This is a genomic window from Methylomonas sp. MED-D, from assembly GCF_050276835.1.
GTDB lineage: Bacteria > Pseudomonadota > Gammaproteobacteria > Methylococcales > Methylomonadaceae > Methylomonas > Methylomonas koyamae_A.
The window spans coordinates 4,360,465-4,418,135 of the sequence record NZ_CP189965.1; the positions used below are offsets into that span (position 1 = coordinate 4,360,465).

Consider the following 57,671-nt stretch of genomic DNA (forward strand, 5'->3'; position numbering starts at 1 on the left):
GCCTAGCGTCGATGTCGCCGGCAATCCCCAATACCGACCCGAGTAAGCGACTGACATGCTCCAGCATGACTTCCCGTTGCCGATCGGGGTTTTGCCGCAACAAAGACACAATAGATTCCCCGCCGTTAGAAGCGGCCTTGGTCGCCTGCGCCTGCCCCTGTTCCCGGCGGCTCAATAGCGCTTGAAAATAACCGTCGTGATCTTGATTGCCGGCATAGCGATCGAAGTCGATGTCGATAATCGCCAGATTGGCGTCGTCGGATTCGATCGCGGTCCGCATCGCGGCCAATGCAGTATCTGTCGCCATCGGCTTGACGCCCATCGTTTGCCATTGTTGGCGGCGAATATCGTTGACCGCCGCCGCCATGCCGGTATCTTGCCAGACCCCCCAATTGATAGCGTGCGCCGGCAGATTTTGCCGACGCCGGTAAGCCGCCAAGGCATCGACAAAGGCGTTGGCGGCTACATAATTGGCCAAACCGCCGGCGGCCAATACCGACGCCGAAGAAGAAAACAGCACGAAATAATCCGGAGAGCTTTCAAGCTCCAGACTCAGCCTATGCAAATTCCAAGCGCCCGCCACCTTGGCCGGAAAAACGCTGCTGAACACCTGCCAATCGTAGTCTTGCAGCAAACAATCGGCGAACACGCCGGCACTATGGAAAATACCGGCCAAGCCTTGCCGACCCGGTACATCGACCGCCCGACGCAAAGCGTCGTAATCGCTGACGTCGACGGCTTGGATATGGATCTCGACGCTCCCCGCCGCCGCTTGGTCCAGCGCTTGCTTCACTGCCGCGGACGGTGCCGTTCTTGCCAACAAGATTAAGTGTTTGGCGCCCTGCTCGATCAACCATTGGGTTAGCTTAAAGCCCATGCCGCCGAATGCACCGGTCACCAGATAAACGCCTTGTTCGCGTATCGTCAAAGGCTGATTGCCGCCGGGAAGGCAAGACACTAAACGCGGCACGAATAGCCGCCCGTCTCGCACCGCATTTTGCAATTCGGCCTGGGCATCGGTTTGGCAAACCAGTTGGCAAGTCGGTAAATCCAAGTCCATCCCTGCTTGCAAATCGAATAAGCGACATTGAAGCCGCGGATATTCCTTGGCGGCGACTCTGACCATGCCCCACAAGGCCGCCATTGCGGCTTGCGGACAGTCGCCGTCGACAACCGGCTTCGCACCTTGGGTCAGCACATTGAAAGCCTGTAATCCGATAGACGCCGCCCCTAAGGCCTGCAACAAATGCAAAGTGCCGGCGCAAACGATAGCCAGCGTTTTTTCCACCGCCCGACTGTCGCTGGTTTCGTCGATAACGCCGTCCAGGCCCGAACAAACCAGCACCGCATATTGGCCATTTTCTTCAGGCTCAAACCAATGTTGCAGCACACGTTCGAAATCCCGGCGTTGGAATGGGTCCACAGTCCACGAAGCGTCGGCGTGTTGAGAAAGCGCTTGGCCGTAATCGATCCTGGTACAACGATCGCCACGCGCGTTTAAATAATCCGCCAACCGGTCCGCCGCGCCCAAGCTATCGTCGACGATCAACCAATGGCGGCCGCGGGTTCGCGCCGCCTGAGTCAAAATCACGCTTTGTCGGCATAGGCGTTCGGTTGCGTCTAACGGCGCGGTAATGAAGGCCGTCGACGCAAATCCGGTTTCGCTCAATAAACCCTGCCAGCCGTTTTGATCCAATAACGGATAATTCGCCTGGCACCGCTGATCGTTGAACGCCCACCAACCGTCGGTCAACCCGAAAATCAAGTCCACCCACAGCCGGGGCTGTAAACCTTCCAACAACAGCAATACGCCCTGATCGTTTAACAACTGCCGGACATGGGACAGCGTTTGCGGTAAATCGGCAGTGGCATGAACAACGTTGGCGGCGACGACCAAATCGAAGCCATGTTCGGCAAAACCTTGACTGAAAGGGTCTTTGGCGATATCCAAGGTTTGATATTTAAGCGGCGGATAGTCGGCAAAACCCGCTTGGGCCGAACTAAAAAAAGCCGACGACAAATCGGTATACCAATACTCGAAATCGACCCTGCCGGCCAACAGCGGCAAGAGATGCCGCGTCGTGCCGCCGGTACCGGCGCCGATTTCCAAGACCCTTAATTTACGGCCTTTGGGGATTAACGCCAACCAGCCGTCCAAGGCCAGAACCGCGCTACGGTTCAAAATCGTAAAACCTTCCGCTTGGCTATATAAAGTCGCGGCGGAAATGTTGCTGTTTTCCGGAAACAGCAACGGCAGAAAATCGATGTTGCCGTTTAATACGCCGGCCAAAGCCCGCCCGCATTGCCTGAGCAATTGCATCTCGATGCCGCCGGCTATCGAACTCTGTTCCGGCCCGGCGACCAGCGGTTTCAACACTCGCCATTGCTCCTGTTCCAGACTCAAATATTGCGCTTGGCTTAACACCGTTAAACAGCGCTGCAGCAACTTCGAATAACGCGGTAAAACCCCTAATTGCCGCAGGCACTGCGCCAATTCGAAACCTTCACCCACTTGGTACGGAAACGCCAAATCCTGCAAGGCTTTCAGCACATAATTCAAGGCCTCGGCTTCCAAAACCTCGGCTTGGTTTTCGGCTATGCCTGGTGGCTGCGGCCAGTATTGCTCGGGGCCTCGGGCAATTTGCGCCAGCCAAGCCGCGCTTGCCTCGGGGTTTATCTCGTCGCTCGGGTTAGCGACGGCTTGCCATTGAGTTTTATAAAAAAGCCCGTCTTGCCGATTGGACGGCAATCGCTTTAAGCCCAAACCTAGTATGCGGGCGATAGTCTCGCCGTCTTCGGCCAGAACATCGATATCGAAAAGCCATTGCCCTGCTTCGACACCCGTTAACCGTGCGTGCGCATGGATATCGCCCTGGCCTATCGGCCGGTAATACGTCAGCAACGCCAGACTCGTTTGCACATAGGTTTCTTGGTCCTGCGGCAGCAAAGCGCCCGCCACTTGGAAACACGCATCCAGCATCGGCGGATAAAGAAAATAAGCACTGTCTCGCGGGGCGGCTTTGATCTTGCCCAGCGCCTGCTGGTCTTGCGCGGACAGGCTGTCCAGCAAGCGGTAAGCCGGACCGAAATCGATGCCTCGCTCGGCCATGGCCCGGTAATAGCGCTCGACATCCAAACCTTGGTTGAATACCGGGATAGGCGACATCGATTCAGCCGCTTGATTCAGCGTCTCTATCCTGGCGCTAAAATGGCATTGCCAGGGTAAATCATCCGCACAACGCGCATAAATAGCGCAAGCGTAGCCGTCAGCATCGGCCGTCAGTAACAATTGCAGGCTCACCGCCTGCTCCTCGTCGAATAGCAATGGCGCGGGATAACTCGCCTGCGCTATGCGGCAAGGCAGACCGCCCAAGGCCGCAACCGCCATTTCCAGATAATGGGCGGCGGGCAGTAAGAGCTTGCCGTGGTAACGATGGTCGCGGTGGAAAGCCAGATGGCTGGCTTGCAAAACGGCGCTAAAGACTTGCTTTTCCGGCTGATCGGCCGTTTCGAATGGGTTTTGCAAAAAAGGATGCAAGGCCGGCGCTGGCGCGGCCGTTCTCGGCGCGGCTTTAAACCAGTAACGCTGCCTACTGAAAGGATAAGCCGGCACATTCAAATGACGGCCTTTAAAATCCTGATAATAAGCCTGCCAATCGATCTTCAACCCGCCGCGATAAAGCGCCGCCAGCGTATCCAGCAAACCGCCGTCGGCTTGCCGGCTATCGAGGGAACTGATGGCTTTAATCCGGCCGTCCGGGTATTCGCGTTGTACCAATTTACTCAGCACGTTTTGCGGTCCGACTTCCAACATCCCATCCACGTCGTTGGCGACCAACTCGGCCAAGGCTTGGCTAAACAACACCGGGCTGCTGATCTGCTTCAGCCAATACTCGGCACTCGCCATTTCCGCACCGATTAACTGACCGGTCAGCGTGGAAATAATGTTTTTAGTCGGCGACCGATACGCGATGCCGGCCGCGCTAGCCGCGAATTCCCGAAGCATCGGCGCCATCAGCGGCGAATGAAAGGCGCGATCGACGTTCAAGACCGCATAAGCCATCCCTTGCTGCTCCAGATAACGGCTGAAGCGGTGCAGTTCGTGTTTGGCGCCGGATACCACGGTATTGGTTTTGCCGTTGTAGCCGGCGACGCAGAGGCTACTGCCGCATTCTTGCAAGGCGAGCCCGACTTTATCGGCCTCGGCCAACACCGCCAGCATGCCGCCCTCTTCGCTCAGCGCCGCCATCAGCCGACCGCGCTGCTTGATCAGCGCCAAACCGTCTTCAAAGCTGAATACCTCCGCCAAACACGCGGCGGCATATTCGCCGACGCTATGGCCGAGCAAATAATCCGCTTCGACGCCCAAGGCCAACCAAGTCCTAGCGAGAGCCACTTGAAAACAATACAAGGCCGGTTGGGCATACTCCGTCGATGCCAACCGCGCCGCGCCCTGTTCGGTAAACAGCAATTCGCGCAAGGAGAATCCCATTTGCCGATCAAATGCCGCTTCGCAGGCAGCGAAATCATCGGCAAACAACGGCAAATCGGCGAACACGTCTAAAAGCGGGCCGTTAAACGCGCCCTGGCCGGTGAACAGCAAGGCCATGCGCCTTTCCTCGCCGGCTTGGCCTTCGCTAAGCTTACGCAAACCGTCGACCGCTTCGGCCATATTGGTGCACGGCAAGGCCAGCCGATAGGCGAAATGATCGCGCCGCACATTGACCGTATAACAAAAGTCGGCCAGCTCCAAGCCCGGATTGGCCGACAAATAGTCGCTATAAGCCTGTGCTAGCGCGCGCAATTCGAGCGGAGTCCGCGCCGACAGCGTCAATAGCTGCCGGCGATGGCGGCAAACGGCAGCCTCGTGCGCCTGTTTCGGCGCTTCGGCGACCAAAACGTGCGCGTTACTCCCACCAAAGCCGAAGGAACTGACGCCGGCAATCCTCGGCTGGCCCTGCTCGACCGGCCAATCGGCCAATTGCCGGCTGACCGTCAGATTCATGGATTGCCAATCGACGTGCCGGTTCGGCTGCTGAAAATGCAATTGCTTGGGAATTTTTTGGTGTTGCAGCATCAACACGGTCTTGATAAAGCCGGCAATACCGGCCGCCCCTTCCAGATGGCCGATGTTGCTTTTCACCGAACCGATCGTCAACGGCGTTTGCCGCCGGCTGCCGTAAACCGCCTGCAAGGCTTCGATCTCGATAGGATCGCCCAGGCTGGTGCCGGTACCGTGCGCTTCGACATAAGCGACTTGTTCGGCTTTCAATCCGGCGGCTTGCAAGGCTTGTTTCAGCACTTGGCGCTGAGCGCTACCGTTGGGCGCGGTCAAACCGCTGCTGCGTCCATCCTGGTTGGTGGCAGAACCCTTGATCACCGCCAAGACCTTGTCGCCGTCGCGCTGGGCATCGGCCAATTTTTTCAATACCACCACACCGCAGCCTTCACCGCGCACATAACCGTCCGCGCCATCGTCGAAGGTTTTGCAGCGCCCGTCCGGCGACAACATGCCGGCTCGCGAAAAATTGATGCTGAATTCGGGCGCCAATAAGGCGTTGACGCCGCTGGCCAAGGCCAATCGGCATTCTCCGGCGCGCAGACTTTGACAAGCTAAGTGAATTGCCACCAACGACGAAGAACACGCGGTATCGACAGCCACCGCCGGCCCTTGCGTCCCCAAATAAAAGGCCACGCGGCCGACGGCGGTGCTATGCGCGGTGCCGGAAGCCATATAACTATCGATTTCGCGATAGTCACGGCTGGCCAGCAGATGGTAATAATCGTTGCCGCAGATACCGGCGAACAACCCTGTTTGACTGCCCATTAACGAAGAAGGCGGAATACCGGCCTGTTCCAACGCCCGCCAATGGCTTTCCAACAGCAGGCGCTGCTGCGGATCGAGACTGTCGGCTTCGCGCGGCGAAATATAAAAAAACTCGGCGGCAAATTGATCGATATCGTTGAGGTATCCGCCTTGAATGCTCAGGATTTTACCGGCGGCATCAGGGTTGGGATCGTAAAATTGCGCTTTGCTCAAACGCTGCTCCGGCGCCTCTCTGACGGCGTCCACGCCGTCGGCCAAAACCTGCCAAAAGGCCTCAAGATCCCCCGCATCCTCCCGGCCGCCCGGAAAGCAGCACGCGGCGCCAATGACGGCAATGTCGTCCTGTTCGCGGTTTTGCTCCAATTCGGCGATAGTGGCTTTTAGCCTTCGAATTTCGACTAAAGCGTTTTTGACCAATTGCTGATAATCGGGGGCTTCGGTACTCGCCATATTTATCCTAATTCCTTCGCCAGTAATTCAGCCGCTTGTTCCAAGGACAGCCCCTCCAGTTCGTCGCCGGCCGTTTCGTTTGTCCCGGCAACCCGTTCGTCGTTTGCCAGCAGCGACATTAAATGACCGCTCAAGGCTTGAATCGTCGGAAAGTCGAAAATCGCCGACGCCGGCAATTTGACCGCCAAGCCGTGATTGATCTTGTTTTTGAACTCCACCGAGGTTAGCGAATCCAGCCCCAGATCGAAAAAGCCGGAATGACGTTGACTCAAAGCATTGAGTTGCGCCACGTCCATCCCCAATACCGCCGCCAACTCCGTGGTAAGAAACTGTTTCAGCTTATGGCCGCGGTCGGCTTCGCTCAAGCGCCGCAGCGCCTCCGCATCGAATTGTCCGGAATTTGCAACCGGCACCGTTTCAATCGCGGGCGCCGCCGTACCGAAGGCCGCAAAAAACTCCCGCATCGGTGCATCGGCCAGGAATACCGGCCAATCGATGGGTAAAGCCGCCAGTTGTACCTCGTTACGTTTTAGGGCTTCGTTTAAAACAAGCCCGCCCTGCTCCGGCGAAATGTCGGCCAAGCCCTTGCGAATCCGGTCGCTCAGCTTCAGTTCGGCGGCGGAACCAATTTCCGACCAGCCGCACCAATTGATGCTTTGTCCAGCCAAGCCCCGCGCCCGCCGGTAAGCGGCAAAGGCATCCAAAAACGCATTGGCGGCGGCATGGTTAGACTGCCCGGCGCTACCGAGCAAAGAGGCCACCGAAGAATACATCAGGAAAAAGTCCAAATCGTCCGCTTGGCTGAGACTATGCAATTGCCATGCGCCTTTGATTTTCGGCTCCAATACGGTCCGAAAACGCTGCCAATTTTGTTGCCTTAACGTACCGTCGCTCAACACGCCAACCGAATGCACGATCCCCTTCAACGGCCTGCCGGTTTGCCGGATGCTTTGGAAAACCGCCTGCATGGCCGCCTCGTCGCTGACGTCGGCAATCAAGACTTCAACCTCGGCACCCAGAGCCCGCAGTTCTGTTATTTTGGCTTCGTTGGCTTCCGTCGGCACGGAGCGCCCGAGCAAAAACAACCGCTTGGCGCCTTTTTCAACCAACCACCGCGCACTATACAAACCCAGCCCTTTCAGGCCACCGGTGATCAGATAACTAGCATTGGCATCGCAAACGAAATCGTCGATATTGGCTTGGTTGGTCAACACGATTTTGCCGACATGTTTGGCCTGCTGCATGAACCGGAAAGCGTGTTGCATTTGCGGCCACTCGAAGCGGGTATAGGGCAAGGGCCGGTAGGTTTGCAGTTCGATATGCGCGATAACCGTTTGCAATAATTGCTGAATCATCCGCGGCTGGCTTTGGCATAAGGCTCTGACATCGATCGGCTGATAATTGACTGCCGGCGCCCATGCCGCCAACTGTTCAACCGTCAACAGCTCGCGCTTGCCGATCTCCAAGAAGCAACCACCTGCTTTCAACAAACTCAAGCCTGCCGGAATAAAATCGCCGGTCAAACTATTAAACACAATATCAATACCTTCACCGCCCGTTGCCTGCTTGACTTGGTCGACAAACGACAGGTCGCGGGAATTCATCACTAATTCGACGCCCAACTGCCGCACTTGCGGCCATTTGGCGACACTGGCCGTCGCATACACTTCGGCGCCGGCCGCCAAGGCGACTTGTACCGCCGCCATGCCGGTACCGCCCGCCGCGGCATGAATCAGCACCCGCTGTCCGGGCTGCAGTTTGGCTACCTGGAGTAAGGCGTGGCTGGCGGTCACAAAAGCGACCGGCAGGGTCGCCGCCGCCAAAGAAGGAATCGTGTCCGGCAATGCGGCGACGCAAAAAGCATCGACGATCAGTTCATCGGTAAACGCACCTTCGGCCAGGGCGATCACCCGCTGTCCGACGCTAAAATCGACAACCTCGGCGCCGCAACGGCTAATCACTCCGACGCATTCCATGCCTAAACCTTCGCGCTCGAACGGCAGCAAACCCAGCACATCCATGACGTCGATAAAATTCAGTCCGGCGTGCTGAACCTTGATTTCCACCTGATGCGGCCCTAGCGCGGTGTTGGCCACCTCCACGAGTCGCAGGGCATCGATAGCGCCTGCATTGGCTTCGGTTACCCGCCAGGTACGCTGGCTTTCCGCGCCGTTCCGTTGGTCGATCGCCGCCAGTCTGGGCACGAAACGTTGACCCTTCCGGTAAACCTGCTGCGATTCCAGCGCACCTTGCAACAAGTCTTGTATCAACAACGCGGCACTGGCCGGCTGATCGTCAAGATCGGCAACGACACTGTTCAATTCGGGGTGTTCCAACAAGCTGACTTTATTGATCCCCCATAGGGTTGCTGCTTCCGGGCAAGTGCTTTGGTCTTGTTGATCGATGCTTTGCGAGTGCCGGGTCAGGTGGCACAAAAGGCTTGCCGGGCGCTCGCCGGCCAGTAATGCTTGAATCAAGGCCAAGGCGCCGACACTCATAAAACGCGTGTTCTCCATCAGCAGTTCGCCAGACCGCGACTCCGCGGCCGATAACGACAAAGGCCAGCAGTTGACCACTACGTCGATATGCTGGCGGCGTTCGATGGCGGCTATCGCTTGCCGGTAATCGTCCGCTTGCTCCAGGTTAATTTCAAACCGCTTCGACTCCAAGGGTTTAAATTGCTCACCGGCAACCAGTCGAAAACAAGCTATGCCCCGCTGTTCCAGAATTCGACTTAACTGCTCGGCCAAGCCATTTTGATCGCCCGCCACCAACCAGGTCTTCGCGACCGGCTTCGGAGCCGAAGCCAACACCAAGGCTTGTTTAAATGGTGCATCCTGATGATCCGCGACCAAGCATTCGGCCTCCAAACCCAAATCTTGCAAGGCCTGTTGCCATTGCCGGCTATTCAATAACGGATAATCCCTGCGCAAGTTATCGTTAAAGGCCCACCAACCCTCGGTCAGGCCGAATACCGCATCGATCCAAGGCGTTGCTTCCACGCCTTCCAGTAAGACTAGATGTCCGCCGCCGGCTAATAACTGCCGACAATGACTTAAAGTGCGATGCAAATCGGTCGTGGCGTGCAACACATTGGAAGCAATGACGATGTCGAAAGACTGAGCCGCGAAACCCTGTGCTTGCGGATCGGCGGCAATATCCAAGATTCGGTAATCGACGAACACGTGGCCGGCAAAGGCTTGTTTGGCCTGCTCGGTAAAATAACGCGAGACGTCGGTGAAGGTATAGCGGCATCGCTCAGCGTCCAGGGCGTTCAGAATATGGTAAGTCGCCGACCCGGTTCCCGCGCCGATTTCCAAGATGCGGCAAGCGTTAGTCGTTGCCGTGCCTCGCGCCAATTGGGCAACGGCAACCGCCAAGGCTTGGTTCAGCACGGCAAACGACGGCGAGTGCCGATAAAAATCAGTAGTCGCCGAAGGATTATCCGCCGGAAAAATCAATGGCAAGGGATCGCGTTCGCCCCGCCAAACCGACGCCAGTTGTTCGCCGCAACGGGCCAGTAAATCGACTTCCGCCGCCAGCGCCGGATACTCCAGCCGTAACCGCTCCGCCAACATCCTAGCCGATGAAGGCAAAGTCCGCCGAAAACGCCATCCGCCATCGACCACGTCGACGCAGCCGGCTTCACGCAAAATGGCGAGCATGCGCTCGAACAAACGGCTAAAACGCCGCTGAACGCCAGAGCTCGCCATCAAGTCGGCGCTGTCGGCATAGACCCGTGAAGGTTCCATCCCCAGTTGCTCCAAGGCCTGCAGAAAATATCCCACCGCGACTTGATTCAAGCGGCCGCCGGCGCCCTTGACGGCCTCAAAGCTTAGTCCCTGCGCAAACTCTTGCCGTAAGGCGCTAATCACCTCGCTCTTACCCGCTGCGGCTTCTTGGTGTTGCCACTGGATTCGATAGAGCCCGTCCATGATCGCTAGGCTGGCTTGAGCGGCTCGCGCGGCGACCCGTTTCAGCATCACACCATTGAGGGCGGCAATCGCTAAACCTTCGCTGTCGTAAATGTCGATATCGACCAATAGCGCATCGTCGTAGCGCTTTACGAGCTTCGCCAAGCTCCATAATCCCGAGCCGGGATGGCCCCATAAGGCAAAGCGCTCGATACTGAACGGCATGTAACGCTGAACCCCGTCCCGAGGCAGCAACATCAAGGCGCATTGGATCGCGGCGTCGAGCAATACGGGATGCAGGCGGTAACCGGCGCCAGATTGATTGCAAGAGGCATAGGCCAACGCGCTTTCCCGACCTTGGTAGAGTTGTTCCAAACTTTGGAAACAACCGCCGAAACGGTAACCGCGTAGCGCTTGTTGCCGGTAAAAATCATCCTTGGATAGCGTTTGCAATTGCCCTTGTGTTTGGAGCGTATCCAAACGCCTGTCGCCGGTCTCGCGGCTCTCTACGGCGGCAACCGAGCAGCTGAAATGTTGCCGCCAATCGCCGTCTTGGCGGCTGTAAATAGTAATGTTATCGGCCTGTTTGACGGTATGCAGCGTCAAAGCGGTTTCGGAAACGGCGCAGGCTTTAGCGACCACAATCTCTTTCAACACCGCCCCGGTACCCGCCGCCGCGACGGCCATTTCGAGATAAGCGGCCATCGGCAAGATGACCTCCTCGTCAACGGCATGGCCGGCCAACCAAGCCAAGTCGCTTAAACCCAGACTGGCTTGATATTCGTCAGCCAGCGGCGAGGAAATAGCCTGGCCCAGCAACGGATGGCAATAGGCGGCGCTTAATGCCGCCGGTTTGGTCTGATAAACGTCGTCAAGCCAATAGCGTTGTCGCTGAAACGGATAGGTCGGTAACGAAACCTTGTTGTACGGCAGACTGCGGTAAAACGCCTGCCAATCAATGTTCAAGCCTAACTCGTACAAACGGCCGACATTTTCCGCCACCCTAAGATCGTCGTCCACGCCGGGATCCAAAGCCGGTAAGCACAGGATATTTTCCGTTTGGCCGGCGACTTGCGTGGCCAAGCTCGTCAATACGCTTCTCGGTCCAACTTCCAACAATATCTGCTCGCTGCCCTTCAGGCGCAAGGTGTCGATTGCCCCGGTAAAATCGACCGGTTCGACGATTTGCCGCAACCAATAATCGGCATGGCTCATCTGGTCGCTCACCGCCTGCCCCGACAAGGTGGAAATGATTCGTATCGCCGGCTTACTGAATTGAACCTTTGCCAATGCCTGTCTGAATTCGGGCAAAGCCCCCGCCATCAACGGCGAATGAAAGGCGTGGGACACTTTTAGCTCGGTAGCGGAGAAGCCGGCATCGGTTAAGCGTTCCAACAAACGGTCCACGCCGCTTGCAGAACCGGATACCACCAGCCGCTCCGGGGCGTTGAAGCAAGCGATCACCACGTCTTCGCCGGCATTCAGAAAAGGCGCCAATTGCGCTTGCCGGCAATTGACCGCCGCCATTTTGCCGTTGGCCGGTAACGCTTGCATCACTTGGCCGCGCTTGGCCACCAGCATCACGGCTTGATTCAGGTCGAACACCCCCGCCAAGCACGCCGCGGCGTACTCGCCGATGCTGTGGCCTATCATGACGTCCGGCTCGACACCCCATTGCTGCCATTGTTTGGCCAACGCATATTCCAGCGTGAATAAAGCCGGTTGAGTCAGCCCCGTTTGTCGCAGCTTGGGTTCTGAACCGTCTTCACCGAACAACACGTCCACGATAGAGCAATCCAGATAAGCGGCGAACAGTTCGGAACATTGGTCAAAAACCTGCCTGAAATAGCTACGGCTAGCATAAAGTCCCCGCGCCATTTGCAGATATTGCGCGCCTTGGCCGGTGAATAAGAACACCGTTTCCGGTCGCGCGCGTATCGGATAGGTTGCTTGACCGCAATGATTTAATTTCTCCAGCAACTGTTCGCTATTGGCCGCGGCAATCGCCAATCGAAAATCGAAATGCTGTCTTCCGGTTGCCGCTGTCGCGGCGATGCTCAACAAATTGAGCGACTTACCCGTCGTTAAGTACCGTTTATAGTCTTGAACCAAGGCTTGCAAAGCCTCGGGCGTTTGCGCCGATAACGGCAATACGCAGGCTAAATCTATAGGCTCCGGGCGTTCGGTTTCCTCGGCCTCGGCAATAATCATGTGCACATTGGTGCCGCTAAAGCCGAACGCACTGATCGCCGCAGTTCTGGGTCTGTCGGCTTGTTTGGGCCAATCCATGCCTTCGGACGGCACCTTAGCTGGAATTTCGGCCAACGGAATGCGCGGATTGAGGTGTTTGAAATGCAGATGCGGCGGGATGAATCGATATTTAAGCGCCAAACACAATTTAATCAATCCGGCTACGCCGGCCGCCGCTTCGGTGTGACCGATATTGGTTTTAACGGAGCCGATCACCAAGGGATTGTCCGCCGTCCGGCCTTCACCGTATATTTTCGCGACCGACGCTATCTCGATAGGGTCGCCCAACGGCGTTCCGGTACCATGCGCCTCCAACACCGAAACCGCCGCGGCCGGTAGCTCGGCGTCAATCAAGGCTTGCCGTATCAGCGCTTCCTGTGCCAAACCGTTCGGCGCGGTAATGCCGTTGCTCGCGCCGTCTTGGTTGACGGCGCTGCCTTTGATGACCGCAAAAATCTGGTCCCTATCGCGAACGGCATCGGCCAACGGTTTTAACAACACTAAACCGCAACCTTCGCTGCGCACATAGCCATCCGCCTCGGCATCAAAGGTTTTACAACGCCCGTCGGCCGCCAGCATGCCGCTTTTGGAAAAGGCCATCGTCAAATCGGGCGCCAGCATTAAGTTGACGCCGCCGGCCAACGCCAAACGGCAATCGGAACGACGCAAGCTTTCACAAGCCTGCCGGACAGCCAGCAACGACGAGGAACAGGCGGTATCGACACTGACGGCAGGACCGTTAAAACCGAAAAAGTAAGCCAAACGTCCAGCGGCCATCGCCGCTGAATTACCGATGGCATGATAGACGTCGTAATGTCTATCCCGATTTTTTTCGGCCGCCAGCAACTCGTAATCGTGCCCTGATAAACCGACGAATACCCCGGTCTGTTGAGCCGACCGCGGATTAATCCCCGCCTGCTCGAACGCTTCCCAAGCCGTTTCCAATAATAAACGGTGTTGAGGGTCTATTAAACGCGCCTCTCGCGGCGTCACATTGAAGAACTCGGCATCGAATCGATCGACATCGTCAATAAAACCGCCGTGCGGATTGGCATCGGGCTGGTAGGACCGGTAATCCCAACGTTCCGGCGGTACTTGGCCGATACCATGCAAACCGGCGCGCAAATACTGCCAAAAGCTATCTGCCGAACGAATACCCCCAGGAAAGCGGCAAGCCATGCCGACAATCGCGATGTCGAACGGCCGCTGTTGCGCTGCTGGCCTTTCCGCTGCAACCGGTTCTGGAAAACCGAGCAACGGAGGCATTGCCGAGGGTTTCGCCGATTCGCCGTTAAAATAAGCGTCGATCGCATTGGCCGTGCCGTAGGAAAAGAAAAACATCGGCTCTAGCGGGACGCCCAATTGCTTGCTTAAAAGCGTGCGCAGCTCCAACAAGTCTAAGGAGTCCAAGCCCATCTCCATGAGGGCACGCTCGGGAGAAAACATCGCTTTTCTGGATTCGCCGAGTATCGTCCGTATCGCTTCGTTAACAATCTTAGCTTTCGAAACCGCATCGGCAACGGAACCCGCCGCTATAGAATCTTGGCAATGGCGTTCAGCCTCGGCCATCGAATACCGAACTAAAACGCCGTAGCCCTGATTCTCAACGTCATCGGGCCAGTAATCGGCAATCGGCTTGACCACTTCGGCTCCGTGATGAACGTGAAAATGCAGCACCGTATCCCACTGGCCGCTGTCGCGGCATTTTTGCAAATACTGCGGCATCGTCAAACTGCCCTGTTCGGCAAACTGCTTGCAACGGCTGATGCCCACGACCGCTTCGCAGTTACCGTCCAAACCACAGACGTACAATAAAAAATCCAGTATTTGATCGCCTAGGCCCAAATGTTGAACGCTGGGCTTAATATTCATACCCAGAATTTGTAGGATCGAGCCTTGAGGATCATGGAGCGCGGGCAATTGCCGGAAAGTCGTCTGATCGAGAGCCGCCTGCGTTTTAATTCTTTGGGTATAGAGTGCGCCTATCACCTCGCCTTGTTGTTCAAGCACATACTGACCTTGCGGGTAACGTGCCAACCTAGCCGCGATCACGTCGCGTCCGGCGGTTAAATGCGCCGGCCAGCAGGCTTGATCGAGATCGACCAGGGCGTCCAGGTCATCGCTAAATGCGGGCCGCAGCCGATAAGGGCGCTTTTCAAACCAATTTAAGGTAATGCGGCTGAAAGGCAGGGTTCTAGGATAATGTCGAGCATAAGCCAGACGCGGAAATAGGCCGCTTTCCGCCGCCGCCCATAAAAACTCGTCGGCATCGACCAACATCTGCCCCGAGAAGGCGTGATAGGCGTCGAAATGCAGGTTTTCGCATTGATCCAAATAGCGGGCAATCACCTGGGGCGGCAAGCTGTGGACCTCCAAGAACATCGCCCCGCTGTCGCCGATAATCGCCGACCAACGCATCATATGTTCGACCAGGCTCTGATACACCACCTTTGCGGGGATCGCCTGACCATCGCTGTCGATATAAACCCCGTGCGTCCGTCCTTCGGCTCTTTGCCGCAATTGATCTTGCAGCTTCGGTGCGATGTAAGGCCGGTCATGATCCAGAAAAGAACGGATATGTAAAATTTTTCCGGTATTCGCGATGCCGGCAGCTTGTAAATCCGCCAAAAACCGGGCTGGGTTACCAATGTCGGCTTGAATGGTTGTATGCGGAAATTCAGCCAAGGTCGCCGCCGTTGCCGATAGCGCCTTTTGATTGTAATCGGCGCCGATCAACATTAACGGGTAGCGATCGAGCTGCCGGCCTCGCTCGGTTTGGCTCTGGATGACCTGATAAACGCGTTTTAACAGTGTGCCGTCGCCGCAGCCCATATCGGCAATATAATCGGGCTGAGTTTCGATCGGCGTTTGATTAAAGATTTCAACAATGATGGCTTGGCAATCTTTAAAATATCGTTCATGCTGAAATCCGCTGGCCTGAACGTTTAACAAGCGGTCCAAATGATTTTCATGGCCTTCCGCGTCGCGACAAAATACCTTGCCGACGTCGCCGAATAACAGTTCGCCCATATTTGCCAGCATCGGCCGATAGGAAAACACCGTACCGGCAACAAAAATACGCTCACACAAATGCCGACCGGCGGCACTGAAAACCCATCGCTCGGCTTGGCGCTCTATCCAGCCTTTATTTAAAAAACACTGTCGCAGTCGGTCGCGCTGAGCTAAAAAATGAAACGTCTCGTCGAAATCCCGACCGTCGCGATCCGGTTTTTGTTGAAAAAACAATGGCAGTAGCCATAAACCATCCAGAAAATCGGCCAACAACGAATCCTGAGTAGACCAATGCCGTAAGGACTGATCCAACCAATAGTCGATGGTCTGTTGGCTATCGGTAGAAAAATCAAGCCTTAATAAAGACTCGAAGTTATCCGGTAGCCGAGCCGGCCAATCAAACCTAGAACCCGCTCGATAAGTTTGATTCAACGCCAATATTTCTAAAGACTCGAGTAGCCTCAACGCGGCTTTCAAATGCCCTGAGTTGCCTTGCGTACGCGCTAACAGAGCATCGAAACTAACGGCCTTGCCGTCGTTGAAAATGCTAAAAAATGTTTGTTTCCGCAAACCATGTATGACGGGAAGAGCAACAAATCCGTGACAATAGCGGTTGATCAGTTCTAACATTTCAACGTATTCCGATGAAAAATGGCACGTAGCCAATATCCGCCAAAACGGCCCGTCAAACTCGCCGAGCGCCTAATTATTGATCCATAGCCCGCCGCAAACTCAGCGGCCGCATGTCTGTCCACACGTTTTCAATATGATCCAAACACACTTGCTTAAGGCCTTCCGTACCGTCGGCTGTCCAGCCGGATGGCAAATCGCGGCTTTTCGGCCAAATTGAGTATTGTCCCTCGTGGTTCAATACCACCCTAAATATTGTATTTTCGTCGTCGAACACAAGTAATCTCCACAATAGTTATATAGTCATTTAAAAATACGATGCGCAACTTAGCCCGCCAGCGCGTCAATGATCTTTTTGGCCAATTGCTTCAACAAGAATTCATCATCTTTAAAATAAAAATGACCTCCATCGAAATACGTAATATCAATCGGCTGTAAAGTCTCCAGTTGCCAAGCTAGGGCTTGCTCGTCGCTAACATTGTCATAGCGGCCTAAAAACAAATGTACGGGAATATCCAACGCATTCTGCTTTTGATGACAATAAGTCTCTATCATCTGAAAATCCGATCGAATAATAGGTTCGAACAGCGACATGATTTCCTCATCCCGCCAAACCGCATCCGGGATGCCACCCAGCTCTCGCAATACTTGCCTAAATCGCTGACTAGGCATTTTATGTTTTGGTTCGTCTTCGATCACGGAAGGCGCTCTACGGCCGGATAAAATCAATTTCTTAGGTAACGGCATATTTTCACTATCGATCTTCCTGCAGAGCATATAAGCGATAAATGCCCCCATACTGTGACCAAAAAAGGCGTAAGGCCGTTGTAGGCTATCCTTGATCCGTTCGAAAAGGTAATCGGCCATTTCCTCGCTACAGGATATACACGGCCGCGACATCAGGCTGCCCCGCCCCGGCAACGGCAGAACATTCAAGCGAATGCCGGTTAAACTATTACCCAACTCACGATAACAATGTTCGTTACCCCCGGCAAATGGAAATGCAAAAAGCTCCATTCCTTCCTCAACCTTAACTAGTTAAGACTTCAATCCGCTTAATTTGTGTAGCCGTCAAAAAGTAATTTTGTACCGTCGTTGAAAAACATGGCAAAAATTAAGCGGCTGTATAATTTGCAACAATTCGTTAACTCTAGAAACCGTTCGATAGCTGGTACATCAAAATAGTCCACACACAAATACCGAGTTGTTTAACCTTGAATTACACTGGCCACCGGTTCAGCACAAAATTCAAATTACCGACCACCTAACCCTCCCGGCAATCCGTCATAGATTTGCCATTTAACCAACGCCCAATCACTAACGTTTGTTACTGGCGAATAACCGCGTACTCGACTAGCACCATACCTTCTTCCGAAATGGAGAATAATCGTTCTTAGTCAGTCCGCCGAAAGTCTATACTCGGGAAACCGTTTTTTCCGCTTCAATTCCCAGAAAACCGCCTTCCATATTACCCAATTATCCACAATCCATATTGGATCAAAATAGTGATCGGCTACTAGAAAACCCGAACCGCGCCAACGCCGAAATCATGATCACTAAAACGAGCTAAACCCGAGCCGGAGTACAGGTGACGTCGCTATCGGTTTCCGATAACGATACCGCCAACGCACAATTGGCTTGCACATTAAGTGCGGTCACTATCGGATCGACAACGGGATCAATTGCAATGAGCAGAATGATAGCTACACTGCTCGGTAATCCCAACGGATCAAGAATCATCGCGATCATACTCAAAGCCACCATACTCGGCGCACTCGACGAAGCCACGCCGGCCAGTATCGATCCCATAAAAATAATCAAAAGTTGCTCAAAACCAAGCTCCGCACCATAGATTTGCGCAATGAAAATGCTGGATATCGCAAATTGCAATACAGATGCCGGAGGATTGATCGTAGCCCCTAACGGAACAATCAAATCCGAAACATTTTCATCAACTTGCAAATTATCTTTCAAAGCAGCCAACGCGGAAGGAATAGTAGCGAAACTGCTAGCGGTACCCAACGCGACAATCATAGGCTGCCGCAATCCGGAAACCGTTTGCCAATAAGATAATCTGTGCTTTAATTTCCACCAAATAATTACACTGTAAACGATTATCGTAACCACGCATGCGATATAAATATATTGTATCAATTTAACGGTGGCCCAAACGATATCGATACCCACTTGGGCAATTTGTCCGGCAAATAGGCATAACAAACCAAACGGCAATAAATGCATCATCCAGCCGATAATAGATAAAAACACATGGTAAAACGCATTCACTACCGCCAAAGCGGTTTTATTGGCTTCGGTATCTATCATACCCATGCTAATACCGATCAGTATCGAAAAAAACAAAATTGCCAACGTGTCGCCTCTATCGAGCGAGCTAAAGATATTCTCCGGAATGATCGCTTGAGCATAGGAAAAAACAGTCGGCTTTTGGACTTCCGGCGGCGCCGTTACACTCAATTCTGAACGATTAATAGTCTTACCCAGCGTAACTTGGGCATCGTGTTGCAATCCGTCCCCAGGATGCCCAAGAACCCCGAACGCCACGCCTACGCTGCTGGCAATAACCAAGCCTAAAAACAAAAAACTACCCAGCCTCGAAAGCTGGCTTTTTTTTATGCCCGAAACAAACAAATTACCCAGACCGGATATCACTGCCGATATCAGAATCGGCAATACCAACATCTGCAGCAACCTTAAATATAAGGTACCTATCGGAAGCAGTTGCCCAGCTAACGACTTATCGAATATGCCTATAGCCACACCGGAAAAAACACCGCCAAAGATCACCCACGGACTCAGCAACCAGTTTTTTTGAGGCTTAAATGAGGCTATTTTTAAAAAAAAACGCTTAAATAAACACATTGTTGTTAATAAATACCGTATTCCCTAGCGACGGAGGCTGCCCGCCCCCAATATGCAACTTAGATGGGAAATATATAAACAGCCAATAGATATAAAAATATCAAACTACTGAATGTTCGAATATTTCGCATTCAATTCCGATATAAAATTATTTTTGGCGTGTTGGATGTATAAATTGAGCCATGCCAACAAGTGAGTATCCCGCCAGTTTACCGCCATCGCCAAAGTATCTTCGCTTTTCTTGATAAACTCCGACTTCAAAAACAAACTATCTTCAGGATGCTGCTTGCTCCAATTCATAACCTCTACTTCGTCATAAAGAAAAGCCAGCACTTTTGCTTTCTTGGTGTTTTCTATTCCTTCGGCCACACTGTCGTAACTAACAACCCCAGCCAGCGGAAATATTTTAGCGGCAAAGTCCACATAAGAACTGCCTTTTAAAACACCAATTTGGATACCGTTTTGATTTAATAATCGCTCGATTTGATTAAAGTCCGGATGATCCTTATATGCGGATAACTTCAAGCGGTTAATCAGCAGCGCTTGTCTCAGCGACCAATAGGGAACGGTAAAGCGCACCATCATCGCTCTATCCAAAGTATCGCTTAACGAGCTAATTCCGACATCCGCTTTTCCTTGGGCGATAATTTGAGCGACCTCGTCAAAAGTCCTGGCTTCTCTGTTTAAAACCAGCTTTACATTCAATTTTTCCGCGATATCTTGTGCGATTTCAATATCAATCCCTTTAAGTTGTTGGTTGCTCGCTCTCTCGCAAAACAGAGGCACGTCATCGTAATACATCGCAACGATTAATTCGCCGCGCTGTTTGATACGCATAATGTCGGAAGGCATTAAGCTGGAATCGTCGGCAACCGCTCCAAAAATCATAAAAAACAGCGACAAAAACAATTTAAAATTTAAATGACGCATAAACCATAGTTTGAATCCACATTTCATTGCCACCGCCAAATACCTGCTTCCCGCCTTTGTTTGGGATAAATGTTTCGATGCCCGCGGCAATATCTACAGCGTCGCTTACGGCCCAATCAGCGACTAAATCAACTTCATTACCGTAGTCGGATGAACTGACACTCCATACCGCCGGATCGTCCAGCTGGTAATTCAAATAAATTAAATTAACGGTAACGCTTTCAGTCGGCGACAACACCAATCTCGTAGTATTAGTGATAAGATCGGTATTATCAAATATAAACTCGCCATTAATTTCACCTTGAAACCAAGTGCCCCAAGTTTTAAACCCGAAATTCATGAAGTCAAAACCTCTTTGCATGTAAGCATAGCGATAACTTAGCGTCGGCTGCCAAGGAGTTTCTGAAAAACGGTATTCAATTTGACCAAAACCGCCGGAAATGGATTTTTCACCCATATCCCCGTACCAATAAAGAGTCGGATTATTCGGATCAACGTCGGTTAACTTATTGTTTAGCTGATAAACATATTCAGTGCTAATCGATAAACCAGGCAATTCATGCGGCAATGGCTTAAAGTCCAACCGAAAGTCATACGCATCGGTGACAGCAGTCAAACTGCCACCATAATGATCATCGTTAATATAGCTGAATCCGACATTAACAACATCCTTATAATTATATTCCATATTCATCCCTGTATATCTCTTCCGATTCTCCGGATTTCTGGGATTGTTTTCCAAATAAAAGCCTTCGAATTTCAGGCCTTTGAAGTTAATGCGGGCAATCAGTGTATTGACAAAGACCGTTCTCGAACCGATCCAATAAGAACCTCGAAAACCACCATCGTCGGTACCGTTTGCCAATAACAAGCCGGTTCCCAACTTGTAATCTTGAGACCCGGCTGAAAAGTCAATCGCATCCTGTCCCAATGCTTCAAATAATTTGCCGGACTTCCAGCCGATATGCATTTGTTCCGCCATCATCCATTCTTTAAAGTCCGGGTAAGGGGCATAATCGTCCCTAGAAGAGTGTGGATGCCCCCTAAAAGTAATACCAGAAGGATCGTGTCCAAGCATCGCGCTATAAATCATACTAAAATCGCTGTATAGCTGACTGCCCTCGCCCAGATTCAGCCCCCCGCGTATTTCCGGCTCGAAAGTATGTTCCCAATAAATATTACTTAACTTATCCGCGCCAGGGTCTCCGGAGCGTTCGTTAATTTCCCCCAAGGCCGCCATTTGAACTTGCATTCTGCCGGAAAGAAAGCCATATTCTCCTTGATACACAGAATATTCCGCGCTTGCCGAAGACGCCGTCAGCGAAATAGTAATGAAAAAAATCCGCCGCCATGGATTTTGGTTTAAAAATGAATTAATCTTCATCTTCAGGCGTGCTTGTTGCCGTATAACCAGCTTGATTGCTCGTCCATTCCATGCAAACATAATCTACGGAAAACTCGGTAGGCAGCGTAATTTCCAATAATTCTTCCGGCGACATTTCCAATACAGCCTGATTGTCGAATTTATATGGAAACGGTTTATAACCAACGAAATCGCGACTTAACGCGACAATTCGCTTTAAGGTACCTGGAAAACGCTTTTCCCACGCTAACGCGGCTGTCTGTACCGAACGCATTTTATCGATTAAATATTTATTGGGAATTGGGCACTTCCGATGATCGGCAACTAAAAACTTTGTCGCTGTTTCATTTGCCGGAAAAAGCGGGTACCAAGAACAGTCCATAGGCTTAAAATCCCCGTTTTTACAAGGCTTTGAACATATAGCGTGAAGATTGTCTTGAAAAGCCAAATGATCGGTTTTCAGATCTACTTCGCCAGCCAACTCATATTCACCAGGCAACAGCATAATCCAATTACCACCGCGGAATTTACAGCAGGCGTATCCGCAGAGCGTTTGGCGCTCCATGCATGCCGAGAAAACACCGTCATCATTTAAAACTGTATTTCCCGTGTTGTACATAAACCGCTATTGACCTATTTAAGCAATGCCATAACCGAGGATGAATAAATGTGTAACAGTTAGATATTGATTACTTATCCTTCACGACATCCGAAGCGCATAATAAAATTATTCCGATGAATGGGGTGAACAGCAAAGAACCGAATAAATACCCCCAAAAGCCAAACTTTTTATTTCTCCCCAAAAACGCGATAAACCAGCTGACAAGCACATAAACTAGCGAAATTACGATTACCATAAACCCCTCTATTCGACCAGGACAAAACGCCCATCAACTATCTGCTTGATATATATTTCTTTATTGCTAGCCAAGCCATTTTTGTCAAAAAAATATCCACCGTAACCTTGCGCGTAACCATATTTCAACGTTGAAGCCACTTGAATAGGGTTGCTGCTCCCGGTCTTTTGAATAGCATCGGCTAAAACCCGTATCGCCTCGTAGCCCTGATAAGCGCTATAGCTACCCTCCACGCCATATGTGTTCTTGAATTTTTCGTTAAATTCATTTTTTCCCGAAAAAATCGATGCTACATAGGTTTGATTCGCAGTTTGGTTAGACCAATCCCATATTTTTAGGATATCCAGACCGTCCCCTCCAATAATCGGCTTATTAACCCCCATTTCACGCAATTGCTCAATCATTTTAGCCGCATGCTCTTCCGCAGCCGCCATCACAACCGCGTCAAAATCCTTATTCATCAAATCGTAAATCATTCCTTTATAATCGGATTGCTCCACGAAAAACGATCGAGCGGCTACGATTTCCAGCGGTGGCTCAACTTGGGCGGAAAAACGCTGATACAAATTTAAACCATACAAATTCCTAGAAAATACCAGCAAAAGCTTATTCCAGTTTCTTTCCTTAGAAAACTTAATTAATTTACCAACAAAAAACTCCTCGGTTGGAATAATGCTAAAGGTATATATAAAGTTATGCTCCGTCAACAAATCAGCAGTGGCTGCCGTAGAAATGAATAAAATACCGTTATATTCGTAAGTAATCGAGGCTGGTATTGCGGATGCCGAAGAAGAATGCCCTACGACCGCGACAATTTTATGATCCTCCGCGATGCTTAACCTCGAGTCCTGCGCACTATCATCAGTCGTATCGTCATACTCGTGAATAACCAATTTAGCCTTAACCTTTTTATCATCCAATTTAAGCACAAGCCCTTGTTCATTTACTTCCTTTACGGCAAGGTTAACGCCATCCATAAAAGCTCTATCGCTGTCCAGCCAAACCGCTGCGACATGAATCTCGCCATCCCCTTGATTAGCAATGTCCGAACGCGCATTCAACGAATAGTCGTAGGTTAATGTGTACGAAAAAAAGCCTCTGTAAATTCCAAAAGAAATACCGAAAAATAATGCAACGTGAAAAATGGTCCGTAAAGTTGCCTTTATATTTCTAAGTATACTAACCTGTATGCGCATCTTTATTGCCCGGACTCACCACCAATGATAATAGGCAATTGATTACCGCCATTACCAATAATGACAGTTTTCGCATTATTCGATTCAGCTAATGCACGCGTCGCCTCTATACCCTTCCATTTCAAAACGTCATTATTCAAAGATTGACTGATTCGAGTATTGTAGTTATATATCCCATCCGCCTCGATTTTCTTTCTTTCCGCCTCCTGCGTTTCTCTCGCCAACTTATATTGATAGGCCTCGGATAATTGCTTCTGCTCGATCTTTGCCTCAATTGCATCCTCGACTTGTTTGGGTAAGATTACTTGCTGTAAAACAACATCCTGAATATAAATGTAATTTTTTTCTACTTCGGACGCCGCTTGAACGATAATGTTATGCAGACTTTCCCCTTTGGTCGTATAAATATCGCTAACAGAGGTTTTACCGGCATGTACCCGAAGCGTATGATCAACTTCCGGTATAACAATTTTTTCCAGGTAATCCGGTCCAATTTTTTGATGCAATATACCGACCGAATCACGCTCCGGATAGTAGCGTATCGAAACTATAAGCTCTATTCTTAATCCTTCTTGAGTAAGCACCGAGAGTGAGTGTCCTTGTTGCTGAACCCTAGTGTTGTAAATCGCCATAGAGTTCCAAGGAAAAATTATGTGGAACCCTTCCTTATACACTCTATCGGTAACGGTACCGCCAGCGAACCTCTTATATAGAACGCCCGCCTCACCCGCCTTGATAGTAATAAACATCGTCTGATAAAAATACGCAACGACTAATAAAACAATAATCGTAGAGGTGATTACGGCAGGTAGAAAGCGCTTCATCGTTTAAATTGAGCTCAGAGTTAAATATGAAGCTCATGCCTCAAAGGAAATTAAAAATGAGCCAATCGCGGTCAGTCGTTGATAACGAACCGCGATCCGCTCATCGTTATATTTTTAATTCTCAAAAGATCAGGCAGTTACTTTTTTAGCGTCAGAGGATGCCGCCACGGCTTTACCCTCTTTAAATTTTTCGGAATAGTAGGCTCTAACTTGTTCTGGGTCGAATGTCAGAAAAGTACCGCCCGATTCAAAATGTTGAATAAAGACTTTACCAACCGCATAAGTCGAGGCACCGGCAATCAGCGGCAAACTCACCGCACCGACCGTTGAACCGACAACCGGTATCGATTTAAATAAACTCATGACCAGTGGCGTTACCGAAGTCGGAAAGCTACCACCTATTAAAGCGGCCAAAGCATTTTTGCCCTTACCCTCCATAAAAGTCACGCCATAAAGATGGCTTAATCTTCTCAGCATCTCCAGTTGTATACCGGATACCGCCAAAAAATCAAAAATAGGCACTGGCACTAAACCAGCAGCCATCGAAGCATACATGCTTTTCTTTACCAAATCATGAGCAGCATCTATTGCATTATCAGTTTTTACTAAGTCAGTCATTACATCACACCTCGGTAATTTGCGAAAAATCAAACCTCACTGCTATTCAACAAATCGATACATCGATAGCAAGCAAGACGAAATATTACAATTCATGACAAAAGGCGGTGTACGCATAACAGAATGCAACCGAACATTGCCACGACTCCTCTACAATAAGCAACCCAATACCAATTGCTTAACACTTTTATTCAAACTATCAATATCAAACCTCCTTCAGAAACAGCCACTTCTAAAACACCATCAGCATTTTCCATTCTTTAAAATGCAAAAGATGGAATAAAAACCATGCCCCAGATATTGCCAATCGTTACTACGAAATATTGATATCCTCCATTAGAGAGAGAATTTAAAATAAAATCTCCATACTTTAGAAACAACTCAATAAATTCGGTTTTATATCGATTGCGATGTATTGACCCTAGTATACCTTTATCAGTTGTTGAACCGGCATATCTTTAGGATCCAACGAAACGATCGTGAATAAGTCATTTAACACTCTAAACGAATCCCTGTTCCAGGTAACGTACCCCCCATCGTTGAGATCCGCTATCTTATATTGGTTTCCGTTATATTCTACTTCCAAACCTGAGTCCACTAATTGCGCACCTTCAGACCATTGCAGAGTCAAAATTGGCCTGCGCTCGGTTTCCGGAACATCCTGCAAGTTTTGACCGGATGCCAACCAACGCTCAAAATGTTTTTGCGCCAGTCCCAACGCCCCTAAAACACCGTCGAATGAGCGCATGACAAAAGAAACCTTAGGAATACCGTCGCTTACTCCAAGCACAAACGGACTGTCTTCCCAAAAACCGTACTCGTGCGAAGAGTACAATTTTTCTAATAACGGCAAGGCTTCGGGCGGAATAGTCAACACATTTTGGCCATTTTCAGTATCGATTCTTAGGACTTGCTGCAACTGCATTTGTCTAGCAAGACCCGCCAAGCGTAAAAAATTTCGAAAATTCTTGGGTTGGTCCTGATCGGCGATATTGTTTAAAACCAATCTTTTTCCTGACGGATAATCGAGAACAATTGAGACAACCAAAATACGCATTAGTTGATTAACCGGTACGCCTTGCCTTAATTGTTCGAAAAAAATCCTACTATCGACCGGTGTATACGCGGTTTTGGCAAACGAAGCACCGCTCAACGGCGCGAAGGAGAAGGTCGGCGATTCAGTCGCGCTTAAGCCCACGGTACCTGTAAAACTAAATACCTTAGTAGCGAGAGTAGCCAACGATGCCAGCGCGGCAACCAACGGCATCGATGTATTGGTGTGGGTTGTCTGCGTACCGACAGTTGCTCCAAAGGAAAACGACGCGTTGACGCCTGACATCTGCAGAAAATGTGACGGAACGGAATTCGCTCTACGCGCCAAGTTTAGCAACATTTGCTCGTCGGACAACGACGCATGATTTTCCGAAACGTCCCGGAATTCGCTTTTCAAGGCCGCGCCGCCACATCCGGACGTAGCGAGCGATATTGCAAGTAACGAAACCAAATAACCCGACTTTTTTCTATTTATTATCTTCAACTTATGCCTCCTCTGTATAAATTTTTCACTCTTCGGCACGGCCGTAAATTTATGTATAAAGCTATCAACTCTAAGTGAATGCGTATTATTTTATTAACCCAAAAGCCAGTGGAGCTTATGTATTAACGTTTTCTTCTTCCCTCAGCTGCCCCATGTCGACAACCAATAAGCGGTCACAATGGGTAAAATATTTTTCGTCGTGAGTAACAACAATCACGGTCTTTTGTTTTTCCTTCAACTTTTGCAAAATAACATCATAAAAAAACTGACGAAACTCTGGGTCTTGGTCAGCAGCTACTTCATCGAACACATAAATAGCTTTATCTTCCAAGAGAGCAATTACCAAGGCCAAACGTTTTTTCTGCCCGGTCGATAAATTAATATTGGTGAACCTGCCATTCTTGAAGCCGGTTTTCTTCTCCAAACCCATTAGAATCAAATATTCGTTGACCATTTCGACATCAACATTTTGCTGCCCGTAAAATCGATCGAATAAATGAAAGTCGGTGAAAATAATCGAAAAAAGGCTTCTATAATCAATCAATAAGTCATTTCCTATGGTCTTATTGTCTACGATGATCGCGCCCGAACTCGGCTCGTATAAGCCCGTCACCAGCTTAAGAATAGTCGATTTTCCGCTACCGTTACCGCCACGAATAAAAACAAGCTCGCCTCTGTTCAAGTTCAAACTGAAGGGGCCTACAGAAAACGGCCGCCCCTGGTCTGTGTTCGGATAACTAAAATATAGTTGACTGATGGAAATCCGATTAAAATAATCCGGAGAAACAAACGCGCGTTGTCCACTTGAAACACTTTCCTGCGCGACATTCAATTGCGACTCCAATTGATGCAAAAAATCGATCGCCACATTCGCTCTAGCCATGCTAGGAACCATATCGATAATGACGACGATGGGCCCCATGATAAAAAATATAATCGTAGTGATAGACATAATTTTATCGGCCGTTAAACTACTTAACTGCGGCAATAAAAACACAACCGATGCCATTAAAATATAAAAATATAACTGCGCATAAAGTTGCAAATTGACATTACTAATGTCGGTCGACACATTATTCCGCCAAGCTTCTTCCGAAACCTGCCTCATATAATTGCCATATAAGTCATCCGTCTTTTCCCGGTTGATCTTCAGCTCCTTAAAACCGTCCAACACATGTTGCATATAAGCAAAATACTCATTATCTTTTTCCATGGCTTGTTGCATCGAAACACTGATCGATTGAACGAGGACATAGATACTTATCATGGCGCCGGCGATACAGACCAAGGCCATCATCAACGCCATCTTCGAAATCGTCGCCATATAAATGAAAGAGCAAATCAACATCACAGTAGCAGGAACACCTTCGGCAAGTCGATGCGCCGCTTGGGAAATTAACTCGGTCTTTTCCGATAACAACGAAAGAATCTGCGATTTGCCTATAGACTCATAAGACAGAAGCTTTATTCCTCGCAACAAATACAATACGCGTGTTCTATAATCAAAAATTCCACCCTGTACCAACTCGGTGATCCTATGCGTCACATAACGCTTAGAGACAAAATATAAAGCCACCGACAACACAAATAAAATGAATAAACGTTCGTCCAAATCCGGCTTATCAAAGTCTTTTGCCGCGGCATTCAAGATCACCAACGTCAAAGCGTTAATAATCCCCGATATTAACGCGGAAGAAACCAATAAAAACTTTTTTTCTTGGTTTTGTATATTTATAAATTCCAACAATTTAGGCCGAAACAGGCCCAATTTTCCTGTCATCTTGTTGTTAACTTTTTTTAAATTGATAAATAAACCGATTAAAACGCAGCACCCATCGCCAGGGAAGCAAATTCATCGCTTGGATTACAAAGCCCCGTATCGTTTGGAAACGGCGGCGCCAAGGCTTCACTTTCCAAAAATGATTGCAGGAGCATACATAACCTTCACCTTGCGCAATAACCTCGTGCCACCATTGAGTCGGTATAAACAAGAGCTGGCCGGGGCTTAGTACCACCTCAAACCGATCCGCGGCCGCCTTACTAAAATCGGGATAGGCGTCAAGATCGGGGGCTAGGCTATTCACCTGACTCACCCAGAATGGTAGAACATCGTAAAATCCAAATGGGTAAAGATGCTTGCTTTGTTTCGGCGGATACAAAACCACTCGTTTTTCGCCGTGCATCATGATCAACGTACCGTCGCCGGGATCGAAATGCATCGGTTCGACATGGCCAGAAGCTCCTAACCACAAATTTAACGAAGCCTCCGGAATAATCGGCTCGAATCCTAAGGTTTCAGTTAAAAACCGCATTTCATCGGCAATCGTTTTGACGGCCTCGCTATCGCCGATAGGGTTTTGCGCCAAATACAAATTCCTGGATTTTGCACTGCCATCGCGTAAATGCGCGGCAAAATCGCCCATCGTCATCTGAATATGGTCACAATACTTCGTCCATTCTCTTCTCGGTGCATCAAAATGGCCCGATCCGTAATCGCGTACTTGAAATTTCCGTCCATCTAAATGCTTACATAAAAAATCCAGATCCCAATCGACGGTTTCGGCCAAAAAGTCCGTGATAACCAGCGGTTTTCCGGGAACTCGATATTTCCGATTGAATTCTTCCCGGTTTAATTCGGCAACGCTTAAACGATCGATGGGTTTGCCAGCACTGGGTGCATTAGTCATCACTTCCCTCATGGGCTTCGGATTGCTCTAACATTTCTTTGATCAAGCGAGCGATGTCCCCGACGTGCGGCGGCTCCATCATATTTTCATGTTGTCCCGGCAACCAACTTAAATGAAGTTGCAAGCCTGCCACTTGTCCCCAAGCCAGATAATCATCCGCGCTGACACGCCGACTACCGTCCCGGGCCCGGATCAAAACCACGGGCGCTTCGATCTTTGGCGGGAAATAAACCATCTGTAAATTACATCGGCAAACGTTGAAATAACGTTCGATGGCTTCGTTGTCCATCGCCCTGGGAACGAATCCCGCCTGCTTAGCTTGGCTAAACACTTGCGCCAATTGCTCCGCTCTCGGCAACCGCCTCAATCGCTCGCTCTCGAAACCCAATGTGGGAAATAACGCGACCAATAGTTCGGCATCGTCGGTGTTTTGCGCCGTTTCGGCCGTCAACGACGGATGCGCGGTATCCAGCAAAGCGACGAATTCGACCTTGTCGCCGCTTTTCTCCAATTGCCGAGCGACCTCATACGCCAAAAGCCCACCAAAAGAATAGCCTAACAGCCGATAATGTCCCTCCGACTGAACAGATTTAATAAACGGCAAGTAATAAGACGCCAATTCCGGCAATTGCGTGATAAGCGCTTGCTCCGACTCCATGCCCGGCGCTCGCAGCCCATAGACCGGCAGGTCTTCGGGCAAGGACTTAGCCAAGTCGTTATAACAAATGACGTGTCCCCCGACGGGATGAAAACAAAACAATGCCGGATTTTCCCCTTGGCGCTTTAAAGGAACTAAGGGCGACCACTCCGGCGATAGCACATTGTCGTTCAGTAACTGGCTTAACGCCGAAATCGTCGGGGCCTGAAAAATAGTAGCTAGGGGTAGCGCTTTACCGAAGGCCGACTTGATTTGAGTCATCAAGTCCAAGACCAGCAAGGAATGACCACCCAACGCGAAAAAATCCTCATCGACCGAGACTTCCCGGTCAATGTCTAGAATCTCTCGCCAAATCGCCGCCAGCGTCTTTTGTACGAACCCGGTAGGCGACATCTCCGGGGACAAGGAGCGCTCCAATTCCGGTTCGGGTAAGGCCTTCCTATCGATCTTCCCGTTCGCCGTCAGCGGCAGATGCTCCAAAACGACAATCGCCGAAGGCACCATGAACCGAGGCAATTGCCGTCGGGCGACATCCAGCAAGCGGGTTTCCAGCACTTGTCCAGCGGCAGATGCAATATAAGTCACCAATTTCCGGTCGCTGGCAGCCGCTTCACCGACCGTCAAGACGACGCAGTCATCGACGCCGGCCACCGATTTTAAAACCGCTTCAACTTCGCCCAACTCGATGCGAAACCCTCTGACCTTAACTTGGTGATCCAAACGGCCGTGATAAATTAGCCTGCCTCGGTCGTCGTAGCTCACCAAGTCGCCCGTCCTATATAGCCTTTCCCCCGCTTGCGCACTAAAAGGATTGGGAACGAATTTTTCCGCGGTCAACGCCGCTTTGGCGTGATAGCCACGCGCCAAGCCCATGCCTCCCAAGTACAACTCGCCCGGCACGCCCGGCGGCAAGGGCTGCATATAGGCATCCAGCACATAGGCGCAGCTATTGCCGATTGGGCGCCCGATACTGGGTTGGGCATTCACCTGGCGCAAGCAATACGTCGAATACGTCGTATCTTCCGAAGGCCCGTATAAGTCGTACACTTCCTTGATGTGCGGTTTCGCGTATAGCCTATCGACCAATTCCCCGGACAACGGCTCACCAGCCAAATTAACCGTTGTTACCGTATCGGGTATCGCATCGGCTTTCAGCAGTTCCTCCGCCGCGGACGGCACGGTATTGATCAAGGTCGGCACGCATGCCGGGCATTCCACCAATTCGAGCACGTTACGCAATAAAACCAAGGTTCCGCCACTGGCGAGAGTCAGGAAAATTTCGAAGACCGATAAGTCGAAACAGATCGAGGTACCGGCCAACACTCGACTCAATTGTTCAGGTCGATAAACGCTTCTAGCCCAAGCGATCATGGCCAAGGCATTCGCATGAGTAATCGCCACGCCTTTAGGTTTGCCGGTCGAACCCGAGGTATACAACACGTAAGCCAGATTTTCGGCTCTTCGCTCGGGCAAGACCTGAACGCCGATCTCCGGCAAGGCTTGATCCAACAGAATTTTCGAGGCCCCAGCCAGCCCCGGAATGGCGTTGGCCAAATCCGACTCGGTCAATAACAGCAAAACCTTGGCATCGGCCAACATATGCTCCAGTCTGGCACTGGGGTAATCCGGATCTAACGGCACATAAGCCGAACCGCTTTTAAGAATCGCCAACATCGCAACGATCAAACGCGGCGAACGCCTTAAACAAACCCCAATCAACACCTCCGGGCCGGCTCCGAGACTCACCAACACATTCGCCAAGGCATCGACGCTATCGCTTAGTGCTTGATAACTGAGTTGAACATCGCCCTGAACCAAGGCGATCTGGTCGGCGGCATTCGCGACACTCCGCGCGAATAAATCGTACAAACCGGCGACGGCACCGAACGGCATCGCATTTCGGTTCCAATCGACAACAACTTGCTTGTACAACACCTCGTTAATCAGTGAAAAATCGCCGACCCGCTTGTCCTGTCCACCTGGGAGTTGCTCAAACAAATACGCCAGTCCGTCGCACAATCCTTGCACTTTATCGGCCTTGAACAAATCGGCGTTATATTCGAAAGTGCCGATTAGGCTATTCCCACTCTCGTGCATTGCCAGGGTCAAATCGAACTTCACGTCTCTGCTGGCCAAAGTCAGCGGCTCAATAGTTAAGCCATTCAATTCAGGTGTTTGCCGCGCGCCATGATGAAAAAGAAACATCACTTGAAACAAAGGCGTGCTTGAAAGATCGCGTTCAGGCTGTAACGCTTCGACCAGTTTTTCGAACGGCAATTCTTGATGGGCAAACGCGTCGATCACCGTCGCCTTAACTTGCGCTAAAAACGCCGACCATAATGGATTGCCCTGGATTCGATTCCGCAATACCACGGTATTCGCGAAGAAACCAATCAAATTTTCGGTTGCCCGGTGACTACGGTTGGCAACAGGCGTACCGATGCCGAAATCGTATTGGCCGCAATACCGCGCCAAAAATAGATTGAAACCGGCCAACAACAAGACAAAAACCGAACAGTGTTGCCGTTCGGCCTGCTGCTTTAACGCCGACGTCAGCTTCGCATCCAGCGTAAACGACGCACTTTGCGCGCGAAACGTTTGGATTGCGGGACGCGGGAAATCGCTAGGCAAGCTCAAAGCCGGCGGCATATCCGCCAGGGTAGTCCTCCAATAAGCCAATAATTGCTCCAAGCGCCTGGAATCCAGCCTATGTCGTTGCCAGACTGCGTAATCCTTGTATTGAAGCGATAAAGCCGGCAAATCGGCCTCAAGCGCCGACCGGTACAAAGTCAGCCACTCTTGCATGAATACGCTTTGCGACCAGCCGTCGGATATGATGTGGTGGTTATTAACGACCAACCAATGGCTTTGCGCGCCGGTTTTTACCAGCGCGATGCGGATCAGCTGCAAACGGTCCAAACGGAACACATGTCGGCTTTCTTGCGCCAGCAATTGCTCCAATTTCGACTGCTGCGTTGCACCATCCTCCGAAGACCAGTCCAGACTTTGGAAGGGTAACGGGGTGGCAGGCAAGATTTTTTGCCTCGGCCGAGCATTTTTCAGCACGAAAACGGTGCTCAGGCTGTGATGCCGCTGAATAATCCGATCAAAGCAAGCTTGCAAGCGCTCGACATCCAAGGCGCCGCCGATGCTCAACGCAATCAGCATGTTATACGCACTGCTTTCGGGATATAACTGCTGTAAAAAATACAAGCGTTCCTGAGAAAAGGACAGCGGATAATCGTCGGCGTCGGCCGCGACGCCTAACTCAAAACCGTGTTCCCGCCCGCTAGCGTCGATTGCATCGGCCTGTTGTCGCAAGGTCGAATGCTGAAATAAGGTTCGGACATCGAGTTTGACTGAAAACTCGCTGAGAATACGGTTGGCCAACTGCATGGCCAACAGCGAATGTCCACCCAATGAGAAAAAGTCGCTATCCCGACTGGCCCGAACCCCTAATAACGCCTCCCAGATTGCCGCCAACTCAATTTCGGTAGCAGTCGCCGGCGGCTCCTGCGAAACCCCTTGTTGATAATCCGCCGCATCCGGCTCGGGCAGGGCTTTATCGTCGACTTTGCCGTTTGGATTCAGCGGCAGTTCCGGCATCTCGACCAAGGCCGCCGGCAGCATATAAGCCGGCAATTGCGCTTCGAGATAGCGGCGAAGGTCCCGAACGTCGATCTGCCGCCCAGATATAGCACTGAAATAAGCAATCAGGCATTTCCCTTGTCCGGCGATCTCTTTGACCCGAATGTAACTCTGCTTGATTGGCGGATAAGCGTTAACCGCCGTTTCGATATCGCCCAATTCGATACGGAAACCCCTGATCTTCACCTGATGATCGGCTCGGCCAACGAACTCGATCATGCCCACGGCATTCCAGCGGACGCTATCGCCACTGCGATACATGCGCTCGCCAGGTTGACAGGAAAAAATATCCGGCACGAATTTAAGCGCCGTCTCCGCGGCTTGATTCAAATAGCCGCAAGACAAACCCTCGCCGGCAATGTAAAGGTCGCCAACGATCCCCTCGGGTACAGGCCTAAGCGCTTGATCCAATACATACAGACGAGTGTTTGCCAAAGCCGAGCCGATAGCGACGGTTCGCGCGTTGTCGCCGACCGTTTCGATCTCATACCACGAAGAAAAACTGGTACCTTCCGTTGGCCCATAAACGTGTAAAAAGTGCTCGGGCTTGCCATGCTTCAACACTTTTTTGACCTGTTCGGGATCAACCAACTCGCCACCGAACAATAAATACCGCAAGCCTAAAAAAGCATCGGCCCGCTGCTGCACCATTTGATTAAACAGCGCCGTCGTCAAAAACAACGCGCTAATCCGGCTTTGGCGTAAAAAATCGACAAACCGGTCGGTAGACAAACTCGTATCGCGGTCGGCAATTTCCAGACTGGCACCGTTCAGCAACGCCCCCCAAATTTCAAAGGTCGCCGCGTCGAACGCGGTATTGCTGACCTGCGCGATTCGGTCGGTCGGTTTCAAATCGACATAATTGCTGTTTAAAACGAGTCTGGCGATGGCCAAATGCTGAATGCCAATGCCTTTAGGCACGCCGGTGGAACCCGAGGTAAACATCACATAGGCCAAGGCATTGGCCGGCACGCCAACTGCCGGATTCAAGCTGGGATAGCCCAGTAAATCCAAGCGGTCCAATATCAATAACTTGGCGTCGCCGAAGACTTGCGCGTTGTCCTCCAAAGCGCTTTCGCTCAAAATAACCTTGCAATCGGCTTGCCGGTACATCGCCGCCAGTCGCTCCAGCGGATAAGCCGTATCGAGCGGTAAATAGGCCGCGCCTGTCTTTAAAACCGCGAGCATCGCGACCACGCAATCGCAGCCTCGCTCCAAATACAATGCCGCCAAATGGCCTGGACTCAACCCTTCTTCCAGTAAAAGATACGCTAATCGATTGGCCTGCTCGTCCAGTTGGCGATACGTTAAGCGCCGCTGTCCATGAACCAAGGCGATCTGTTCGGGCCGCTGTTCAACTTGTTTTTGAAAATGTTGAACCAAATTAAGCCGGCGAGGAAAATCGCTGGCGCAATTGTTCCAGTCGTAAATAATGCGCTGGTAATCTTCGGCGGACAATAAATTGATGTCCTCGATCAACACCTCCGGCTGAAGGACCACGGCATCGATAATGCGCAAGTATGATTTCGCCATCCGTGCCAGGGTTTCCGGCAGAAACAACGCTGTCGCGTATTCGAACAAGCCACTGAACGACTGGCCTTGCTCTTGTATCGACAGGGTTAAATCGAATTTCGCCGCGTTTCTGGGCGCGGGAATCATCTCGACCGATAAATCCGCTAAAGACGTGCTGGCGACGGTTTCGTTGACGTAGGTGAACATGACCTGGAACAACGGGCTGTATGCTTCGTTCCGTTCTGGTTGCAGGGCATCGACGACTTTCTCGAAGGGCAGATCCTGATGGCTATCGGCGGCAAAAAAAGACTGCCGGGTTTGCTGCAAGACTTCGACAAACGATTGCTTATTCGAGCACTCGACTTTAATCGGTAAGCTATTGACGAACAAGCCGATCAAGTCTTCCAGCTCTTTTTGATTCCGCCCGGCGAACGGCGTGCCGATCAAAAGCTGACGCTGCCCGGAATATTTCGCCAGCAACACCGCAAAGGCACTCAACAGCAACACAAAAACCGACACCTGCTGTTTTTTGGCTAAGTCCGATGCCCTGGCCCTGGTATCGGCATCGATAGCAAACTCATAACACCCGCCCTGATGGTTGGCGGTTTTCGGACGTTTAAAATCGCAGGGCAAATCCAAGAAATGAGGCACATCCTTTAAATACGCTTGCCAAAATGCCGTGGCCTGCTTACCGGCATCAGAGTTCAAGTTTTTTTGCTGCCAAAGCGCGTAATCGCCAAACTGAATCGGCAGAGCCGGTAAATCGGCGCGCTCCTGCCCGAGGCCGGCGCGATAAAACGCGGCAAAATCGCGCATGAACACATTGGCCGACCAGCCGTCGCTAATCAAATGGTGCACGCAACTGGCCAGCACATAGTCGCACTCGGCCAATTTGACCAAGCGTACGCGGATTAAGGCCTCGTGCTCCAAATCGAATCCACGACCGCTCATCTCCAGTAACACGGTTTGCAAGTCCTGCGCCTGCCAGTCACTACCGGTTAAATCGACGACGTCCAGCTTAAAGGGCTGGACCGGTTTAATATCGATAAAAAACCCCTGGTCGTTCTGACGGAAATGCGCGCGTAATATTTCATGGCGCTCGATCACGCAGGCCAATGCCTGTTCCATGCTCTCGGGCGCTAGCCTCCCGTGCAAACGCAAAAATACCGGGATATTGTATAAACTGTCAGATCCGCTATAGCGCTGCAAAAACCACAAGCGCTGCTGGGCGGAAGTCATGGGTATCCGCTCCCCCGCCTCTCTGCGCGGAATCCCGAGCTTTGCGCCTTGCTCTTTATTCTTGGCCGACAGCTTCTGGAACAGCAGCGCTTTTTGGGCCGGGGTTAATAGCGCGAGTTTATCTTTCAAGTCAGTCATAAAACCAAAACCGCCCTAAAGCAAATAACTCGTTTGATCGTCGGACAATCGAGCCAAATCACCGAGCAAGTCCGCTTGCTCTTCGACGTCGAGCGCATCGAATTGGGAAGCGAGTATCCAATCCGCTTGCCGTTTAATGCTGGGATGTTCGAAAACCACGCGCATCGGTAACTCCAAGTCGAATTCTTGTTTGATCCTGCTGACGATCTGAGTTGCCGTCAAAGAATGGCCGCCCAAATCGAAGAAATTCTGTTCGGTGCCGATTTCCGGCACTTGCAAAACCTCTCTCCAGATGCGTAACAAACTTTCCTCTATCTCGTTTTCGGGCGCCAGCAACGCCCCACGGACGATCCCGTCGTCGGCCACATCGGGCAAGGCACGGCGATCCACTTTGCCGCTGGGCGTCAAAGGTAATTTATCCAACATCAGCCATTTCTGCGGCACCATGTAGTGCGGCAAGCGTTGCGCCAAATAATCCCTGACCTCCGCCGCGTCAGGCCGGTCATCGCCAACGACCAAATACACCGTTAAATAACCGTCTTCACGTTCGCCCTTGACGGCGGTGACTACAGCCTCCTTCACGGCGGGATGAGTATGCAAAGCCAATTCTATTTCCGCCAAATCGATCCGAAATCCCCGAACCTTGACCTGATGATCGTTGCGACCCAGAAATTCGAAACCATCCGCCAACGTAAACCTTACTTGGTCGCCGGTTCTATACAAGCGACTCCCCGGCTGCTCGCCGAAAGGATCGGGCAAAAAATATTCCGCCGTACGCGCCTTATCGTTCAAATAACCCACGCCAACGCCAGTTCCGCCCACGCAAAGCTCCCCCGGCAGACCGAACGGCAGCGGATTCAAGGCTTCGTCGACCACATACAAGCGAGCATTGCCGATCGCCTCGCCAAGCGGTACCGTACTTTGCCAATAGCGATCGACCTGATCGATGGGGAAAAACAGGCACACATCGGCGCATTCGGTCGGCCCGTAACTGTTGACGACGGTTGTCGTCCGCATTACAGACTCCAACCAAGGTCGAATCCGTCCCAAGGCGATGGGCTCGCCGCCGAGAAATACATATTTCAACGACGCCAGCGAACCCGGCCGGCCGGCCGCAATATCGGCGAGCGGGTAGAAGGCGCTAGGCGTCGCGTTGATCCAACCGATTCGGTAGCGATCGATTAACTCAACGATCAAGGAAGGATCGTATTCCGGCTTCTCGTATAGATATAAAGTGCCGCCGACTACGAGCGGCGCGAAGAAATTTTTTTGGGTTAAATCGAAGCTTAACGACGTATAAACCAAGGTCGATGTCGCTTGACGCAAATCGAAATCGGCGACATACCAATTCAACACCAAGTTGGCGAAACTGCGGTGTTGCACCCCGGCCCCTTTCGGAACGCCGGTCGAACCGGAAGTGAAGATCATATAGATCAATTGCTCGGCGGCGATTTCCGGTAGTTTGTGCCCGACCGGACCAGCCGCCAATAAATCTTCGATATAAAACAGCGCCAACGTGCCGTTATCGCTCAAATGAGCCAGAGCGAACGATAAGCTCCGCTGCGATAACACATGCTTGATGCCCGCTGCGCCGACCATCAATCGGACCCGTTGCTCGGGATATTTCGGATCTATCGGCACATAAGCGGCTCCGGCCTTTAGGATCGCCAACATCGCAACCAACATGTCGACGCTGCGTTCCACACACAGACCGACCAAGTCGCCGGGCGCGACGCCGGCGTCGGCTAAGAGCCGAGCCACATGCGAGGCGCGTTGCCCCAATGCGCCGTAGCTCAGGCGCTGGTCGCCGCAGACCACGGCGGTCGCGTCGGGATGCAAGGCCATTTGCCGTTCGATAACTTGCAAAACGTTACCGTCTTTCAGCTCTGGCTTCCGGCCGCGATTCCAGGCCGCCAGTACACCGTGGTATTCGCCGACCGCCATCAACGGAATGCTCCCCGGTTTTAAGGCTGCATTAGCGGCAACGGCCTCGCAACAATTGATGAAGTGCCGTCCAAAGGCATCGATCGTTTCCGGCTTGAATAAATCGGTGTTGTAACCGAACTCCAAGCTGATATCGTCGGTATTTTCCGACACCATCAATGCCAAATCGAATTGCGCATTGCTCCGCCGCAACTGCAACTGCTCAATGACGACCCCTGGCAGTTCAAATGCCTGCTCCGGCGCGTTTTGATAGCTAAACAGCGTCTGTATCAGCGGCGAATAACTTAAACCGCGCTCCGGTCTCAGTTGGTCGACGATTTGCTCGAACGGGCAATCCTGATGCTCGACAGCCGCCAACAACAGCGCTTTTACGTGATGCAGCAATTCGCGAAACGTTAAATGCGGCTCGATACTGGCGCGCAGGACTAAAGTGTTGACGAAAAATCCGATTAAGGGCGCCAATTCGGGTTGGTTCCTGTTGGCGACCGGCGTGCCGACCACCAGATCCTGTTCCTGGCTATAGCGATGCAGCAAAACGAAATAGACGGTTAACAACACCATGTTCATGGTGGCGTTTTCCCGATGAGCCAAGGTTTTCAACGCCGCCGTCGTTTGCGAGGACAGCGCGAGCATCAGGGTTGATCCTTGAAATCGCTGCACCGGCGGCCGGGGATAATCGCTTGGCAACGCAATTAACGGCGGCATGCCGGCCAACTGCCGTTGCCAGTAAGCCAACTGCCGCTCCCTAACGTCGCCGCTAAACCATTCCCGCTGCCAAATGGCGTAATCGCCGTATTGAATGTCCAAGGCCGGCAAATCGGCTACCGGTCGATTTTCCTGATGGGCGCTGTAGAATTTCATCATTTCGTCGACAAACACGCCCATCGACCAACCGTCGGAAATAATATGGTGCACGACCGACAGCAACACGTGCTCGGTATCCGAAAGAGTCAGCAGCTGCAACTTAATCAGCGGCCCTTTTTCCAAATCGAAAACCATGCCCGCCAAATCGGCGGCGAGTTCGCGGCAAATTTGCAGTTGCCGGTCTATGTCGGCTTCGGCTACGACCTTTTGTTCCAATATTAAATCGCTCTCAGGTTCCACCCATTGACTAGGCTCACCGTTTACCGTGCGAAAAGTGGTTCGCAAAATCTCATGCCGTTCGACGATTTGCCGCAAGGCGGCTTCCAAGGCCAAGCAATCCAAGGAGCCGGTCAGCCGCAGCGCGCCGGTAATGTTATAAGCCGTACTTTCCGGCTGCATCTGTTGAAAAAGCCATAAGCGCTGTTGCGCGAATGACAATGGGAAAAAATAGGATTGCCGTGGCACCCGCGCCTCTTCGTTCATGGTGATGCTCCTCTAACGTTAACCTACAGCAGAGGGGGTCAAAACGATGTAACGCGATGACCATAATTCCTGAAAGGCCTCGTAAAGCGCCGCTTCGTTATCGGAACCGACACCTGCTCGCGCCATCAAGGTTTGTAGCGGCATTTTGCCGTCGGCCGCTTGCAATACGCGATAGAGGTCATTGGGTATTACCCGGCGCGAACTACCGCCGTAATTCCATTCGATATAGCTTTGTAGCGACCGGTGCTGGTTATCCCGGTAACAATCTTCCTGAATCAACCGTGCCGCTTTGGGCAAGGCCGGTATCAAACTCTTCAGTTCGGTCTCGCCCCAGGCTTTTTTCGTCAGCAAACAATCGCCGACGACCAAATAATCCAAGCCTGACGTCAGGTAGCAGACCATAGCGTCGTCGGCACTATCCACGATCGGTTCGGCATGGTTATTGAACGAGGTATTGAGCACCATCGCAATGCCGGTTTTTTGCCTGAAAGCGTCGATCAATTCCCAATACTCTGGATTATGAACTTTACTGACAGTTTGTAACCTTGCGCTACCGTCAACGTGAGTAATCGCCGCCAGGGTATCTCTATGCGCCGACTTGACCGGCAAAACGAAGGCCATGAACGGAAAGTCTCGTTCGTCGCCCGGCACGTCGAAAAAATCGCCGACATATTCTTCCAACACCGACGGCGCGAAGGGTCGATAACTTTCGCGCATCTTAATCATTGCGTTAATGGTCTCCTTATGCGAACCCAAACGCGGGTCGGCGATAATGCTGCGGTTACCCAAGGCCCTGGGACCGAACTCGGAACGCCCTTGCACCCAGCCGACCACTTTGCCCGCTATCATCAAGTCGCTAACCCGGTCGGCGCGATCCGTCATTTTTTCGATGGTCGCGAAAGCTTGCCATTTAGCCAGGGTTCGGTACAAATCGTCCCCGGCCAAGGTCGGCGTACCCCAATAAGCGTGCGGTACGCGTTTAAACGGCAGCTCAGGCAGGCTGCAATGCGCCGCATACATCGCCGCGCCGAAAGCGCAACCGGAGTCGGCGGCAAAGGAAGGCGCAAACACTTTTTCGAACAAGCCGGACTGCATAATCTTGCCGTTCATACTGCTGTTTTGCCCGACTCCGCCCGCCAACGCCAGCCTCTTATGTCCGGTCGTTTGCTGAAAATGACTCAACATATGCATGACGATCGTTTCCAAGGCTTGTTGCAAGGCAGCGGCCAAATCTTTATGGATTTGCTCGAACGGCTGATCGCCATGCCTCGGCATTAAGGCTTCGTATAAGCCAACGATTTTCTCGCGGTGCAAGGTGTAATCGCCGTTCGGCAATAGCGTATAGAATCCGGAAAACTGATCGGCGAAACGGTTGGCGTCACCGTAAGGCGCCAATCCCATGACTTTATATTCATCAAAAATTCTGTATCCCAGAAAGCGGATGACGTCGAGGTAGAAAAAACCCAGGGATTCGTGCACCGGTTTGGTCATCAAGGTGTTAAACGTATTCGCCAGCACGTCGACCACGGTTGTCGACACATTGTCGCCGGAACCATCTATGGTCAACACCAAGCTCTGTTCGAAGCCCGACATGTAATAAGCCGTCGCGGCATGAGCCAAATGGTGGTTGACGAAACTAAATTTCTCGCGCGGTAGATCGACGCCGAACTCGCGCCTGAACAAGTACTGATACATAGCCCGCCCATCTTCGACGGCGGCCATGTCGGCTTTGACCAATCGCAGTTGCTTTAGCGACTCGTCCAGAAAAGCTTCGCTGACGTAAACGGCGATTAGGTCCAGCTCCTCTAAGCGAATATCGGCTTGTTGCAAACAAAACCGAACTGCGGAATGCCAGATTTTATTGGTATGTTTAATCCGGTTTAAGCGCTCTTCCTCTATGCCGGCGACGACCTCACCGTCCCGAACAATAACCGCCGCGGCATCGTGCAGCAAATCGGCGCCGAAATCGAAAAACGATTCGTACAACCGATCGAAACCGCCTGCCAGACCTAAAATTATCACGCTAACTCCTCTTTTGTTGTTTCATCCGTTCAGACGACCTTTTGCTGGCTGCGGTCCCGCTTAACCAGTTTTGGCCCCGCCTGACCGGCCTTTTCGATTGTCGACAATCTTTCGGCCAACAAGGCAATGGTCGGTGCTTCGAAAATTAGCCTTAACGGCACTTCGATCTGCAATTGCTTGCGGATTAACGCGACGATCCGCGTCGCTTTTAACGAATGTCCACCCAAATTGAAAAAATCGTCGCAAACACCAATAGCTTCGTTATTCAAAACCTGTTGCCAGATCGCCAACAGTTCTCGCTCCGTTTCATTGCGCGGGGCGACTTTCAGCGCCGATGTCAATGCGAAGGGATCGGGCAATAGAGCGTAGTCGACCTTACCGTTTTTATTTAACGGAAATTCGCCGACCTCCATCCAGACGTCCGGCAGCAAATAGCGCGGCAAGCGCTCAGCCGTTGCCGCCACCAAGCCGTCGCGATCGAACGCGCAACCGGACTTGACAATGACATACGCCACCAAGGTGTTATCGCCGCCGGGATCTTTAACGGCCTGCACCAGCACATCCCGCACCGAATCCTGCGCCTTAATCGCCGCCTCCACTTCTTGCGCCTCGATGCGGTAACCCCTTATCTTGAATTGCCTATCGGCACGACCGAGAAACTCCAAACTGCCGTCCATTCTCATGGAAACCAAATCACCGGTCGCATACAGCCTGCTGCCGGGCCTCTTGGCATAAGGATGGGGAATAAATGCCGCAGCCGTGAGTGCCGGCTTGCGGTAATAGCCGTAAGCAACTCCCTCCCCCGCGACATACAAGCGGCCTAGCGCACCAATGGGTTGCAAGCGCAGTTCGCTATCCAATACCCAAGCCTCCGAATGGGCAATGGCCTTGCCGATGGGCACGCTAGCTGCCAACGCGGACGCTTGAGTTATCCGCTGACAACAACTAAAAGTGGTGTTTTCGGTAGGCCCGTAACCGTTAACAAAGGTCGCGGCAGGAAAGCGCTGCAATAGGCGGCGCACGTGTTCCGCCGACACCACGTCGCCGCCGGCTAGCAACTGCCGGACGCTGGCCAGGTTCTCGAGCTGTTCGTCGACCATCTGCTGGAACAGGCCGGCCGTCAACCAAAGGATCGTAATGCCTTGCTGCTCGATATAAACACCCAGCTGTTGCAAGCTGGGTTGGTCTTGTTCCACTACCGATAATTCCGCGCCATTCAATAACGGCGCCCAAATTTCGAAAGTCGAAGCGTCGAACGACAACGGCGCAAACTGCAAGAATTTGTCTTTTTCCGAAATTGTCACGTAATCGCTATCGACGACCAAACGAATCACGCTACGCTGACTGACAAAAACCCCTTTCGGTTTGCCGGTGGAACCGGAAGTATAGGAGACATAAGCGACGGCCGCCGACGGAATCACTCGCCGAGGAGGCGTTTCGCCGAGGTCTTGATTTATTGGCTCATAGGGGTCGAAGCCCTGCACGCCGTTGAGTTCGAATCCGCCGCGCTGAATCGATAGACGCACGCCAGCATCCCGGCATAATGCCTCGGCCCGTTGCGTGGGAAGATCCAACTCCAATCCAAGATAAGCGGCGCCAGCCTTAATAATGCCGAGCACGGCAATAATCCGCATGCAGGACCTCGGCAACGCAACCGCGACGATGTCGCCCGGCTTGACACCAGCCATCGTTAAACGTTTGGCGATATGATTGGCCTCGGCGTTCAGCTCGGCGTAACTGTAACGGGCATCCAGACCGCGCAAGGCAATTTTTTCCCCGCAACGCGCGGCAGTTTGCTCGAATAAGCCGGCCAAATCCGGCGTCGGCAGCGGCGGTTCAATCCCGGCACTGATCTGCGTCAGCCAAGTCTGCTCGGCGACCGTCAGCATTTTCAAGTCGGCTATACGTTGCTCGGCGGATTCGGCCAAACCGTTTAACAAGCCTATGAAATGCCGCATCACTTGTTGCAAATAGCTTTCCGCATAACGGGCTTTGTTGTACAGACAAGTCAACCGCCATGGCCGACCGGGGCTGATGACGACGGTCAAATCGTAGTGGGTCTGTTCCCTGGTTTGCACATCGGTGACCGTTAATTCGGCCTGACTATCGCCTTCCTCGGCTTGTAGATGATAGTTTTCGAACACCAACAAGTGGTCGGGCGCACCTTGTTTAGGCTGGCTCTCCGCCATGGTTAAAAATTGGTAAGCCTGGCTGCTGCTATTGTGTTGGTGCAAACGGTTTAACAACACAAAAACCGGTTCCGCTTCGTCAAACCTAACCCGCACCGGCACCGCATTAATCAACAAACCCACCATCTGCTCGATATTGGCGATGGCGCTCGGCCGGCCCGAAACCACGGTGCCGAAAACCACGTCCCGCCTGTCGTTATAGCGCCCGAGCAAGATGCCCCAGGCCGCTTGCATCAAGGCATTGACAGTAAGCTTATAGCGTTTGGCGGTCTGCTGCAGCCGCTCCGGCAAATCGGCCGGCAGCGTTTGCTTGAATTCGGCTTGGCCTTGCTGTTGGGTGGGATGAGACGGCAATGCGGCCACTTCGTCGTAGCCTTCCAGATAATCAGCCCAGAATCGGCCGGCGGCCTGTGTATCCTGCTCCTGCAACCAGCGCAAATATTGGCTGAAGGGCGGCGACGCCGGCAGCTGCGGCTCGGCATGACTTAGAATGCCCAAATAAAGCCGGGTCATTTCGTTCATCAAGATTCCGACACTCCAGCCATCCAATAAAATATGATGAAAACTCCAAACCAAATACCAGCGCTGGTCGGGTAAGCGAATCAGCTTAACCCTCACCGGCGCTCGTTCGGCTAAGTTAAACGGCTGCTCCAAATCCTGTCGTAAATAATCCGCCAAGCTCCGCAATGCCTTTCCGTCCTCGCGCCAATCTTCCACGCCAAAATTCGAGTCGGCGTGCTTCAGCACGATTTGCAAGGGTTTACGCGCTTGGTCGTCGACGAATACCGTGCGTAATATGCCGTGCCGCGCAACCAACTGCTCCCAAGCCTTGCGGTAGCCGTCGCAGTCCAAGGCCCCCTGTAAACTAAAGCTGATCTGCTCGTGGTAAGCACTGGAAGCGGGTTCCCGTACGGCGTGATAGAGCATGCCTTCCTGCATCGGCGTCAACGGGCAAACATCGCCGAGGTTTTGCCGGTAAGCACTCAGCAGTTCGTCCAATTCATCAAGGCTCAAATTGCCGTGGCAAAGATCGGACGGCGTCGGCACGGCTAAGGTTTGCCGCAGGCAATGATCTATGACCGCTTCTAAGTTTTCTTTGTATAAGCGGCTCAAGCGCTGCATGGCATCTTCGGCAAACAAATGCCGGTCATAGCGCCATTCGATACACAAGCGATCTTCCAACACCATCGCACTGAATTCCAAGGCGGCGGGCCTCATTCCCTGCCCCGCGACCGCCGCGCCGACGTCGTTGCTCAAGGCGCGATACAGGCCGGCGTCGTCGTTGCGCTCGAAACGCCCCAAATAATTGAACACCAAGTCCGCGGCAAACCCCAAATCAGCCGCCGACCTTAATTCGGCCGGCGTCAAATAGCGCAACACGCCGTAACCGATGCCTTTATTGGGCACGTGTCGCAGATGTTCTTTCAGCCAGCGAATTTGATAACTTAAATCCCGATTCGGCTGCTTTTCCAATACCACGGGATAAAGGGAGGTAAACCAACCGACGGTCCGACTAACATCCAATTCCGGCAATACTGGTTCGCGGCCGTGACCTTCCAGCAATAACACCGTTCGGGTCAAACCGCTCCAGGCTTCCAAGGCCGATAACCAGGCCGCCAATAACAGGTCTTCGACCCGCGTGTTATAGGCAGCATGGGCTTGCTGCAATAATTGCCGCGTCCGGTCGGCGCTTAATTGAGATTGATGGCTCAGCGCATCCTGGTAGCAACAAGCTTTTCCGGACCAGGAAGCGGCGCTTTTACTAGCCGATTGCGCACGCCAATAGGCTAAATCGTCCAGCAAGGCCGGCTGCCGGCTATAGCGCGACAAGCCTTCCGCCCAGTCGGCATAACTATCGGTTTGCCGAGGCAGTTCATGCACTTCCCCGCGGCTCAAGGCATCGTATAAGGCGCTGAAATCTTCCAATAAAATGCGCCACGACACACCGTCGATCAGCAAATGATGCACGACTATCAATAAGCGGTCGGCGGCCGGGCATTGGTACACCACCAAGCGGATTAACGGCGCTTTATCCACCTCGAAACTTTGCTGCACGACGGCGGCATGCGCGACCATGGCCGCTTCGACGTCCGCCGCCGACAACAGCGAAACCGCTTGCACCGCGATGCGGCAGCGATCCTCCGCTAGAATCTCGGCTGCCATGCCTTGCTCTACCGAATGAAAACAACTGCGCAAGGCCTCGTGGTGTTGCAATAACTGCTGCCAAGCGCGCTCCAGATAGGGGATTTGCCAACTTCCGCTACACGCTTCCAGCAAGGCTGTGTGATTAAAATGATGGGCTTGACTGCCCTGTTGCTCGAAAAACCATCGTTGTATCGGCGTCAATGGCAAACGACCGTTGAGCTGGCGCGTTTTGTTTTCGACGGACAGCACTTTTAACTGCGGCGCTAAAGCCTGTATGGTCGGGTAGCGGAACAAATCCTGAACGTCGATTCGATAACCCTGCTTACGCAATTGAGACACCACCCGAATCGCCTGAATCGAATCCCCGCCCAAGGCGAAAAAATCGTCTTGCACGCCGACATGCTCTTGTTGCAACAGTTTTTGCCAAACTTGAACCAATAAACCTTCTTCCGCCGTTTCGGCCGCCAAATAAGGCTGGTCCGCCGCCGTTTCGGGTGCCGGCAAAGCCTGCCGGTTTACCTTGCCGTTGACCGTCAACGGAAACTGCGACATATACACAAAGCAGCCAGGCACCATGTAAATCGGCAACTGTTTGGCGACCAGCTCCCTTAATTCGGCGGTTTTTAACGCCTCTCCGGTCCGTGTGAGGTAATAAGCAACCAAGGTTTGCTGGCCTTGCTGGTTTTCGATCAGCATGACCACGGCTTGTTCGATAACCGACTCCCGTAGCAAGGCTTGCTCGATCTCGCCCAATTCGATCCGGAAGCCGTGGAATTGGACTTGTTGGTCCAGACGTCCCAAATACTCTAGCTCGCCATCGTCCAAATAACGGCCGCTATCTCCGGTACGATAAAACAGCTTATCCAACCCTAATTGGGGTAAGTGCACAAAACGCTGAGCAGACAGTTCGGCCCGGTTCCAATAACCCAAACACACCCCGGCACCACCGACGTACAACTCGCCGGGCACACCCGGCGCAACCAATTGGCCGTAACGGTTCAAAAGATAAACCGATAGATCCGGCAAGGGTTTGCCGATCACGCTGCCGGGTAAACTGATTTGCTCGGGGGCAATTTTTTTAAAGGTGACGTGTACGGTGGTTTCGGTGATGCCGTACATATTGATCAATTGCGGCCGGTCTCCGTAGGCTTCGAACCAGGGTTTCAACTGCTTGAACTCCAGGGTTTCGCCACCAAAAACCACGTAACGCAACGCCGATAGCTTGACGGTGTGTTGCCGGTCGACATCGATCAACTGTTTGAACGCGGTCGGCGTCTGGTTCAGCACCGTCACCTGTTCCCTGCCTAACAAGGCATGAAAATCGTCCGGGGAACGGCTGATCCAATACGGCACGATCACTAAACGGCCGCCGTAGGCCAGAGCCCCCCACATTTCCCAAACCGAAAAATCGAAAGCGTATGAATGGAACAAACACCAAACGTCGTCGGCATTGAATTCGAACAGCGTATCGGCCGCCGAAAACAAGCGGGCCATATTGCCATGGCTCACCAACACGCCCTTGGGCTGGCCGGTGGAGCCCGAGGTATAAATCACATACGCAGGACTATCCGGCCTTGCCTGCCAATTCGCCGGCAAATGGGTTGCGGCGTTCAACTCGGCGACAGCCACTGTTTCCAAGCGTGGCGCCACATCCGTCAACTGAACGGCTTTGTCTTGCGTCGTCAACAGCATTTTGATCCCCGAATCCCCGGCGATGAAACGCATCCGTTGTTCGGGCAACAATGGGTCCAGCGGCACATAAACCATACCCGCTTTCAATACCGCCAACACGGCGACCACCAACTCCAGGGAGCGATCGAAGCATAAGCCGACGAAATCCCCGGCCGTTAAACCTAGATCGTACAAACGCCGACCAAGATGAGTAGCATAAGCGTCCAGCTCGGCATAACTACACTGTTGCGCTTCGTAGCTCAATGCAATCGCGTCGGGCGCCGTATGAACGGCACGTTCGAAACGTAACAATAAGGCATCGAAGCTAAAGCAGGTTATACCTTGCTCAGTCTGTTGAATAATTGCTTGCCGACCTCGCGCGTCCAACAACGAAATTTCCGCTAATTTCGCTTCCGGCGATTCGATAATTTGCCGCAAAATTTGGCATAAATGCGCCTCGATGTAGCGATGCATATCGGCTTGATACTCCGAGCCGTAGGCCATTTGCACCTTAATGCCGCACTCGGCGGGCAAAAACTGGATGTCAAACGGATAATGAGTGCGCTCGATCACCTCGTTGGCTTGCACGCTTAATTCGGCATTCTCTTGAGCCGACATCTGCTTAAAGCGTTCGTCGAGCGGAAAATTTTCCAAGGTCACATGGGTGCTGATCAGGCGGTTTTGCAAGGGGTGTTGGCTCTGGATGGTCGAAAGCAGCGAATAATGATGCGCCTCCGCCTCAATCGCCCGCGCCTGAATAGTCAACAATAAGTCCCTAACGCTGATCGTCGGCGTAAGCAACACTCTGACCGGAATGGTATTGATAAATAAACCGACAATCCGCTCGACATGGTCGATCTCGGCCGGCCGGCCCGACACCGTGGTACCGAATACCACGTCCTCGCTACCGTTGTAATGAGCCAACAATATGGCCCATGCAGCGTGCAAGATGCTGTTCAAGCTGACTTGAACGGTCTTGGTCAAGCCTTGAATGCCGTTAAAAATGGCCTCGGGTAATAGAAAAGACGCTCGAATACGACCGGAATTCTGGAATGAAGAAGTCGAAATAAACGGCAATTTCACTTCGTCTTGATAGTCCGCCAGATAATCGCGCCAAAACGCCAAAGACTGTTGCTTATCCTTTCCTTCCAACCATTTCACATACTGTGCGAAGGGAGTCGTAAACGGCAATTCGCTATTTGGATTCGCATAGAGCGCGGTACATTCCGCCAATAGAATCCCTAAAGACCAGCCGTCCAAAATAATATGATGGTGGGTCCAAATGACCTCGGTCAAATCGTCCCGCAACTGCAACAAGGTAAAACGCGTCAGGCAATCTTGCTGTAACCGAAATCCGCGTTTACGGTCTTTCAACTTAATTTGCCGGCGCCGCTGTAATTGCTCCTGCACCTCTAAATGGCGCAAGTCGATAGTCTCGAAAACCGGGGATTGTTTTTTCAAAATCACCTGTAACGGTCGCTCGGCTCCGGCATGAAAGAACAAGGCCCGCAAAATTTCGTGACGTTCGAATAATTTGTCCCATACTTGGCTGAATCGTCGCGGATCGAAGCGCCCATTTAACAAATAGGCAATCTGCTGAATATAAGAATCGTCCTGATTAGATAAGGCGTGAAATAAAAACCCTTCCTGTAAAGGCGTCAACGGATAAATATTCGCCACATTTTGTTTATCGACAGCCAAGGTACAAATCCTATTTATTATCTAATATTCAAGATGACCGACATTAAAAACCGAAACACATTCCGGATGGTTTATCTCGTCAATGCTTATCGATCAGGCGCAATGCGCTTTCAGCAATCGACTTTTGATCCCAATCCAGAAAATGTTCTTTGAACGCCGTTATTTTTCTTATTACGGTATAACTATTTTGGTGTAACTTATACGGCTCAAAAAAGCTGAGCAACTCAAAATCAGAAAATTGACTCACCTGTTTTAACTTCAGTTGCTTAACAAACATTGCACACTTTGGGCAGCCGTTAACCGTATTATGAAAAATCATTAATCCGCCATTCGGATTCACAAGCGGCCAGTATTCATCGAAAAACGCTTCATAGTCCAATGCATCATTCCAAGCCAGATCAATAGGCAGATGCGATGGCGCGATAATCGAACTATGATTAATCGCCGACGATTTCGACAAAGTCATAAAGCGCTCCAAACCCAAGGCAGTCAATGCCTCCATTACCTTCGGAGCGGAGCTATATTCCTCGGAGAAATCATCAAAAGCATAAAGCATGGGCTGATACTCTGGCTCATAAAACCTGGGATCGGCACCGGTCGGCTGCGCTAAAAACCAGTCTCTTTGAGATTCAACGGTGTTCGCAACTTGATGAGCCTCTCGAGTTTTAGCGATTAACAAAGGCCGTTCTCGGTCAACGTCCTGCTGATTATCTGAAAGCGCTTTGACAATGAAAGGCGTTGTATAACCCATGCCAAATTCCACTACAGACCTAGGACGCACGCTGCGAATCAAGCTATAAAGTAATGGCGCTAAATGCTCCGTGCCTGATAAAGGACTATAGAGCGAAGCTGTTCCAGATATAAACCGAGCATCTAACATAGATTTCGTCCACTTTTAATTTTAGATGCTTGAGTTCGCTCTTGAAACAAACACTCTATTAAGGCCAAAGGCTAAACAAAATAAAAACGTTAAAGCGGTTTATATTTGCGCCAGAAAATCGTCCAATTGATTGATATCAAATCCATCGTAATCGATATCCGACGGCGTCAAGGATTGCGCCTTGCAAGTGGCGGCATGATCGATAATCGCCAATAAAGCCTGCTCGAACGCCGCCGCAAACTCGCCTACCCGTTCGCCGCGATACACCTGCCGGGGATACGCTATTTCAAACATTAATCGACCTGCCGCATGCCGACCGACAAATTCGATCAAATACGGCGTCCGTGCATTGGGCGACATGATGGCGCCGATGTTTTCATCGGTGTAAGTAAAGCGGCCCCGACTATGCTCACCGAACTGGCCCAGATAGTTAAAACTGATCGCGGGGTCTTGGAATGAATGCCGGTTTGTAGCATCGTCCATATAGCGAACCAAACCGTAACCCAGGCCCTTGTCGGGAATTGCGCGCAGGGCTTCCTTGACGGTTTTGATCAAATACCCCAAATCCCGATTGGCGGGATATTCCAGGCTAACCGGATAACGCGTGGTAAACCAGCCTATCGTGCGGCTAAGATCCACATCGTCCAGTACATCCCGGCCATGCCCTTCCAATATCAGACTCAGTGCCGAATCCCCCGCCCATTGGTGATAAGCCGACAGCAAGGCGGCCAGCAACAAATCGTTGGCTTCCGTACCGTAGGCATGGTGGACGCCGGTCAAAAACCGCTCGCTATAGTCTTCATCGAACTCGACCTTAACGATGTCAAGGTCTTGATATTTAACATCCAGACCGTCCAAACAAGGTGACAAAGTTTGCCGCCGCCAATAATCGTGTTGTTCGGCGATGATCTTCGCGCCCTGTTGCCGCAACTGCTGCATCCAGACACTCAACGACGTGGTCTGCGGCGGCGCTTGCCAAGCGCTGCCTTGTTGATAAGCGTCATCCAGCTCTTCCATCAATATCCGCCAGGATACGCCGTCGATAATCAAATGGTGCGCCAGTAATAACAAGAACTGCTTGTCCGGCAGCCGGTAATATACGGCTTTCAGTAACGGCCCGACCGTCAAGTCGAACGACTTTTGCAGTTCGGCCGCATGTGCGCTTAAGTCCGCCATCGAAGGCAGTTCCAGCTCGAAAAAAGCCAGGCGCTCGCCGTCGGCATAAAACTGTCGCCACTGCCCGTCTTGGTATTGGTAGCGCAGCAAAAACGCATCGTGACCTTGGCAAACCTGCAGCAGCGCCTGCCTAAGACGCTCGGCATCCAGCGCTTCGGTTTCCAATAAAAAAGCCTGGTTGAAATGATGAAAATCGCAGCCGTGATACCTAAAGAAATGCTGCTGAATCGGCGTCAACGGCAGTTCGCCTTCGGCCTTGTCCAACACTTCCGCAACTGCCTTGAGCGGGCTCAATCTAGGCGCCAATCGGCTTAGCGACGGATAGGCAAACAAATCCCGCACTTCCAGCTTCCAACCTTGCTGCCGCAAGCGGGAAACGATCTGCAAAGCCTTGATCGAATCGCCGCCGGAGGCGAAGAAATTATCCTCGCGGCCGATGCCGTCCAGCCCTAACACCCCGCACCAGACTTGCGCCAGCAGGCTTTCGCGCTCGCCCTGCGCCGCGCCGCCCAGTTCGTCGCTCAGACGCTGCGCCTCGGAACATTTCGGTAAGGCTTTTCGGTCGATTTTGCCGGAAGCGTTGACCGGCAAACGCTCCAACACCACAAAATGCGCAGGAATCATATACTCCGGCAGTTGCTTGGCCAGGCCGGCACGCAAATCGGCAAGGCTGGGCTTGTCTTGCACGACCAAGTAAGCGACGATCTCGACCGATTCGCCCCGATTGACCACGGCCACGGCTTGCAAAACACCGGGAAGCTTAAGCAATTGGGCATCGATTTCGCCCAACTCGATACGGTAGCCGCGAATTTTGACTTGTCCATCCAGGCGGCCCAGAAACTCGATTTCACCGTATCGATTGACCCGCCCTTGATCGCCGGTTCGGTAATAGCGTTGGCCGCCATCCGCCGGCACAAAGCGCTCCGCGGTCAATGCCGGTCGTTGCCAATAAGCCAATGCCAACGCCCTGCCGCTGATCACAATTTCGCCGGCCAAGCCGTCGGGCTGCCGGTTGCCGTAAATATCGACGATTTCCACCTCGGCATGGTCCAGCGCGCTGCCGATACTGACCGCGGCGGCGGCGTAACGGCGCTGTAGATCGACGCGATGCAGCGTGGCGTCGACGGTACATTCGGTCGGGCCGTAGACGTTGTAGATTTCCAAGCGGCCGCCTTCAGAACCGCTCGCGATTGTTTCAATGAGCGGCGGCGGTAATGCCTCGCCGCCGACGATCAATTGTCTTAACCGCAAATCGCCGCGCTCGGCCAAACCCGCCTCGAGCATGATTTGCAACAAAGTCGGCGTGCAATCGCTTAAATCAATCGCTTGGCTTTGCAAAAAAGCCAACAACATCGGCCCGTCCCGCCGCGCTTCGTCGTCGCAAATATGCAAACAATGGCCCTGCAGCAGCGCGGCGAAAATCTGTTGCACCGAGGCGTCGAAAATAAACGAGGCCATCAACGCGACATTCATCACCTCGCCGCGCTGACGGTAAATCCGGTCCGTCAAAGTGCCGACCAAACCCAGCACGGATTGTTGGCTGATCAACACTCCCTTGGGCTGGCCGGTCGAACCGGAGGTATAAATCAAGTAAGCCGGCGCTTGCGCGGGGACGTTAGGCATTGGTAAAGAACTGGCCGGCTGCTGCAAATCCCGGCAATCGATATGCGCATACGCCGGAAACAGGGATTCCCGGCCCACCACGGCGGCAACCTGAGCGTCCTGCAAGATAAATTCGATACGCGCCCGCGGTAAGGTCGTTTCTAACGGCAAATACGCGCAACCGGCTTTTAAAATGCCGATCAACGCCACCAGATAATCGTTGCCGCGCGGTAAATAAATCGCCACGATAGCGCCGGGCCGAATGCCGGCCGACGCCAAGCGCCAAGCGAGCGCCGCGGCCCGATCCGACAATTGCCGGTAGGTCAAGACCTGCCGCCCGTCGTTCAAAGCCTTGGCCTCGGGAGTCTTCGCCACCTGAGCGTCGAATACCGAAATCAAATTTTCTCGGCCCGGCTCGGCAAGACTAGGTATACGGCCGCCGCGAGGTTCGCACAGCCGCACATCGGCGACCGCCACGTCCGGGTTTTCCACGATGCCTTGCAATATTTTGCTGTAATGCAGCACCATGTTTTCGATTGTCGGCGCATCGTACAAATCGGTGCTGTATTCGAACACGCCCTGTATCCGGCCTTGTTCCAAGCCCAACTCCAAGGTTAAATCGAATTTGGCGGCTTCGCTAGGCAAGGGTTCGCGCTGCATGGTCAGCCCTTTGAGCGCGACGTCCGCTATCGGCGCGTTCTGCCAAAGAAACATGATTTGCACCAAAGGATTGGAACCGAAGTCCCGCTCCGGTTTCAGTGCTTCGACCAAACGCTCGAACGGCACATACTGCAAATCAAAGGCCTTAAGACAAAAATCCTTAACCTGCGCCAACAGCTCGCCGACCCGGGAATTGCCGTCGATACAAGCGCGCAACGGCAGGGTATTGACGAAAAAGCCGACGACAGGCTCCAGGCCCGGCAGGTTGCGGTTGGCGACCTGGGTGCCGACCAACAAATCGTCACGGCCGCTATAGCGCTGCAACAAGATGAAATAGGCCGTTAACAACAATACGAAAAGACTGACGCCTTGGCTGTCGGCCAAGCGCTCCAACTGTCCGCTCAACGCCGTATCAAGCCGCAGCGGACAAGTTGAACCGCGGTAACTACGCGCTTCCGGCCGACTTTTACCGGTAAGCAAATCCAGGCGGTATTCGCTACCCGCCAAGAGCTGACACCAACGCTGGACACCCTGCTCGATCAAGGCATGCTGCCTTGGCCTTTGCTGCCATAACGCATAATCCCGGTAACGAACAGCAATGTCTTCCTGATGGGGTTCGCTGCCGTCCATATAGCGTTGATATGCCAAACCCAATTCCCGGCTTAAAATACCCATCGACCAGCCGTCACCAATAATATGGTGCATCGCCATTAACAACACCCATTCTTGGTGGCTATAACGAATCAGTCTCACCCTGGATAGAGGGGCATGTGCCAGATCGAAGCGAATCGCAGCCATCCGACTTTTAGCCTGCGCCAATAAAGCTTGTTTTTCGCTGTCGGGGTAAGCGGAAATATCCTCCACTACCATCTCGAAATCCAAAGCCTCGGCTATCGTTTGCAGCGCCACGCCGTCGTCGTTTTCTTTGAATGAGGTACGCAGGCTTTCATGACGGCGAATCAAATACGCGAAACTGCGGCGCAACTTTTCGACGTCCAAGTCGCCCGACAAGCGGCTGGCCATCAGGATATTGTAGGTAGGCGTCGCACCTTCCAATTTAAACAAAAACCATAGCCGCTGCTGAGCCATGGACAAAGGCACGACATTAGCATCGGCAAAGCGGCCCAACGGTTCGTTCAACGCACCTTTGCTGTCCTCCGCTTGCCGGAGCAAGGCCGTCAATTCGGCCTTGTTGGCTTTCAACAGCGCCATGGTGTCCGGTGTCATGGCGCCCTTGGCCGCTTTAAAGCGCAGTTCCCCTTGCTCTAAATAAAGCCGGATGCCTTGTTGACTTAACTGTTCGAGCAAATCGGCAACCGAGCTCAAATCACACCGCCTTCGTATTCGGATTCGTCGTCTTCGTTTTCATCCTCATGCACAACCGACAGGCGTATCGCGGCTTGCAGAGCCTGAATCCGGTCGGCCAAGCGGGCGATGGTGCTGTATTCGAAGACCAACTTCACTTCCAGGTTCATATTCAGAAGCTCTTTGAGTCGCGATACGACCCGAATCGCAATCAAGGAATCCCCGCCCAACGCTGCGAACTCGTCGTGTATGCCCGGCTGGGCGACGCCGAGCACATCGGACCAAACCCCGGCGATCAATTGCTGGATTTCGTTTTCCGGCGCGACATAGCGCTGGGCCAAATGCGGCCGCTGGTGGCCGCTTGGCCGAGACTCGGCGGCGGATTCCACTGTCGACGGACTCAGCTCCCGGCCGCGCCCGGTTCGAATCAACAGCTGACGGTAGCCCGACGCCAACGCTCTACGCAGGGCTTCGCAACCTTCGACATCGCTAATGCCCCCTTGCAAAATAGAACCTGAGCTATCGGCGACCCGCCGTTCGAACGCGACCGCTTGACCTATGCTTTGCCAACGGTCCCAGTCCAAGGCATAAACCCTGCCCAAGTCATGGCGACGGCAATAATGGGCAAAAGCATCCAAATAGCTGTTCGCTGCGGTATAGGCGATATTTCCCTGGCCGCCGGTGATGGCATTCAGCGACGAAAATAAGGCGACAAAATCCAATTGCTTGAAATCCAGGCATTGCTGCAACACCTGGGTTCCGACGACTTTGGGTTGTAACTCGGCCAAAGAGCGCGACTGGTCTTGCAGATCAATAAAGCCGCGGCTATCGCTGGCGGCAATATGGAAAACCCCATCCAAGCCACCGTAGGCCGACTGGGCTCGCTCAACTGCGATTTGCATGGCTTGACTATCACAAACATCGGCCGTGCAAACCAGCACTTCGGCGCCGATTCTTTGCATATCCAGCAAGCTGTCCATGGTTTCGCCCTGCGGCCTGGCGCGGGTATGGCCGCCTCCGGTTGCAAGCCGTCTTTGCCCCGGCGCCCGACCGATGACCAAGCAACAATCGGTTTTCACCCGCGCCTCGGCTTCACCCGGGAACACCGCCACATCGGCAAACAAACCGCTATCCGCCAGGACCCCGTGCCAAGCATCCGGACTCAACAGTGGCGTCGTGCCTGCCCGCAGTTCGGTATCGTTAAAATACCACCAGCCCTCGGCCAACCCCCACACCATCTCGTACCAACGTGGAATCGGCGGCGTTTCCACCAAACACAACACCCCACCCGGCTTCAACAAGCGGCTGAGTTGCGTAATGGCTTTGCCAACATCCGGCGTCGCATGCACGACATCCAAGCCGTAAATCAAGTCAAAACTTTGAAACTCGAAACCTTGGGCAACCGGATCCTGAAAAATATCGAATACCGCAAAGCGCATGAAATCAAAGCCTTGCGCTTGCGCTTGTTGCTGTACTTTCAGCACAAACGACTTGCCGATATCGGTGAAATAATATTCAACCTTCTTGCCCCGCAAACTGGGTGCGATCTGACCGGTGAGCACACCGCTGCCGCCGCCGACTTCGAGTATCCTGACGACGCCATCGGAACGGTCGAGGATGCGATGTACTAAATGTTTTAATAACTGGTAATAAACCCTGTGATTGGAGTGTTCGATGGTTTTTTTACCGGTTTCCGAAATCAGGCTGCGGTCGCCGTCCGGATACAGCACGCCGATCGCGGCTATTTTGCCGGACAAGGCTTCGGCAAAATGGGCCACGCAGTGCGCCACCATTTCGCATAAGGGCTTAAATCCCGGATAATCGCTATCGATCAGACCTTCGAGTTGCCGAATTTCACTGGGCCAATCGCTAGGTTCATCTGAGTTGAAACGAAAAAGCTCGCCCTGCCAAACGATCAAATCGTCTCGTTGCAAAATTGCCAATAACAGGCCTAAAAATTTGTCGAATTTGGTCAGCACTTGCAAGTGAGCGCCGACCTCACTAACGGTCCACCACTTGCCGCCGTAAGGCGGGATGCCGGACTGCGCGAAGAAATTCAACAAATGCAGACTGCATAATTGCTCCAGCGCCTGCTGCAAGCCCGGAAAATCATCCAAGCCGGGAATCCGCAACTCGGCTATCAGCGTTCGCTCGGTCTGCGTCAAGTCCGCGACCAGGGCATGAAAATCCTTGCTATCGTTTAATTCGATGACAGACGGCCACAGGCTGGGATCCGGAAACGTTTGCCGGCTGGTCAACAGCAATCTGGCTTGATACTTACGCGCCAAAAATCCGGCCAGCAACATACCGATACCGCCCAAGCCGCCGGTAATCAAATAACGACCGCCGCGTTTCAAAACATCCTGGCTGGGTTCCGGCAATTCCAGGCTTTCGAGCACCGGCTGCCAATAATAACCGTTCCGCCACGCCAACACCGGATGCTTGGGATGCAAGGCCAAAATTTCCGGCCGCACCGTTTGGCCGGCATCGAGATCGACCAAACGGCACTGCATGTGCGGATATTCCTGCGGCACGACTTTAACCGGGCCCAGCAATAAAGCCTGTAACGGCGACAGCGCTGTTTCCGCGCCGCTCACTTCGAACAAGTCGCGGGTGACGACGCTGATGCGGCACGGCGTACCCGGCGACAAGCGCTGCCATGCCTTGCAAAAATTCAGCAAGCCCAGATAAGGCTCGGCGTAAGATGCTTGGCTCTGGTGCCAGGCATACACCACTTCCAGCACCTGGCCCGCCAAGCCCAAGTCGCCGATTAAACGCTCGAAATCGTCTTCCCGGGCCGGATTTAAAGTACAAACTCCATCGCTGACAGTTCGGTAATTCGCCGCCATGTTTATTTGG

The 57,671-nt window shown here is 52.2% G+C and carries 21 protein-coding genes (2 of these 21 only partly in view); all 21 read right to left on the minus strand.

Annotated elements, in window-relative coordinates:
• Positions 1-6,277, minus strand: the 5' portion of a protein-coding gene (locus tag ACQE3E_RS19630; protein WP_427500977.1) for a type I polyketide synthase. Its footprint begins 287 nt before the window's first position; the window shows 6,277 of its 6,564 coding nt (coding positions 1-6,277); the start codon lies at positions 6,275-6,277; its stop codon lies off the left edge, out of view.
• A gap of 2 nt (positions 6,278-6,279) precedes the next feature.
• Complete coding sequence (locus ACQE3E_RS19635; protein ID WP_427500978.1) at positions 6,280-16,083, minus strand: SDR family NAD(P)-dependent oxidoreductase; 9,804 nt, start codon at positions 16,081-16,083, stop codon at positions 6,280-6,282.
• Positions 16,084-16,159: 76 nt separating this feature from the next.
• A complete protein-coding gene (locus ACQE3E_RS19640) occupies positions 16,160-16,360 on the minus strand; it encodes an MbtH family protein (RefSeq protein ID WP_427500979.1) in 201 nt (66 codons plus the stop codon).
• Positions 16,361-16,410: 50 nt separating this feature from the next.
• Complete coding sequence (locus tag ACQE3E_RS19645; RefSeq protein ID WP_064031425.1) at positions 16,411-17,100, minus strand: thioesterase II family protein; 690 nt, start codon at positions 17,098-17,100, stop codon at positions 16,411-16,413.
• 549 nt (positions 17,101-17,649) lie between these two features.
• Complete coding sequence (locus ACQE3E_RS19650) at positions 17,650-18,963, minus strand: dicarboxylate/amino acid:cation symporter (RefSeq protein WP_281021409.1); 1,314 nt, start codon at positions 18,961-18,963, stop codon at positions 17,650-17,652.
• Between the two features lie 105 nt (positions 18,964-19,068).
• Complete coding sequence (locus ACQE3E_RS19655) at positions 19,069-19,893, minus strand: substrate-binding periplasmic protein (RefSeq protein ID WP_071157324.1); 825 nt, start codon at positions 19,891-19,893, stop codon at positions 19,069-19,071.
• Positions 19,874-21,277: a hypothetical protein gene (locus tag ACQE3E_RS19660; RefSeq protein WP_313730594.1), complete on the minus strand. Its 1,404-nt coding sequence runs from the start codon at positions 21,275-21,277 to the stop codon at positions 19,874-19,876. The genes ACQE3E_RS19655 and ACQE3E_RS19660 overlap by 20 nt, the downstream gene beginning before the upstream one ends.
• The gene (locus tag ACQE3E_RS19665) at positions 21,267-21,875 is read right to left on the minus strand and encodes a hypothetical protein (RefSeq protein WP_427500980.1); all 609 of its coding nucleotides are present in this window, start codon (positions 21,873-21,875) and stop codon (positions 21,267-21,269) included. Before ACQE3E_RS19665 ends, ACQE3E_RS19660 begins: the two co-directional genes overlap by 11 nt.
• Before the next feature lie 246 nt (positions 21,876-22,121).
• On the minus strand, positions 22,122-23,309 hold the full coding sequence (locus ACQE3E_RS19670; protein ID WP_427500981.1) for an ABC transporter substrate-binding protein: 1,188 nt from the start codon (positions 23,307-23,309) through the stop codon (positions 22,122-22,124).
• A 2-nt stretch (positions 23,310-23,311) separates the two neighbouring features.
• Positions 23,312-24,133 carry a prohibitin family protein gene (locus ACQE3E_RS19675; RefSeq protein ID WP_064031419.1) on the minus strand — a complete coding sequence of 274 codons (822 nt, stop codon included), beginning with the start codon at positions 24,131-24,133 and terminating at the stop codon, positions 23,312-23,314.
• 129 nt (positions 24,134-24,262) lie between these two features.
• The gene (locus ACQE3E_RS19680) at positions 24,263-24,751 is read right to left on the minus strand and encodes a YcjF family protein (RefSeq protein ID WP_064031418.1); all 489 of its coding nucleotides are present in this window, start codon (positions 24,749-24,751) and stop codon (positions 24,263-24,265) included.
• A gap of 421 nt (positions 24,752-25,172) precedes the next feature.
• A complete protein-coding gene (locus tag ACQE3E_RS19685; protein ID WP_139306187.1) occupies positions 25,173-26,288 on the minus strand; it encodes a hypothetical protein in 1,116 nt (371 codons plus the stop codon).
• A gap of 115 nt (positions 26,289-26,403) precedes the next feature.
• Positions 26,404-28,068 carry an ATP-binding cassette domain-containing protein gene (locus ACQE3E_RS19690; RefSeq protein WP_064031416.1) on the minus strand — a complete coding sequence of 555 codons (1,665 nt, stop codon included), beginning with the start codon at positions 28,066-28,068 and terminating at the stop codon, positions 26,404-26,406.
• 7 nt (positions 28,069-28,075) lie between these two features.
• Positions 28,076-28,975, minus strand: a complete 900-nt coding sequence (locus ACQE3E_RS19695; protein ID WP_427500982.1) for a cupin-like domain-containing protein — start codon at positions 28,973-28,975, stop codon at positions 28,076-28,078.
• Positions 28,968-36,170 (minus strand): amino acid adenylation domain-containing protein, encoded by a 7,203-nt coding sequence (locus ACQE3E_RS19700; RefSeq protein ID WP_427500983.1) that lies wholly within the window; start codon positions 36,168-36,170, stop codon positions 28,968-28,970. Before ACQE3E_RS19700 ends, ACQE3E_RS19695 begins: the two co-directional genes overlap by 8 nt.
• Before the next feature lie 15 nt (positions 36,171-36,185).
• The gene (locus ACQE3E_RS19705) at positions 36,186-39,461 is read right to left on the minus strand and encodes an amino acid adenylation domain-containing protein (protein ID WP_313730588.1); all 3,276 of its coding nucleotides are present in this window, start codon (positions 39,459-39,461) and stop codon (positions 36,186-36,188) included.
• 18 nt (positions 39,462-39,479) lie between these two features.
• Positions 39,480-41,483 carry a carbamoyltransferase family protein gene (locus tag ACQE3E_RS19710; protein WP_427500984.1) on the minus strand — a complete coding sequence of 668 codons (2,004 nt, stop codon included), beginning with the start codon at positions 41,481-41,483 and terminating at the stop codon, positions 39,480-39,482.
• 29 nt (positions 41,484-41,512) lie between these two features.
• Positions 41,513-49,189, minus strand: coding sequence for an amino acid adenylation domain-containing protein (locus tag ACQE3E_RS19715; protein WP_427500985.1), 7,677 nt, complete (start codon positions 49,187-49,189; stop codon positions 41,513-41,515).
• A gap of 79 nt (positions 49,190-49,268) precedes the next feature.
• Entirely contained in the window at positions 49,269-50,069 is an 801-nt protein-coding gene (locus tag ACQE3E_RS19720) for a class I SAM-dependent methyltransferase (protein WP_139306186.1), read from the minus strand.
• Positions 50,070-50,168: 99 nt separating this feature from the next.
• On the minus strand, positions 50,169-54,833 hold the full coding sequence (locus ACQE3E_RS19725) for a non-ribosomal peptide synthetase (RefSeq protein ID WP_313730584.1): 4,665 nt from the start codon (positions 54,831-54,833) through the stop codon (positions 50,169-50,171).
• A protein-coding gene (locus ACQE3E_RS19730) for a polyketide synthase (RefSeq protein WP_313730583.1) crosses the window boundary here: on the minus strand, positions 54,830-57,671 show its 3' portion. Its footprint extends 2,810 nt past the window's final position; 2,842 of the gene's 5,652 nt are visible here — the last part of the coding sequence; the start codon falls outside the window, past its right edge; the stop codon is at positions 54,830-54,832. The genes ACQE3E_RS19725 and ACQE3E_RS19730 overlap by 4 nt, the downstream gene beginning before the upstream one ends.

Excerpts from the sequence above, each read along its gene's own strand:
- ACQE3E_RS19635 (WP_427500978.1), bottom strand. The coding sequence starts at position 16,083 with ATGTTAGAACTGATCAACCGCTATTGTCACGGATTTGTTGCTCTTCCC.
- ACQE3E_RS19645 (WP_064031425.1), bottom strand. The coding sequence starts at position 17,100 with ATGGAGCTTTTTGCATTTCCATTTGCCGGGGGTAACGAACATTGTTAT.
- ACQE3E_RS19650 (WP_281021409.1), bottom strand. The coding sequence starts at position 18,963 with ATGTGTTTATTTAAGCGTTTTTTTTTAAAAATAGCCTCATTTAAGCCT.
- ACQE3E_RS19655 (WP_071157324.1), bottom strand. The coding sequence starts at position 19,893 with ATGCGTCATTTAAATTTTAAATTGTTTTTGTCGCTGTTTTTTATGATT.
- ACQE3E_RS19660 (WP_313730594.1), bottom strand. The coding sequence starts at position 21,277 with ATGAAGATTAATTCATTTTTAAACCAAAATCCATGGCGGCGGATTTTT.
- ACQE3E_RS19665 (WP_427500980.1), bottom strand. The coding sequence starts at position 21,875 with ATGTACAACACGGGAAATACAGTTTTAAATGATGACGGTGTTTTCTCG.
- ACQE3E_RS19670 (WP_427500981.1), bottom strand. The coding sequence starts at position 23,309 with ATGCGCATACAGGTTAGTATACTTAGAAATATAAAGGCAACTTTACGG.
- ACQE3E_RS19675 (WP_064031419.1), bottom strand. The coding sequence starts at position 24,133 with ATGAAGCGCTTTCTACCTGCCGTAATCACCTCTACGATTATTGTTTTA.
- ACQE3E_RS19680 (WP_064031418.1), bottom strand. The coding sequence starts at position 24,751 with ATGACTGACTTAGTAAAAACTGATAATGCAATAGATGCTGCTCATGAT.
- ACQE3E_RS19690 (WP_064031416.1), bottom strand. The coding sequence starts at position 28,068 with ATGACAGGAAAATTGGGCCTGTTTCGGCCTAAATTGTTGGAATTTATA.
- ACQE3E_RS19695 (WP_427500982.1), bottom strand. The coding sequence starts at position 28,975 with ATGACTAATGCACCCAGTGCTGGCAAACCCATCGATCGTTTAAGCGTT.
- ACQE3E_RS19700 (WP_427500983.1), bottom strand. The coding sequence starts at position 36,170 with ATGACTGACTTGAAAGATAAACTCGCGCTATTAACCCCGGCCCAAAAA.
- ACQE3E_RS19705 (WP_313730588.1), bottom strand. The coding sequence starts at position 39,461 with ATGAACGAAGAGGCGCGGGTGCCACGGCAATCCTATTTTTTCCCATTG.
- ACQE3E_RS19720 (WP_139306186.1), bottom strand. The coding sequence starts at position 50,069 with ATGTTAGATGCTCGGTTTATATCTGGAACAGCTTCGCTCTATAGTCCT.